53 protein-coding genes, 1 tRNA gene and 1 pseudogene (1 of these 55 cut by a window edge) are annotated in these 55,964 nt (G+C 59.8%); 22 read left to right on the top strand and 33 right to left on the bottom strand.

Features of this window, described 5'->3' with window-relative positions:
* Positions 1-43 precede the first annotated feature (43 nt).
* The 4 genes from GAO09_RS17620 to GAO09_RS17605 all read right to left on the bottom strand — a co-directional run bounded on the left by GAO09_RS17620 (position 44) and on the right by GAO09_RS17605 (position 9,429).
* The gene (locus GAO09_RS17620) at positions 44-6,142 is read right to left on the bottom strand and encodes a translocation/assembly module TamB domain-containing protein (protein WP_153355372.1); all 6,099 of its coding nucleotides are present in this window, start codon (positions 6,140-6,142) and stop codon (positions 44-46) included.
* A gap of 49 nt (positions 6,143-6,191) precedes the next feature.
* Positions 6,192-8,123 carry an autotransporter assembly complex protein TamA gene (locus tag GAO09_RS17615; protein WP_209018756.1) on the bottom strand — a complete coding sequence of 644 codons (1,932 nt, stop codon included), beginning with the start codon at positions 8,121-8,123 and terminating at the stop codon, positions 6,192-6,194.
* 209 nt (positions 8,124-8,332) lie between these two features.
* Positions 8,333-8,947, bottom strand: a complete 615-nt coding sequence (locus tag GAO09_RS17610; RefSeq protein WP_153355368.1) for an acetate uptake transporter — start codon at positions 8,945-8,947, stop codon at positions 8,333-8,335.
* A gap of 215 nt (positions 8,948-9,162) precedes the next feature.
* Positions 9,163-9,429, bottom strand: coding sequence for a YMGG-like glycine zipper-containing protein (locus GAO09_RS17605; RefSeq protein ID WP_153355367.1), 267 nt, complete (start codon positions 9,427-9,429; stop codon positions 9,163-9,165).
* A gap of 323 nt (positions 9,430-9,752) precedes the next feature.
* Here GAO09_RS17605 and hemA point away from each other — a divergent pair, with 323 nt between their 5' ends.
* Positions 9,753-10,967: a 5-aminolevulinate synthase gene (gene hemA / locus GAO09_RS17600; RefSeq protein WP_153355364.1), complete on the top strand. Its 1,215-nt coding sequence runs from the start codon at positions 9,753-9,755 to the stop codon at positions 10,965-10,967.
* An 81-nt stretch (positions 10,968-11,048) separates the two neighbouring features.
* On the opposite strand, the gene dxr is transcribed toward hemA, so the two are convergent.
* Entirely contained in the window at positions 11,049-12,218 is a 1,170-nt protein-coding gene (gene dxr / locus GAO09_RS17595) for a 1-deoxy-D-xylulose-5-phosphate reductoisomerase (RefSeq protein ID WP_153355362.1), read from the bottom strand.
* 138 nt (positions 12,219-12,356) lie between these two features.
* Here dxr and GAO09_RS17590 point away from each other — a divergent pair, with 138 nt between their 5' ends.
* The gene (locus tag GAO09_RS17590) at positions 12,357-13,589 is read left to right on the top strand and encodes an FAD-dependent oxidoreductase (RefSeq protein WP_153355360.1); all 1,233 of its coding nucleotides are present in this window, start codon (positions 12,357-12,359) and stop codon (positions 13,587-13,589) included.
* A gap of 21 nt (positions 13,590-13,610) precedes the next feature.
* Here GAO09_RS17590 and GAO09_RS17585 read toward each other — a convergent pair.
* Both GAO09_RS17585 and GAO09_RS17580 read right to left on the bottom strand, forming a co-directional pair.
* Positions 13,611-13,687: transfer RNA gene (locus GAO09_RS17585), tRNA-Arg, on the bottom strand.
* Positions 13,688-13,760: 73 nt separating this feature from the next.
* On the bottom strand, positions 13,761-14,924 hold the full coding sequence (locus GAO09_RS17580) for a M20 aminoacylase family protein (RefSeq protein WP_153355358.1): 1,164 nt from the start codon (positions 14,922-14,924) through the stop codon (positions 13,761-13,763).
* A 208-nt stretch (positions 14,925-15,132) separates the two neighbouring features.
* On the opposite strand from GAO09_RS17580, the gene GAO09_RS17575 reads away from it, so the two are divergent.
* Together GAO09_RS17575 and GAO09_RS17570 are read left to right on the top strand one after the other, a co-directional pair.
* Positions 15,133-16,185 (top strand): D-alanyl-D-alanine carboxypeptidase family protein, encoded by a 1,053-nt coding sequence (locus GAO09_RS17575; RefSeq protein ID WP_153355356.1) that lies wholly within the window; start codon positions 15,133-15,135, stop codon positions 16,183-16,185.
* A gap of 48 nt (positions 16,186-16,233) precedes the next feature.
* Positions 16,234-17,415 (top strand): CobW family GTP-binding protein, encoded by a 1,182-nt coding sequence (locus tag GAO09_RS17570; protein WP_153355354.1) that lies wholly within the window; start codon positions 16,234-16,236, stop codon positions 17,413-17,415.
* Between the two features lie 3 nt (positions 17,416-17,418).
* Here the strand turns inward: GAO09_RS17570 and GAO09_RS17565 are convergent, their stop codons facing one another.
* The 5 genes from GAO09_RS17565 to GAO09_RS29685 all read right to left on the bottom strand — a co-directional run bounded on the left by GAO09_RS17565 (position 17,419) and on the right by GAO09_RS29685 (position 21,331).
* Positions 17,419-17,658 carry a sulfurtransferase TusA family protein gene (locus tag GAO09_RS17565; protein ID WP_153355352.1) on the bottom strand — a complete coding sequence of 80 codons (240 nt, stop codon included), beginning with the start codon at positions 17,656-17,658 and terminating at the stop codon, positions 17,419-17,421.
* Positions 17,659-17,666: 8 nt separating this feature from the next.
* The gene (locus GAO09_RS17560) at positions 17,667-18,989 is read right to left on the bottom strand and encodes a L,D-transpeptidase family protein (RefSeq protein ID WP_153355350.1); all 1,323 of its coding nucleotides are present in this window, start codon (positions 18,987-18,989) and stop codon (positions 17,667-17,669) included.
* A 194-nt stretch (positions 18,990-19,183) separates the two neighbouring features.
* Positions 19,184-20,137 carry an acetyl-CoA carboxylase carboxyltransferase subunit alpha gene (locus GAO09_RS17555; RefSeq protein ID WP_153355348.1) on the bottom strand — a complete coding sequence of 318 codons (954 nt, stop codon included), beginning with the start codon at positions 20,135-20,137 and terminating at the stop codon, positions 19,184-19,186.
* A 53-nt stretch (positions 20,138-20,190) separates the two neighbouring features.
* Complete coding sequence (gene xerD, locus GAO09_RS17550; RefSeq protein WP_153355346.1) at positions 20,191-21,144, bottom strand: site-specific tyrosine recombinase XerD; 954 nt, start codon at positions 21,142-21,144, stop codon at positions 20,191-20,193.
* 16 nt (positions 21,145-21,160) lie between these two features.
* Positions 21,161-21,331: a hypothetical protein gene (locus tag GAO09_RS29685; protein ID WP_209018751.1), complete on the bottom strand. Its 171-nt coding sequence runs from the start codon at positions 21,329-21,331 to the stop codon at positions 21,161-21,163.
* A 233-nt stretch (positions 21,332-21,564) separates the two neighbouring features.
* On the opposite strand from GAO09_RS29685, the gene GAO09_RS17545 reads away from it, so the two are divergent.
* The 3 genes and pseudogenes from GAO09_RS17545 to GAO09_RS17535 all read left to right on the top strand — a co-directional run.
* Positions 21,565-22,161, top strand: a complete 597-nt coding sequence (locus GAO09_RS17545) for a shikimate kinase (RefSeq protein WP_153355344.1) — start codon at positions 21,565-21,567, stop codon at positions 22,159-22,161.
* Between the two features lie 23 nt (positions 22,162-22,184).
* Positions 22,185-23,318 carry a 3-dehydroquinate synthase gene (gene aroB, locus GAO09_RS17540; protein ID WP_153355342.1) on the top strand — a complete coding sequence of 378 codons (1,134 nt, stop codon included), beginning with the start codon at positions 22,185-22,187 and terminating at the stop codon, positions 23,316-23,318.
* A 20-nt stretch (positions 23,319-23,338) separates the two neighbouring features.
* Positions 23,339-24,193: pseudogene (locus tag GAO09_RS17535) on the top strand (HlyC/CorC family transporter); the annotation flags it as partial.
* Between the two features lie 18 nt (positions 24,194-24,211).
* Here the strand turns inward: GAO09_RS17535 and GAO09_RS17530 are convergent.
* Positions 24,212-24,493 carry a BolA family protein gene (locus tag GAO09_RS17530; protein WP_153355338.1) on the bottom strand — a complete coding sequence of 94 codons (282 nt, stop codon included), beginning with the start codon at positions 24,491-24,493 and terminating at the stop codon, positions 24,212-24,214.
* Positions 24,494-24,596: 103 nt separating this feature from the next.
* Between GAO09_RS17530 and GAO09_RS17525 the strand changes: the two genes are divergently transcribed.
* The 5 genes from GAO09_RS17525 to GAO09_RS17505 all read left to right on the top strand — a co-directional run bounded on the left by GAO09_RS17525 (position 24,597) and on the right by GAO09_RS17505 (position 29,827).
* Positions 24,597-25,223, top strand: a complete 627-nt coding sequence (locus tag GAO09_RS17525) for a J domain-containing protein (RefSeq protein WP_153355336.1) — start codon at positions 24,597-24,599, stop codon at positions 25,221-25,223.
* Positions 25,224-25,289: 66 nt separating this feature from the next.
* Positions 25,290-26,282, top strand: a complete 993-nt coding sequence (cobS, locus tag GAO09_RS17520) for a cobaltochelatase subunit CobS (protein WP_153355334.1) — start codon at positions 25,290-25,292, stop codon at positions 26,280-26,282.
* 18 nt (positions 26,283-26,300) lie between these two features.
* Positions 26,301-28,193, top strand: a complete 1,893-nt coding sequence (gene cobT / locus GAO09_RS17515) for a cobaltochelatase subunit CobT (protein WP_153355332.1) — start codon at positions 26,301-26,303, stop codon at positions 28,191-28,193.
* Between the two features lie 65 nt (positions 28,194-28,258).
* The gene (locus GAO09_RS17510) at positions 28,259-29,215 is read left to right on the top strand and encodes an esterase-like activity of phytase family protein (protein ID WP_209018750.1); all 957 of its coding nucleotides are present in this window, start codon (positions 28,259-28,261) and stop codon (positions 29,213-29,215) included.
* A 45-nt stretch (positions 29,216-29,260) separates the two neighbouring features.
* Positions 29,261-29,827, top strand: coding sequence for an ATP-binding protein (locus tag GAO09_RS17505; RefSeq protein WP_153355323.1), 567 nt, complete (start codon positions 29,261-29,263; stop codon positions 29,825-29,827).
* Here the strand turns inward: GAO09_RS17505 and GAO09_RS17500 are convergent.
* The gene (locus GAO09_RS17500) at positions 29,814-30,449 is read right to left on the bottom strand and encodes a queuosine precursor transporter (protein WP_153355321.1); all 636 of its coding nucleotides are present in this window, start codon (positions 30,447-30,449) and stop codon (positions 29,814-29,816) included. The genes GAO09_RS17505 and GAO09_RS17500 overlap by 14 nt on opposite strands.
* Before the next feature lie 109 nt (positions 30,450-30,558).
* Positions 30,559-30,849, bottom strand: coding sequence for a 50S ribosomal protein L28 (gene rpmB, locus GAO09_RS17495; protein ID WP_112728178.1), 291 nt, complete (start codon positions 30,847-30,849; stop codon positions 30,559-30,561).
* A gap of 233 nt (positions 30,850-31,082) precedes the next feature.
* Here rpmB and GAO09_RS17490 point away from each other — a divergent pair, with 233 nt between their 5' ends.
* Entirely contained in the window at positions 31,083-31,856 is a 774-nt protein-coding gene (locus tag GAO09_RS17490) for a DUF3108 domain-containing protein (RefSeq protein ID WP_153355319.1), read from the top strand.
* A 384-nt stretch (positions 31,857-32,240) separates the two neighbouring features.
* Here GAO09_RS17490 and GAO09_RS17485 read toward each other — a convergent pair whose 3' ends face one another.
* Positions 32,241-32,666: a cupin domain-containing protein gene (locus GAO09_RS17485; protein ID WP_153355317.1), complete on the bottom strand. Its 426-nt coding sequence runs from the start codon at positions 32,664-32,666 to the stop codon at positions 32,241-32,243.
* Positions 32,666-33,436: a hydroxyacylglutathione hydrolase gene (gene gloB, locus GAO09_RS17480; protein WP_153355315.1), complete on the bottom strand. Its 771-nt coding sequence runs from the start codon at positions 33,434-33,436 to the stop codon at positions 32,666-32,668. Before gloB ends, GAO09_RS17485 begins: the two co-directional genes overlap by 1 nt.
* 88 nt (positions 33,437-33,524) lie before the next feature.
* On the opposite strand from gloB, the gene GAO09_RS17475 reads away from it, so the two are divergent.
* From GAO09_RS17475 to GAO09_RS17465, 3 genes are all read left to right on the top strand, one after another.
* Positions 33,525-34,268 carry a class I SAM-dependent methyltransferase gene (locus tag GAO09_RS17475; RefSeq protein ID WP_153355313.1) on the top strand — a complete coding sequence of 248 codons (744 nt, stop codon included), beginning with the start codon at positions 33,525-33,527 and terminating at the stop codon, positions 34,266-34,268.
* A 96-nt stretch (positions 34,269-34,364) separates the two neighbouring features.
* The gene (gene hisC / locus GAO09_RS17470) at positions 34,365-35,474 is read left to right on the top strand and encodes a histidinol-phosphate transaminase (RefSeq protein WP_153355311.1); all 1,110 of its coding nucleotides are present in this window, start codon (positions 34,365-34,367) and stop codon (positions 35,472-35,474) included.
* Positions 35,471-36,400 carry a prephenate/arogenate dehydrogenase family protein gene (locus GAO09_RS17465; protein ID WP_153355309.1) on the top strand — a complete coding sequence of 310 codons (930 nt, stop codon included), beginning with the start codon at positions 35,471-35,473 and terminating at the stop codon, positions 36,398-36,400. The genes hisC and GAO09_RS17465 overlap by 4 nt, the downstream gene beginning before the upstream one ends.
* Here GAO09_RS17465 and GAO09_RS17460 read toward each other — a convergent pair whose 3' ends face one another.
* Positions 36,401-37,402, bottom strand: a complete 1,002-nt coding sequence (locus GAO09_RS17460) for a DUF2125 domain-containing protein (RefSeq protein WP_153355307.1) — start codon at positions 37,400-37,402, stop codon at positions 36,401-36,403. It lies immediately after the preceding gene.
* A 45-nt stretch (positions 37,403-37,447) separates the two neighbouring features.
* Between GAO09_RS17460 and GAO09_RS17455 the strand changes: the two genes are divergently transcribed.
* Positions 37,448-37,999: a gamma-glutamylcyclotransferase gene (locus tag GAO09_RS17455; RefSeq protein ID WP_153355305.1), complete on the top strand. Its 552-nt coding sequence runs from the start codon at positions 37,448-37,450 to the stop codon at positions 37,997-37,999.
* Here GAO09_RS17455 and GAO09_RS17450 read toward each other — a convergent pair whose 3' ends face one another.
* From GAO09_RS17450 to ftsE, 4 genes are all read right to left on the bottom strand, one after another.
* Positions 38,000-38,791 (bottom strand): lysophospholipid acyltransferase family protein, encoded by a 792-nt coding sequence (locus tag GAO09_RS17450; RefSeq protein WP_153355303.1) that lies wholly within the window; start codon positions 38,789-38,791, stop codon positions 38,000-38,002.
* 95 nt (positions 38,792-38,886) lie between these two features.
* A complete protein-coding gene (locus GAO09_RS17445; RefSeq protein WP_235938248.1) occupies positions 38,887-39,603 on the bottom strand; it encodes a YdcF family protein in 717 nt (238 codons plus the stop codon).
* Positions 39,604-39,684: 81 nt separating this feature from the next.
* A complete protein-coding gene (locus tag GAO09_RS17440; RefSeq protein ID WP_235938278.1) occupies positions 39,685-40,635 on the bottom strand; it encodes a cell division protein FtsX in 951 nt (316 codons plus the stop codon).
* 100 nt (positions 40,636-40,735) lie between these two features.
* Complete coding sequence (ftsE, locus tag GAO09_RS17435; RefSeq protein WP_153355299.1) at positions 40,736-41,395, bottom strand: cell division ATP-binding protein FtsE; 660 nt, start codon at positions 41,393-41,395, stop codon at positions 40,736-40,738.
* 217 nt (positions 41,396-41,612) lie between these two features.
* Between ftsE and GAO09_RS17430 the strand changes: the two genes are divergently transcribed.
* From GAO09_RS17430 to GAO09_RS17420, 3 genes are all read left to right on the top strand, one after another.
* Entirely contained in the window at positions 41,613-42,338 is a 726-nt protein-coding gene (locus GAO09_RS17430) for a hypothetical protein (protein WP_153355297.1), read from the top strand.
* Positions 42,339-42,391: 53 nt separating this feature from the next.
* Positions 42,392-42,952: a hypoxanthine phosphoribosyltransferase gene (gene hpt, locus GAO09_RS17425; RefSeq protein ID WP_153355295.1), complete on the top strand. Its 561-nt coding sequence runs from the start codon at positions 42,392-42,394 to the stop codon at positions 42,950-42,952.
* Positions 42,953-43,081: 129 nt separating this feature from the next.
* A complete protein-coding gene (locus GAO09_RS17420; RefSeq protein ID WP_153355293.1) occupies positions 43,082-43,462 on the top strand; it encodes a response regulator in 381 nt (126 codons plus the stop codon).
* An 81-nt stretch (positions 43,463-43,543) separates the two neighbouring features.
* On the opposite strand, the gene GAO09_RS17415 is transcribed toward GAO09_RS17420, so the two are convergent.
* From GAO09_RS17415 to argH, 4 genes are all read right to left on the bottom strand, one after another.
* Positions 43,544-46,342: a TIGR02302 family protein gene (locus GAO09_RS17415; RefSeq protein WP_153355292.1), complete on the bottom strand. Its 2,799-nt coding sequence runs from the start codon at positions 46,340-46,342 to the stop codon at positions 43,544-43,546.
* Positions 46,343-46,546: 204 nt separating this feature from the next.
* The gene (gene lysA / locus GAO09_RS17410; protein WP_112729158.1) at positions 46,547-47,815 is read right to left on the bottom strand and encodes a diaminopimelate decarboxylase; all 1,269 of its coding nucleotides are present in this window, start codon (positions 47,813-47,815) and stop codon (positions 46,547-46,549) included.
* 13 nt (positions 47,816-47,828) lie between these two features.
* Positions 47,829-48,038 carry an LPS translocon maturation chaperone LptM gene (gene lptM / locus GAO09_RS17405; RefSeq protein ID WP_153355291.1) on the bottom strand — a complete coding sequence of 70 codons (210 nt, stop codon included), beginning with the start codon at positions 48,036-48,038 and terminating at the stop codon, positions 47,829-47,831.
* 109 nt (positions 48,039-48,147) lie between these two features.
* Complete coding sequence (argH, locus tag GAO09_RS17400) at positions 48,148-49,551, bottom strand: argininosuccinate lyase (RefSeq protein WP_153355290.1); 1,404 nt, start codon at positions 49,549-49,551, stop codon at positions 48,148-48,150.
* Between the two features lie 21 nt (positions 49,552-49,572).
* Between argH and tlpA the strand changes: the two genes are divergently transcribed.
* Entirely contained in the window at positions 49,573-50,247 is a 675-nt protein-coding gene (tlpA, locus tag GAO09_RS17395) for a thiol:disulfide interchange protein TlpA (RefSeq protein ID WP_153355289.1), read from the top strand.
* Between the two features lie 12 nt (positions 50,248-50,259).
* On the opposite strand, the gene GAO09_RS17390 is transcribed toward tlpA, so the two are convergent.
* From GAO09_RS17390 to GAO09_RS17365, 6 genes are all read right to left on the bottom strand, one after another.
* A complete protein-coding gene (locus GAO09_RS17390) occupies positions 50,260-51,141 on the bottom strand; it encodes a 3-hydroxybutyryl-CoA dehydrogenase (protein WP_153355288.1) in 882 nt (293 codons plus the stop codon).
* A gap of 127 nt (positions 51,142-51,268) precedes the next feature.
* Positions 51,269-52,198, bottom strand: a complete 930-nt coding sequence (locus tag GAO09_RS17385; protein ID WP_153355287.1) for an electron transfer flavoprotein subunit alpha/FixB family protein — start codon at positions 52,196-52,198, stop codon at positions 51,269-51,271.
* Positions 52,199-52,218: 20 nt separating this feature from the next.
* Positions 52,219-52,965 carry an electron transfer flavoprotein subunit beta/FixA family protein gene (locus tag GAO09_RS17380; protein WP_153355286.1) on the bottom strand — a complete coding sequence of 249 codons (747 nt, stop codon included), beginning with the start codon at positions 52,963-52,965 and terminating at the stop codon, positions 52,219-52,221.
* Positions 52,966-53,149: 184 nt separating this feature from the next.
* Positions 53,150-53,728 (bottom strand): cob(I)yrinic acid a,c-diamide adenosyltransferase, encoded by a 579-nt coding sequence (locus GAO09_RS17375; RefSeq protein ID WP_153355285.1) that lies wholly within the window; start codon positions 53,726-53,728, stop codon positions 53,150-53,152.
* Positions 53,728-53,925, bottom strand: a complete 198-nt coding sequence (locus GAO09_RS17370) for a twin transmembrane helix small protein (RefSeq protein ID WP_112729151.1) — start codon at positions 53,923-53,925, stop codon at positions 53,728-53,730. Before GAO09_RS17370 ends, GAO09_RS17375 begins: the two co-directional genes overlap by 1 nt.
* A gap of 31 nt (positions 53,926-53,956) precedes the next feature.
* Positions 53,957-54,790 (bottom strand): SDR family oxidoreductase, encoded by an 834-nt coding sequence (locus tag GAO09_RS17365; protein ID WP_153355284.1) that lies wholly within the window; start codon positions 54,788-54,790, stop codon positions 53,957-53,959.
* 119 nt (positions 54,791-54,909) lie between these two features.
* Here GAO09_RS17365 and GAO09_RS17360 point away from each other — a divergent pair, with 119 nt between their 5' ends.
* On the top strand, positions 54,910-55,887 hold the full coding sequence (locus GAO09_RS17360; RefSeq protein WP_153355283.1) for a YihY/virulence factor BrkB family protein: 978 nt from the start codon (positions 54,910-54,912) through the stop codon (positions 55,885-55,887).
* On the opposite strand, the gene gluQRS is transcribed toward GAO09_RS17360, so the two are convergent.
* Positions 55,852-55,964, bottom strand: partial view of a tRNA glutamyl-Q(34) synthetase GluQRS gene (gene gluQRS / locus GAO09_RS17355; RefSeq protein WP_153355282.1) — the final stretch only. The gene runs 769 nt beyond the window's last position; only the last 113 of its 882 coding nucleotides appear in the window; its start codon lies beyond the right edge, outside the window — the gene reads right to left on this strand; its stop codon occupies positions 55,852-55,854. The genes GAO09_RS17360 and gluQRS overlap by 36 nt on opposite strands.

Below are 55,964 nucleotides of genomic sequence, written 5' to 3'. Positions count from 1 at the left end.
GGAATCAGCCGGTTAGCCGGTACTGATGGATAACCGGACCCGATCAGTATTCCTTTTCGTAAAATACACCGGCCGAACCGCCATCGCCGCCGGCACCGGCCTTAAGCTTTACGCCGCGTCCGACGTCCAGATTGATGGTGGCGCGTGCACCGGCCTTGCCGCCCTGTTCCAACTGCAGATAGGTGCGGTCGTTGATATAGCGGCCGACCGAGACAGTCGTCTGGCCGCTTGAATCCGTGTTGATGTCGAGGTCATCGACGCCGAGATTGGCGCGCAGCGTATCGAGCAGCGAGTTGGAGCCGCCGCCGGCCAGCTGGCTGACGGCATCCGCCAACTGGGCGATCTGCAACGGCGACAGCTTTGACATGGACTGACCGAAGACGAGGCGGGCCAGAACCTCGTCCTGCGGCAGGGCAGGGGAGGAGGAGAAGCTGATATCCGGGTCGTTGGCGACACCCACCACATTGACCGTGATGGTGGTCTGCTGCGAGCTGGTATTGGCTTCCATGTCCAGAACCGGGATCAGGCCGCCGCCGAAGGTGATCTTGCCTTCGGTGAAGTCCAGACGCTTGGTGAGAATGATGATGCGGCCACGGCGCATCTCGAAACCGCCGGATACATTCGGCGCTGCCGAAGTGCCGGTTACCTTTAACTCGCCGCCAAGCTCCGCATCAATGCCGCGACCGCGCACAAAAATGCCGCTGGGCGCACTGATGACGAGATCGAGGCCCAAAGCCGAAGAACTGCCGCTGCCACCCTTGGGCTGGATTTCCGCCATCTGACGGCGGACATCGGCCGGCGCATTCTTCTGCTTGATGTTGAGTTCAGCCAGAGAGGACGGAAGTTTGGCCGGAACGGTGATGGACGTTTTCGACAGGCTCAGGCGGCCGCCGAGGATGGCATTGGTCAGAAGTGGGCCTTTGACCGTCAACTGACCATCTGCGGTCGAAGCGAGAAGCTGGCCGTCGACGTAAGTGGCCTTGGCAAGCGTTACCGTCAGATCGGCCGGCAGGCCGGCTGCCGGATTGATGCCGATCGTGCCCTGTGCGGAAACGGTGCCGCCGGTCGACAGGTTCGCAGTGACCGATGAGAGTGTTGCCTGATCGCGGTTGAAGGCAATGTTTGCGGCAAGGTTTTCAAGAGCAAGGTTGCGGCGTACATCGATCAGCCGCGCGCCGGATGTGCTGGCCGAACCTGTGACCAGCGGTGCCGTCACTGTCCCGCCGACATTCACATCGATATTGCCGTTGCCTTCGAGCACAAAACCCTGACCGGCAAGCTGCGCGCCGAGAAGTGCGAAGGGCACGCCACCATTGATCTTCATGTTGAGCGGGCGGTTGCCGGAAAGACCAACAGAACCGTTTCCGGAAATGGCCAAGCCGGATTGACCGGAAAGGCGAGTATCGACGGTGACGGTGTTGTTTTCGAAACGGCCATTGGCGGCAATGCGGAAGGGGGCAAGGCCGGCGGAGCGGGTCTGGGCGACGGCTGCATCATCCCAGGCGAGATTGAACTGCACGCCTGGGGTGGAGGCGTTATTGAGCGCGGTGATCTTGCCGGTGATCTTGCCGCCGGCATCGAGGCCCGGCACAAAGCCGTTGGCAAGGCTTGCAGGCAGCGCATTGATATCTGCATTGACGTCGAGAACAGGTCCAGCTTTGCCGCCGAGTACGACACGACCACCTGCCGTCAGCGACATGCCTTGCGGGCCGGTGAGACGCGTTTCAGCCAGGTTCAGCGTGTTGTTCTCGAAGTTGCCGGCTGCCTTCAGGTTCATGCCGGAAATGCCGGCCGCGCCCTGACGGCGGATTTCCGCATCATTCCATTGCAAGTCGTAACGGAGGGCTGGTGCCGCCATCGTGCCCTTCGCCGTTGCCGAACCGGTGATGTTGCCACCGGTCTGGATACCCGGGAGAAAGGCGTTTGCAAGGCTTGCCGGCAGTGATGCGACATTGGCGCTTACGTCGAGCGGACGTTCGCCCACTAGGCTGACGGAGCCCTTCGCATCTAGCGCTACGCCTGACGGTCCGGAGAGCTTGACGCTTTCAAGATTGGCTACGCCCTTTTCGAATGTTCCTGCAGCATTCAACTGAAGGGCCTGCAAACCTGCGGCGCGTGTCTGGCGCAGAGCAAGATCGTTCCAGCGCAGGTCATAACGAATGGCCGGTGCTTCTGTCGTGCCGGTGGAGGTAACCTTGCCGGCAATGATACCGCCAGCATCAAGGCCGGGGACGAACCCGTTGGCGAGGCTTGCGGGCAGGGCAGCAATATCGGCATTGACGTCGATAGCAGGAGCGCCTGAGGCTCCGTTCAGGACAACGCGGCCGGTTGCCGAGGCGGACAGGCCACCCGAGCCGGTCAGACTGGTCTCTTCAAGTGTTGCGGTGCCGTTCTCGAAATTGCCCTTGGCCTTCATCTGCAGGGCAGAAACATTGGCTTGTCGTGTCTGGCGTGTCGCGATTTCGGTGGTGCCGAGATCGTAACGGAGGTTTGGCTTGTCGATGGTTCCGGAAGCCGTCACGGAACCGTTGACGGCGCCGCTGGCTTCAAGGTCGGGACGGAACACGTTGGCAAGCGCGACCGGAACGGAAGCGAGGTTGGCGGTCACATCCAGCTTGCGGTCACCGGACAAGGCTGCATTGCCGCGTGCGGTCAATGACAGGCCCTGTGGTCCGGTGAGATCGGCTGTCTCCAGCGTCACTGCCTGATTTTCGAGCCGTCCCTTGAGGCGAGCCTGAAGGCCACTCAACGAGGTTGGACCTGTTCCGATCGCAAGATTGCTGCCGGTGAGATCAACGACAGCACTGGGAGCGGCAAGATTGCCGGTGGCATTGACCGTGCCGGAGATCGAGCCTGCCGCATTGAGGTTCGGACTGAAGGCGTTCGCGAGTTTTGCGGGCAGAGCGGAAATGCTGCCCTCGATTGCCAGCGGTCGGTCGCCGGCAAGGTCGAGCCAGCCTTTGGCCGCGACTCCAAGATCCTGGCCGGAGCCGGAGAGGTCGTCGAGCACGACGCGATTGTTCTCAAACCTTCCCTCGACAGTGACGGCAAGTGGACCGATGGCGGCTTGTCGGGTCTGTTTGACGGCTGCGTCGCGAAGCGAAAGATCGAAAACGGCCACAGGCGCCGAAAGGCTGCCAGTGACCTTCGCCGATCCGGAAATAGTGCCGGCTGCATCCAGGTCGGGCTGAAATCCATTGGCAAGCTTTGCCGGCAGCGCACCGATCTCTGCATTCACATTCAGGCCGGGACCGCCATCCTTCAGGCCTACGGAACCATTTGCGCTGAACGAAAGGCCGTCTGGATTGGTGAGGCGCGTTGTGCCGAGCGTGACGATATTATCCTGAAGCTGGCCATTGGCCTCGATCAGGAAAGGTGCAACGCCTGCGGCCTTTGTCTGGCGAAGTTGCGCATCACTCCATTGCAGGTCGTAGCGCACCACCGGTGCCGCCGCGGTTCCCGTTGCCTCGATCTTGCCGGTAATAGCCCCGGCGGCATCGATATTAGGGACAAAGGCATTTGCAAGCGTTGCCGGAAGCGTGGTCACGGTTGCCGTAAGATTAAGATTGTTGCCCGCCTGACCGTCCAGAACCACGCGACCATTGCCGGCATTGATGGTGAGTGCGGACAGAGCCACAGCGCCGTCTGCAATGGCAATCTGCGAAGGACGAGCCAGCGCCACGTCGATGCCGCGCGGTTTCGCCGTGAAGCGGTCGATGGCGACCGTCATGCCACGTTCGCTCGGCGTCAGCGAGCCGGCGCTCGAAAGCGGTGCATCGTCGAACTGGGCAGATAGATCAAACAGCGTGGCGGCATCGTTGCGGCAAATGCCGAGCGCGACATCTTTCAGCGTCTGCGCGCCGACGCCGATGCTGGCGGCCCGGATGGTGCCCTCGGCGGTCAGTGCCCTGATGTCCGGCAGCGTCATGTCGACCGATGGTGATGCAACGGTAATACCACCGCGGGCGAGCGAATTGCCGGTTGCCTTGATGGCGACTGAAGGCGTTTCTCCCGCATTGACGAAATTGACCGTACCCTTCAAATCGCCCTGTGCCTGCTGGCCTGCAAACGAGGCGAGAAGTGCAAGATCCGGGAAATCGAATTCAAGATTGCCCTGCGGCAGGAACTGCTGCGAAAAATCCAGCGCTCCGGTCAGCTTGTTGGGTCCGACATTGACCTGCATGTTCGATGTCGACAGGCGATTGCTGACATAGGCGACATCCGAACCTGCATCGATCTGCTTGCCATCGATACGAGTGTTCAGGCCGATGCGGCCGCGGGGCGATGCGGGGTCTGCGGTGCCGTCAACATTGACGCTGAAGGCTTCGATCAGGCGGCCGGCGACGCGGGCTTCCGCCGAATTGATCACGCCCTTGACGTTCATGGCGGAAAGCGGACCGGTTGCGGCAATGTCGTAACCGGCGGCGCCCTTGGCATCCGGTCGGAACTTGCCGATATCCGGCATGCGGCCGGCAAGTCGCGCATCGATCTTCTGGTCTTCGATGACGATATTGCCGTGACCATCGATGGTACCGGAGCGGATCGTCAGGTTTTCCAACGCCATCCGTCCGCCGATGACAGCATTGACATAGGCTTCGGCGCCGATCGATTCCGAAAACTTTCCGGAAAGTGCCGGCGGCAATGCGGCCGGGTTTGCTGTCATGCGGATATTGCCGGTGACAGCCTGTTTGGAAAGATCGTAAGCGCCGCTGATCGTGCCGTTGAGATTGGAGCTTTCAAGCGTTGCTGCATCAAGGCCGATCGCCGGAAGTGCAAGGCGAATCGGAGCATCCAGCGTCAACGGTGCGCGAAGGACACGGTCCAAGTCGGAATTGGTGAAGGCTGCACGCGCGATGGTAAGTCGGCTACGGATGCTGCCGGCGCGCTCGACGAGATCGAGATCCTCGCTTTCAGCCTGCAGGCGAACCTGCTCGAACCGGCCCTGCGGCAGGTCGGCGGAGCGAATGGCGGCCGTCGCATTGAAGCGGGCAGAAGTTGCCGCGCCCGTCAGCGTGAAATTGACATTGTCGATCGAAAGGCGAGCCTGCTGGTTCTGCTGCAGCGGCCAGTTGATGGCGATCGGGCCGTTGGCGCCGGCAACGCTGGCAGTCAGGCTGTTGTCCCCCTTCTGATCGAGCGCGCCAGAAGCCGAAACCTTTACGGTGCCGGTGCTGATATTACCCTTGTCGATGTCGATACGATCTCCGCCGCCGAAGCGTGTGGCGACATCAATGGCCGTCAGGCCGCTGAAGAAGGGTCGAACTGCCGGCGGCAGCATTTCCTGCAACTGGCCGCCGCCCGTCAGTTCCAAACGATGGCGTCCGGTGTCGGTGAGCGTGTGTTTGCCGTTGATGCTGATGACGGGGGCACCGTCGACATTGCCATCCAGTTGACCGGTCCAATTGGACAGCGGGCCGCTGCCGTCAAGCGCCATGGCCACTGCGGGATTGCCGGGCAGACGGAGCAGGCGGGCGATCAGGCCACCCTGTGGTTCGGCCACTGACGCCTGAAGTTTCAGTTCGTTCTGTGCAGGAGCGTAGACGATATCGGCCTTTGCCATGGCATCCGGCAGATCCTGGCGATGGGCCGCGAAGTTCAGGCCAACCCGTTCCGATGTCGCATCAATCGCGCCATGGGCGGCAATGGAAAAATCGCGCCCGGCAAGGGCTTCGGCAAGCCGGATGTCGGGAAGCTCAAGCCGGTCGATTTTCAATTCAACCGGGAGCGAAAATCCGCTGCCGCTGTTCGTTGTCGTCTCGACTGGCGTGTCGCTCTCTATCGGCGAACGGGTCAGAGAGATGGACTGGATGGCAATCCGTTCGGCATGGAATTTCGCGGTCAGCAGCGCAAGCGGCGACCAGTCGACGGCGATGTTCCGGATTTCGCCAAAGGTTCCTTCTCGGTCGGCGAGGGTGACACCTTCGATGCGCAGGCGGCCGGACAAAACGCCTTTCAGACGAGAGATCTTAACTGTCTGGTCGGGGGTCGAAACAAGTGACGAAATGGTGTCTGCGGCCATACGTCCGCCGACGGGTACCAACCCGACAAACAGGATAACGGCGATGGCCAGGACGAGCAGAATCGCAACGACACCGGCGACGGCGCGCATGACCCACTTCATCAGGCGAAACAATACTGTCATCGAACGCGATCAGACCTTTCCACTTGCCCTTCGGGCTCGCTGCATTCTCTTAGAACGACTGCCCTATGCCTGCATAGATGCCGTATGAACTGCCACCTTCATATCGATCAAGCGGCAGCGCGAAATCGATACGTAACGGCCCGAAAGGTGTCGCATAACGAAGTCCTATCCCGGCACCCATGCGGATATCCGAGAAATCGGGCACGATTTCGGTCGCTACCGTACCGACATCCAAAAACGGCACAATTCCGATCGAGTCGGTAATTTTTATACGCGCTTCCAAAGACGTTAACATGTATGAGCGCCCGCCAAGCGCTTCGTCATCGCTGTTGTAAGGCGAGATTTCGCGATAGGAATAACCTCGCACCGATCCGCCACCACCTGCATAAAAGCGTCTTGTGGCCGGTATACTTGCCAAACCATCTCCACCGACCAGAGTTCCTGCGCCGAGTTTGGCGGCAAGGACGACGCGATCCTCTTGACCGAGCCCGAGATAGCCTGAGATCGAACCTTCGAATGACGAAAACACGGTCCCGTTCAATGCCTCGTAGCTCGGCTTGGCCGAAAGAGTGCCGTAATAACCTTCGGTCGGGTCGAGCTTGTTGTCGCGCGCGTCGCGTTCATAGGAGACCGGCAGGCTGAAAGTCAGGTAATCGTTGTCGCCGTAGACATCGTGTGTCTGTGTGTAGGCGACTTCGCCGCCGCCGGTGAATTTGTCCTGATCCGTCAGTTCATAGGTGAACTGGCCGAGTGCCGTGACCGATTCGGCGTCGTAGGTGTCGTAGTTTTCCGTCTTTGCTTCCACGCTCGCATCGAACGTGACCTGCGGCAGGAACATGCCCGGCTTCTTGAAATAGACGCCGGCGCGATAGTTGAGATCGCCGACATCGGTGCCCTCAGTCGAGCCGAGACCGGAAACCTCTCCTTCGACACGCAGCGATTCAGCCTGACCGAACAGGTTGCGATGACCCCAGTAACCGGACAGGCCACCGCCATCGAGCGATGAATATTCGGCACCAAAACCGAAATAGCGGAATTTGCCTTCCGACACTTCGATAGAGAGGGGTATGGAACCATCCGGCGCCAGCGCCTTGTCTTCCTGAATGGTCAGGCTGGAGAACACGCTGAGTTCGCGAAGGCGATCGGCTGCCTTCTTCATCTGATCCGGCGAATATTGCTTGCCCTGATCGAGGCGCGAATAACGGCGGATGAAATCCGGATTGACCGCACGCGCCCCTTTCACCGTCACGCTGCCGAATGGCGCGACCGGGCCGCCACGCGCGTCAAGCGTCACGTCCACCTTGTTGGTGGAATGATCCGCCACGACCTCGCGCGTTGTCAGTTCGGCCAGCGGTTTGCCTTGGTTTTTCAGGTCGCGAACGATCGTTTCACCTGCCTTGATGATCAGGCGTGATCCGGCCTTGCCATCGGGAACGAGATCGTATTCTGCCGGATCAAGCCCGGCGGTGTCGCCCAGCATGGTGATCTTGCCGAGCGTGAACGCAGGGCCCGGTTCGACCGAAACCGTAACAGGCACCGGCTTGCTGCGATCGAATGTGGGATTGGGCGGCAACCGGTCGATATCCTGTCCGTCAATGGTGATGTTGACGATACCGCCGTATCGAGCTTCCTCGTAGAGTACCGCCACAAGCCGGTCGCGATCCTCGCGGGCCTTGATGACGATACCGAGATCACCGGAGACCGGATTGTCCTTGTCGGTGACGAGAGATGCGGCATTTTCCAGCCGTTCTTCGAGGTCGCTGTCAGCATTCGCGGCCTGGAAGGTGACATCGTATTTCACAGGGTCGATCACCTCGACCTCGTCCTTGTCGCCCTCGAACAATGTCAGTCCGAAAATCTTGAGGGCATGCGCCTCCGGAACAAGCACAGGCAAGCTTGTCGTCGCCAATGCGAGCGCCAGTACGGTTGCGCCTCGGTAAGCAAAGCGGGTGACCGGTGCCGAATGGAGGCGTTTCTGCAGTGCTTTTATGTTTACGCCCTCACCGGTCTTTGCCGTTTGTCTCAGATGCTAATTTATTCGCAAAAACAGGGGCAACATATGTCTTTTAATGAGCCAGGTCGAATCTTTCCGTAAAAAATTCAGGGGCGTTGGGCGTTAGGTGTTGCTCAATCGCCTCGCATTTTGGGGCAGGTGGACCGCGTCACCCATCGAGGACGCGGTCTGTGTTCTCAGCCGATCATAGGCTTGCCAACGGGCAGGACGTCGCGCCCAAAGGCATCCTTATAGATCGTGTGGGCCATCACATAGAGAGCCAGCACGCCGCAGAGCATCAATTCATATCCGGCGATAACATTGAAGACTGCCGGTCCGAAATGGCCGATGACGAGCAGGATGAAACCGGTCAACAAAGTGATGAAGACGAGGCCCAACCCCGCATTGGCCCGCATTGCTCCAGGTGTCATGACAGCGGTGTAAATCGTCCAGATAACCAGGAACCAGCCGATATCGGCATGGCTGACCGGGAACAGACCGGTCGCATTGCCGATCTGGATCAGGCAAAGCGCGATCCAGAAGCAGCCATAGGAGGTGAATGCCGTATAGCCGAAATTATTGCCGATTTTTCCCTCATGCAGGCCGGCGATGAGTTGGGCGAGGCCACCGAAAATCAGTCCGGTCCAGATGACGGGGCCGAGCGAAGCCCATCCGACGTTGTGAAACTGGAGAAGGATGGTGGTCATGCCGAAGCCTGCGAGGCCGACCACGGCTGGGTTGCCATGTGTTGCGTGGGGGTGGGCGACGGGTTCTGCCGCACTAATCTGCTCGTGTGATGGGCTGGCGTTCATGCGATATCTTTCCTTGGAGTGGCGTTTGTGCTGCCATTCCGGGCGGATATGCGCAGCGCCTGACGGCCACCGCTCGCTAAGCCAGATAGTGTGATTTGAGATTGATTTTCACCAATCTGCGGCGAACAGCCTCAATATCGGGCGGTGGACCGCAGACGAGAAAAAAGCCCGGGGATTGCTCCCCGGGCTCTGATTCTAATGGCTGTCCTATCGGCTCAATAACCGCCGCGCGGGCAACTGTCGATGTAACGGCGGCCGTAGCGGTCTCGGTAATAGCACTGGCCGGGCTGTTCCGAGACATTGCCGATCACGGCACCGGCGACGCCGCCGATCGCGCCGCCGACTGCAGCACCACGAACGTTGCCGGTTGCCAGACCGCCAATCACGGCGCCGGAGGCAGCGCCAATGCCGGCGCCCTTTTCAGTCTGGGTGCAACCTGCCAGCGACAGGCCGGCCAGAGCGAGGACCATCAGTTTTTTCATAACTCTCTCCACTTCATTGAAGACGGCTGCAGGGAGTGATCTCGCCTCTCACCGCATCCCGCGAGCAGCATCGTCGCGAATAAGAATAGGATTCGACGGATATATGTCCAGACCGATGTGGTCGATCCGTTCTGGAAGCCCCTCACGAAATGCAATTCGTCAAAATTTGACATCGATCAATACAGGGGCGTATGGCCTCTCTATCGTTTGACTAGAACAGTTCAAAAAAGTGGGCCATTTGCCGCAGTGTCCTCTATTAGACATTGCTGGGGTTGACGGAAGAAAAGGCAGAACTCACAAAAGTGCAGGTTCTGGAGTTTGACATGGATTTCGAGGCATTTTTCAAGAACGAGCTGGACGGACTTCATCAGGAAGGCCGCTACCGCGTGTTTGCAGACCTTGAGCGCCAGCGCGGAAGTTTTCCTCGCGCGACGCACCACACGCCTGATGGTACGAAGGATGTCACCGTCTGGTGTTCCAACGATTATCTCGGTATGGGCCAACACCCCGCCGTTCTTGCCGCCATGCACGAAGCCATAGATCACTGTGGCGCGGGTGCGGGAGGCACCCGGAATATTTCTGGCACCACCCACTACCACGTTCTTCTGGAGCGCGAGCTCGCAGACCTGCACGGCAAGGAAGCCGGCCTGATCTTCAATTCCGGCTATATGTCGAACTGGGCAGCACTCGGCACGCTCGGCCAGAAGATCCCCGGCATGATCATCTTCTCCGATGCGCTGAACCATGCATCGATGATCGAAGGCATTCGTTACGCCAAGTGCGAGCGGGTGATCTGGAAACACAACGATCTTGCCGATCTGGAAGCCAAGCTCGCTGCTGCCGACCCGAATGCGCCGAAGATGATCGCGTTCGAGAGCGTCTATTCCATGGACGGCGATATCGCGCCGATCAGGGAAATCTGTGATCTCGCCGACAAATACGGCGCGATGACCTATCTCGATGAAGTCCACGCGGTCGGCATGTACGGTCCGCGCGGCGGTGGCATTGCCGAGCGCGAAGGCCTGATGGACCGCGTGACGGTGATCGAAGGCACGCTCGGCAAGGCATTTGGCGTGATGGGTGGTTACATCACCGCATCGACCGCGCTTTGCGATTTTGTCCGATCCTTCGCCTCCGGCTTCATCTTCACGACGGCTTTGCCGCCGGCGCTGGCCGCCGGTGCGATCGCCTCGATCCGTCATCTGAAGAACAGCCAGTTCGAACGCGCCCGCCATCAGGAACGTGTGCGAAAGCTGCGGTCCATGCTGGATGCCAAGGGCATTCCGCATATGCCCAACCCCAGCCATATCGTGCCGGTCATGGTTGGCGATGCCGCCAAGTGCAAGTGGATCTCCGATCTGCTGATGGATAATTGCGGCATCTACGTACAGCCGATCAACTATCCGACCGTGCCGCGCAAGACCGAGCGCCTGCGCATCACGCCGACGCCGTTGCATACCGATGCCGATCTCGAACATCTGGTCGATTCACTGCATCAGCTGTGGTCGCGCTGCGCATTGGCTCGCCACGTCGCATAAGGCCATCAAGGCATCGATAAAAACGAAAGGCCTGGTCATTGCTGATCAGGCCTTTTTGTTGTGTGGATACACGGAGCTTGGTTAGCCGATGTGCTGGGCGGCAAGGCGGCGGGCCTCGGTATCGGCGGCAAAAACGTCGTCCATGCTGGATGCCGCCGGCAATGTCGAAAGCTCGATCATGACCTTTTCTGTGAGGTCGGCCATGGTCAGGAATCCGGCGCGTCCGGCGATAAACGCTTCGAGCGCCACTTCCTTGGCACCGTTCAGCACCGCACCCTGAACACCTCCCCGCGTCATGGCCAGCCGTGCCAGTCGCAAGGCCGGAAAACGGGTCTCGTCCGGAGCCTCGAAATCCAGCCGCGACAGTTTTGCGAAATCCAGCCGTTCGATGGGTAGACTGGCGCGCTGCGGATATTGCAGGGCGTAACCGATGGCGGTGCGCATGTCGGGGCAACCGAGCTGCGCCAGAACCGAGCCGTCGGTGTAGCCCACCATCGAATGGATGATCGATTGCGGATGTACGATCACCTCCACCTGTTCGGGGGCAAGGCCAAACAGGTGTTTTGCCTCGATCATCTCCAGCGCCTTGTTGAACATTGAGGCGCTGTCGATTGAAATTTTTAAACCCATCGACCAGTTCGGGTGGGCGCGCGCGACATCAGCGGTCACGCCGGCCATCTGTTCGAGCGTGTAAGTTCTAAAGGGCCCGCCGGAGGCGGTGATGATCACCCGCTCCAGCGCATGCCGCTGGTTTTCTTCCAGAACCTGAAAGATGGCATTGTGCTCGCTATCCACCGGCAGCAGTTTTCCGCCGCCCTGTTTCACCGCCTCGACAAAAAGATCGCCGGCGGACACCAGGCATTCCTTGTTGGCAAGCGCGATATCGGCGCCTCGTTTCGCCGCCGCCAGCGTCGGGGCAAGGCCCGCCGTACCGACGATTGCCGCCATCACAAGGCCGGCATCCATCTCGGCCGCTTCAATGAGACCGCTGCGGCCTGCCGCAACCTCAATACCGGTTCCGGCAAGTGCGTCCTTGAGGTCATTGTAACGGTTTGCATCGGCCGTCACCGCTAGCTTTGCATTAAAGTTGCGGGCTTGTTCGGCCAGCAGGGCAATGTTGCTGCTACCTGTCAGCGCCGCCACTTCAAACGTCTCGCGACCGAGGTGTTTGACCACATCCAACGTGCTGACGCCAATCGAGCCCGTGGAACCGAGAACGGTGATGGAACGCGAATGCTGCGCCGATGCCATGAATTGTCCGCCTGCTTGTTATGTCGGCCGGTCTATCGCCGAATGGGCGTGGTCACAAGTCCCGTGGTTTTCGGCGCGGCAAGCGGGCGTGACAAAGCAATGGCTTGATCGGATCATGCCGGCGGTAGAAGGTGCGGCATGACCACCATCAATTCCGAATTTTCCGAACAGATAGAAACCACCTGCGCCATTGTCGGCGGCGGCCCGGCCGGGATGATGCTTGGCCTGATGCTGGCGCGATCAGGTGTCGATGTTGTGGTTCTGGAAAAACACGAGGATTTCCTGCGCGATTTTCGTGGCGATACGATCCATCCCTCGACGCTGGAAGTGATGCGCGAACTGGGACTCGATGAGGATTTCCTGCAACTGCCGCATACGAAGGCACCAAAACTGTCGGCTGAGATTGCGGGGAAGCAGATTACCATTGCCGATTTCTCGAAACTTCCGGTGCATCACAAGTTTATCGCCTTCATGCCGCAATGGGAGTTTCTGGACTTTTTGAGCCGCGAGGCAGCGCGTTACCCGAATTTCCGGCTGATCATGCAGGCGCGTGTGGAAGAGATTGTCGAAGAGCAGGGGCGTGTCGCTGGTTTGACCGCAACAGTACCGAACGGATCGCTGTCCATTCGCTCGCTCCTCGTTGTTGGTGCCGATGGCCGCAATTCGGTGGTGCGTGCCAAGGCCGGTCTGGAGGTCGAGAATTTTGGGTCTCCGAGCGAAGTCGTCTGGATGAAACTGTCCAAACAGCCGGGCGATCCGAACGAAACGATGGGCCATGCCGGACCGCGGCAGGGTTTTGTGCTGATCGATCGCGGTGATTACTGGCAATGCGGTTTCGTGATCCGACGCGGCACGTTTGCCGAAATGAAGGTGCGGGGCATCGAGGCGTTTCGCGAGACGGTGATTGCGGCGTCGCCGCTGCCGGCTGAGCGCATGCGGGAGATTATTGACTGGGATGACGTCAGCCTGCTGCAGGTGCGGATCGACCGGCTGAAACGCTGGTGGCGTCCAGGTTTATTGTGCATCGGCGATGCCGCGCATGCGATGTCGCCGATCGGTGGCGTGGGTGTGAACCTCGCCATTCAGGATGCGGTGGCTGCCGGCAATCTCTTGGCCGAACCGCTGAAATCCGGTGGTTTGGCCGACAGTGATCTGGCGGCCGTCGAGGCGCGCCGCAGTTTTCCGACCCGCGCCACGCAAAAATTGCAGCTGATGATGCGAAGTTCACGCCGCACGGATCAGGGAAACGAGAAAAAACGCAAAGGCCCGCCGGCCTTTATTCGCGGCATCGCGCGTTTTCCGCTGCTGTCGCATCTGGCGGGGCGGTTGATCGGCCTTGGTTTCCGCATGGAGCATGTGCGGCGGCGATAAGTTCGCAATTCAAAAGAGGAATGGTGATCCCGACTGGATTCGAACCAGTGGCCTCGAGATTAGGAATCTCGCGCTCTATCCTACTGAGCTACGGGACCACTCAAAGTCATCCATACAAAAGGCCGGGCCGCAAGCCAAGCCCCTTTTATGGCGAAGGCGTCTTGTGTCGCGTCAGTCGGTCAGCCGTTGTTCCGCAAGCTTCGCCCAGAAGGAAACGCCGTGGGCGATCGCTTCGTCGTTGAAGTCGTAAGCCGGGTTGTGCAGGCCGGCGCTGTCGCCATTGCCGATGAAGATGAATGCGCCGGGGCGGGCGTTGAGCATGAAGGAAAAATCCTCGCCGGCCATCATCGGATCTGTGTCGGCATCGACGTTTTTCGGACCGGCAATGGCTGTGGCGGCTTCGGCCGCATAAAGCGTTTCCGTATCGTGGTTGATCGTCACCGGGCAGGCGCGCTCGTATTCGAATGTTGCCGTCGCGCCATGGGCGGATGCGATGGTTTCCACCAGCTGGCGCAGGCGCTCCTCGGTAAAATCGCGCACTGATTCATCGAGCGTGCGCACCGTGCCTTCGAGTTCCGCCGTTTCGGGGATGATGTTGTGGGTCGTGCCCGCCTGAAAACGCGTGACGGAGACGACGACCGAGCGCAGCGGGTTGATGTTTCGTGCTGCAATCAGCTGGATGTTACTGACGATCTGCGCGCCGATGGCGATCGGATCGACCGTGTTGTGCGGTTCGGCGGCGTGGCCGCCACGGCCGGTAATGGTGATGGAAAACTTGTCCGGCGCGCCCATGATGGCGCCCTTGCGGATGGCGAACTGACCAAGCGGAATGCCTGGACGGTTGTGCATGCCATAAACTTCATTGATGGAAAAACGCTCCATCATGCCGTCATTCACCATGGCTTCTGCACCGCGACCGCCTTCTTCGGCCGGCTGAAAGATCACTGCCAGCGTACCGCTGAAATTGCGAGTTTCGGCCAGATATTTCGCAGCGCCCAGCAGCATGGCGGTGTGGCCGTCATGGCCGCAGGCATGCATCTTGCCGGCGGTTTTGGACGCCCATTCGGCACCGGTGATTTCGGTCAGCGGAAGAGCGTCCATGTCTGCGCGAAAACCGATCGTGCGGCTGCCGGGGTTCTTGCCGCGAATGATGCCGACCACGCCGGTGCGGCCGATGCCGGTCACCACTTCGTCGACACCGAATTCCTTCAGCTTTTCGGTGACGAAATTGGCGGTATGCTCGACCTCGTACAGAATTCCCGGATTTTCATGGATATGACGGCGCCAGCCGGTTACTTCATCCTGCATTTCGGCGGCTCTGTTCAAGATCGGCATCCGGTATCCATTTCGCTTGTCTGCACGGTATGTGACTCCCGATACCATATTGCGCTGCGGAATTGACGGAATCAACGATCTTTGCCATTGCTAGGCCATAGTGGTCGAATAACGGCCATGCTCGTCACGCCCAAGATTGTACGAGGACGACCCCTTGCATAAAGCGAAAACTGCTCTGCCGCTCGCATCGAGATCGATCGGAGCCCTGATGGCTTTTTCGGTGTTGTCCGCCGGTTTTGCTTCGGTGGCGATGGCCAATCCGAAAATGGTGGTCGATGTGCGCACCGGTCGGGTGATCAGCCATACCGAAGCGTTCCGCAAATGGTATCCGGCGTCGCTGACCAAGCTGATGACGGCTTATGTCACCTTTCGCGCCATCAAGGGTGGACGGCTGAGCCTCGATAGTGTCGTGACGATGAGCAAGCGGGCGGCCGACCAGCCTGCCAGCAAGATGTATTTCAAGGCGGGCACCCGTCTGACGCTCGACAATGCGCTGAAGATGACGCTGGTAAAGTCCGCCAATGACATGGCGGTTGCCGTGGCCGAGACCGTCGGCGGTTCGCACGAGCAGTTCGTGGCGATGATGAATTCCGAAGCAGCAAGGCTCGGCATGAATTCGACGCGGTTTATCAACCCGCACGGTCTGCCGGGCGAGGGCCAGTATACGACGGCGCGTGACCTTGCGATCCTGACGGTGCAGTTGAAACGGGAGTTTCCGGAATATGCCGGTTATTTCTCGATCGAAGGTATCGATGTCGGCAAGAAACAATACGCCAATTTCAACATGCTGATCGGCCGTTTCGATGGTGCCGACGGCATGAAGACCGGCTTTATCTGCGCTTCGGGTTTCAACCAGATCGGCTCGGCGACCCGCAATGGGCGTTCGGTCGTCACCGTCGTACTCGGTTCCGATAGCCTTGCCGGCCGTGCCGATGATACCGCCAATCTTTTGCAGGCAGGCCTGACGGCCGGGCCCAATCAGGGCACGCCGCTCGGCTCGCTGGCGCCTTATGGCGACACCGCGCAAGTCAACAATATCAGCGCCGAGATTTGTAACCCCAAGGCCGCCAAGATGCGCAGTGAAACGCGCGACGAGGCAGGCCGCATGATCACCCATTCACCCTATATTCGCGAACTGTCGCACCCGATCGTCTATACCCCCGCCGTTCCCATGGCCGGGACGGAAGCGGTTGCATCGACCACCGGCGCAGGACAGTTCGCCAACGTGCCGATCCCGATCCCGCGTCCGAGCACTTTCTGATTGCGGTGATCTGGCCGCGGCCTCACAAGCCAGCCAGAAAGTATGCCCATGTCCATCCTGCGCGACCGTATTCCGGTTTCCATCCTCACCGGTTTTCTCGGTGCCGGCAAATCGACCCTGCTCAACCGTATCCTGAAAGATCCGGCGACCAAGGACACGGCCGTCATCATCAACGAATTCGGCGAGGTGGGGATCGACAATCTGCTCGTTGAATCCTCCAGGGATACACTGCTGCAACTGTCCAATGGTTGCCTGTGCTGCACCATTCGCGGTGAGCTGGTGGACACGCTGGCGACGCTGATCGACCAGGTGCAGACGAAAAAGCTGCAGCCGATCCGACGCGTGGTCATCGAAACGACAGGCCTTGCCGATCCGGCGCCGGTCATGCAATCGGTGATGGGCAATCCGGTCATTGCCCAGAATTTTGAACTCGACGGCGTGATTACCGTGGTCGATGCCGTCAATGGCCTGTCCACGCTCGATCGTCACCCGGAAGCGGTAAAGCAGGCGGCAGTGGCTGACCGGCTGATCATTTCCAAACAGGGCATGGCCGATGCCGATGTGGTGGCAGCGCTGAAGGCGCGGCTTGCGGTGCTCAATCCGCGTGCACCGATGATCGATGGCGATAGTATCGATGCGGGTACGGCGGTGATCCTTGCCAATGGTCTCTATGACCCGGAAACCAAGATTGCCGATGTCGGCCGCTGGCTGCGCGACGAGATGGCGACCGATCACCATGATCATGCCCGTCATGATCATCATCACGGCCACCACCATCATGATCACGAGCACCACGCGCACGATAAGCACGAGCATTCACATCATGACCACCACCATGATGTGAACCGGCATGGTGACGATATCCGATCCTTCTCGATGATCCACGACAAGCCGATCTCGCCGATGGCAATCGAAATGTTCGTCGATTTGCTGCGCTCGGCGCATGGTGAAAAACTGTTGCGCATGAAGGCGGTCGTGGCGCTGTCGGACAATCCGGATCGCCCGCTGGTTCTGCATGGCGTGCAGAGCATCTTTCACAGGCCGGAACGCTTGGCAAAATGGCCGGAGGGCAGCGATCGTCGCACCCGCATGGTGCTGATTACCCAAGGCATGCCGGAAGCCTTCGTGAAGGATCTTTTTGCCGCCTTTACCGGCGAACCGCGGGTGGATCGTCCCGATCGTGTGGCACTGGAGGATAATCCGCTCGCCGTGCCTGGCCTGAAACTCTGAGACTCAGGCCACAGTCCCTTTGCGGATCAGAAAACGGTGACCGTGCTCGGTCTTCTCTGAGGACAGGACGGTATGGCCTTCTTCCCGGCAAAAATGCGGGATGTCGATGCCGGCCAGTGGATCACTGGTTTCGATGAGGAGATCGTCACCGACGCGCATGTCCTTCATGCGCCGGCGCGTTTTCAGCACCGGCAACGGACATTTCAGGCCTCGGAGATCATAGACGGTGCCGGTATCGCCCATGCGGGCGACTACCAGAGCTTCCAGAACGGCTTTTTGGATTCCGGCTCGGGGGCAGGGGCCTGCGCATAAGCCAGTGGGTTCTGTGCCGGAACCGGGATTGCGCCGGTCGTGGTTGTGCCGTCACGGGCGGTCTTGGCCGCAGTGTTGGTCTGCGCGATGGCGGTGTCGGCAACGGCCGGTGCGCCACGGCGCTTCTGCGCTTCGGCTTCCATCACGGCGGCAGCGCTGGTGCGCGGCGTTGCCTGCGCGCCTGCCGAACCATCTGCCGGAGCGGATGCAACGAGCGGGCCGGCCGGCTTGGAGCCACCGCCCATGCGCGACGCCATCATCTTTTCGAACTCGCCCTGCTTCATCAGCTTGCCGGCTTCCAGTGAAGAGCCGGTCGGCGCATAAGCCAGTTCGCGGCCCTTACGCTTGTCGGCAACGACCGCCTTGCGTTCAGCTTCACTCGGCTCGTACCAGACCATGCCGTCAAGCTTGTTGATGGCCTTGGTGTAGGCGAGATCGTAATTCTTCTCGTAGGAAGACAGCGCCACGTTAAGCGCCGGCGGCGTCGACATGGTCGGGCAAGCGCCACCCGGCGTGAAACCGCCGCTGGCCTGCTGGTTGAAGACATATTTCTTCTCGCAGACATTCACTTCCGGCGGACGCTTGGTGACTTCGAAATTGTCGTAGCCGACCTTCAGCATCTTCCAGAATTCGAAATGTTCGCTGCTGCGATGGCGAGCCATGTTTTCCGCTGTCATGCGGAAGGGGAAGGCCTGCATCTGCACGGAAGTCTGGCCGCCCTTGAAGGCGTCGCGGGCAAATCCGTAGATTTCGAGGATCTGCTCGTCGGTCATCGAATAACAGCCGGACGACGAGCAGGCGCCATGGATCATCAGGTTCGAACCACTGCGCGCGTTGGCGGCGTCATAACGGTTCGGGAAGCCGGTGTTGATGGCGAGGTAATATTTGGAATTCGGGTTCAGGTGCGCCGGTGTCAGGCCATAAAAGCCTTCCGGCGCCTGGCGGTCGCCTTCCTTCACCTTGGGGCCGAGTTTGCCGGACCATGCACAGATCTGGTAGCTGGTCAGCTTGTCGAAACGGTTGTCCGCCTTCGCCTTCCAGATCTCGAGCACACCTTCTTCCTTGAAGATGCGGATCATGATCGGCGAGGTGCGCGGCATGTTTTTAGCCTGCATCTCGGCAACGATGCGTGACGACAGGGGCTGTTCGACCTTGTTCTTGACCTTGGATATATCGACGGTCGACGCCGAATCCAGCGTGTCATTGCAACCGGTCAAAACCGTGCCGACGAGAAGGGCGAGGGCGATGTGTTTCAGGCGCATCACGGACAACCACGTATTGCTAACGACACGAACAAAGCAGGCGAAAACCGGCTTCCTTATCCACTCTCAATAGAATGGTAATCTTTACATCTTCTTAACCGCATACGACGATGCCGACCGCAAATCAAGCGACCGGCATGGTCTAGCATAGCAATGTGACTGTCAATGCGGCGGTTTTCCGGTCGCTTCGACGTTTAAAGATTACGTCCGATCGCCAAAAATTTCTGGCGGCGTGCGTTGCGCACTTCCTCGCCGGAAAGCTGACCGAGTTCGGCCAGCGCCTTTTCGATGACATTGCCGGCGGCATTGATGACCGTTTCCGGCTCGCGATGGGCGCCGCCCAGCGGTTCCGCAATGATCTCATCGATGACGCCGAGGCCCTTGAGATCTTCAGCGGTGATCTTCATGTTGGTCGCGGCTTCGCGGGCGCGGGTGCTGTCGCGCCACAGGATAGAGGCCGCACCTTCCGGCGAAATCACCGAATAGATCGAATGTTCGAGCATGTAGACCTTGTTGCCGGTTGCAATCGCGATCGCGCCGCCGGAACCGCCTTCACCGATCACCAACGACACCATCGGCACTTTCAGGCCAAGGCACATTTCCGTCGAACGGGCGATCGCTTCCGCCTGGCCGCGCTCTTCAGCGCCAACGCCCGGATAGGCGCCGGCGGTGTCGATCAGCGAAATCACCGGCAGACCAAAGCGGTCGGCCATTTCCATGACACGCATCGCCTTGCGGTAGCCTTCCGGCCGGGCGCTGCCAAAATTGTGCTTGATGCGAGACTTGGTGTCGTGACCTTTTTCCTGGCCGATCAGCGCAACGGGCTGGCCACGGAAGCGGGCAAGGCCTGCCTGGATGGCGGCGTCTTCGCCAAAGGTGCGGTCGCCGGCGAGCGGCGTGAATTCGGTGAACAGGCCAGCGGCATAATCGACGAAGTGCGGACGCTGCGGATGACGCGCGACCTGTGTCTTCTGCCAGGCGGTGAGCTTGGAATAGATATCCTGGATCGCTTCACGAACGCGAATTTCGAGGCGCCCGATCTCGTCCGAGGTATCGATGCTCTCGTCTTCGGTTGCGAGCTTTTTCAGCTCGTGAATCTTGCCTTCGAGATCCGCGATGGGTTTTTCGAAATCGAGATAAGTCTGCATAAGAACCGTTTTCCGATCTTGCTGGCTGATGGATGGCCGCGCTTTTGACCGCTCTAATCCCGGTTTTTGGCCTGTTTTGCAAGAGGGTGATGCGTTTCCACCAGTTCACGAAGTCTTTCTTCCAGAACATGTGTGTATATCTGAGTGGTGGAAATGTCCGAATGGCCAAGCAGTTCCTGCACGACGCGCAGGTCTGCGCCATTGGCGAGAAGATGGCTGGCAAAGGCATGGCGCAGCACGTGCGGGGAAATTGCCGAGGGAGGCAGGCCTGCCCGGATGGCCAGATCCTTCAGATCGCGGGCAAAAACCTGGCGCGGCAAAAATCCGTCCTTGCCGGAAGAGGGAAAAAGCCAGGGGCTTTCTTCGGTTTTTTCCTTCTGGCGTGCGGCGGCTTCCGTCTTGGCTGCGCCATAAACCCGCATCGCTTCGATTGCGGCACGTGACAGCGGCACCAGTCTTTCCTTGTTGCCCTTGCCCTTGATCATCAGGAAACGGCCCTCCTGATCCAGCACGCGCGCAGGAAGTGAGACAAGCTCGCTGACACGCATGCCCGTCGCATAAAGAAGTTCGAGCAACGCCAGCATGCGCAACCGCGACAGCCGGCCGGGGGAGGGATCTTCCGCCTCGCTTGCTGCCTGGGCCAGAAGCTTGCCGACATGATCTTCGCTGAGTGTTTTCGGCAGCGAGCGGCCTTTCTTCGGGGCATCAAGAATGGCAGTCGGATCGTCGCCGCGTAGACCTTCCGCGTACAGAAATTTGTAGAATTGCCGCATGGCAGACAGTCTTCTTGCCTGCGAGGAGGCGGCAAAACCCTGACGACCAAGATGCGCAAGATAACCGGACAGATCATTGCTCTGAGCAAGCACGAGCGTCTGTTTCTTGCCGAGAAATTCGCGAAGGTCGGTGAGATCGCGCTCATAGGATAAGAGCGTGTTGGCGGCGGCGCCTCGCTCCGCACTCATCATCTCGAGAAAAGCTTCAAGATGTGCGCCAGACAGATCCATCATGCCCGGTCCAGTGTGTTCAAGGTCGTGCCGGAGCTGTCGGCGCCGGCGGGTTCAGGCGTTCGGAGGGTACGCGCACGGTTACGTCGCGCTCCTTTGGTTGCACCAGCAGGACCAGCGCCATCATGCTTCCGTAGATCACCCCCGCGATGACGGCCAGGATGAAGAGAAACCGGAAGAGTGTGGGCATGCGTGGCTCCGTTTGATTGGGCCCTTTATGAGCAAAGCCTTGCAGCAAGGCAAGCCGCGATCGTTTGGCGTTCGGGCGTTCGATATTCGATTTTATCTCCGCGTTGCAGGCTTGCTGCGTCGCGCTGTGCAGTTGCCTCGGTTGCATCTTTCAGGTGACAAGCCTTGACGCTGCCGGTGCATTTGTCGATAGGGTTTTCTATGGAAGACCCCAAGGAACAGGCACACCCGGCAATGACCGATCTTGTTATGCCCGAGGCGCTCACGGTAGCGCCGTCGCTGAGCGACAGGGCGCGCGAAGCACTCGGCGGCCGCAGCCTGATTTTCGTCGGTCTGATGGGGGCCGGCAAGTCGGCGATTGGTCGTTTGGTGGCGCAACAACTTGCCCTGCCTTTTGTGGATACCGATGCCGAAATCGAAAGGGTTTCGCGCATGACGATTTCTGAATTGTTTGCCACCTACGGCGAAACCGAATTCCGTGCGCTGGAAGCGCGCGTGATGGAGCGTCTCCTGCATCAGTCGCAGCGTGTCATTTCGACTGGCGGCGGCGCCTTTATCAATGAGCAGACGCGTGGGCATATCAAGGCGGGTGGCCTGTCGATCTGGCTGCGTGCCGATCTCGATCTTTTGTGGGACCGTGTGCGCAAACGGGATACCCGGCCTCTTCTGAAAACGGAAAATCCCAAACAGACGCTCGAAAACCTGATGAGCCAGCGTTATCCAATCTATGAGGAAGCCGAGTTGACGGTTGAGTCAGCCGACGTGCGCAAGGAAACCATGGCGCATAATGTGCTGGCTGCCATCGCGGGGCTTTCTGCGCGCGGCCGGTAATACAGCATTGGAAAGTGATTGAAATGACGACGTCTTCTTCGCAGGTGGCCGAGAAACTTGTTCATGTACCCCTCGGCGAACGGGCTTACGACATCCTGATCGGTCCCGGTCTGATCGGACGTGCGGGCGGTGAGATCACCAGCCGCATCAAGGGCCGCAAGGCTGCCATCGTCACCGATGAAAATGTTGCTCCGCTTTACCTGGAAGCGTTGACGGATGCGTTGCAGACGGATGGTATCGAGGTCGCTTCCCTTACGCTGCCGGCCGGTGAAAAGACCAAAAGCCTCGATCATCTGGCTGCCGTCTGCGATATGGCGCTGGCGGCCCGTATCGAGCGCAATGATGCGATCATCGCGCTCGGCGGCGGCGTGATCGGCGATCTGGCCGGTTTCGCTGCCGGCATCGTGCGTCGCGGCGTGCGTTTCGTGCAGATCCCGACCTCGCTGCTTTCGCAGGTCGACAGTTCGGTCGGCGGCAAGACGGGCGTCAATTCGCGCCACGGCAAAAACCTGCTTGGCGTCTTCCATCAGCCGGATCTGGTTCTTGCCGATACCGATACGCTCAACACGCTGAGCGAACGCGAATTCCGTGCTGGTTATGCCGAAGTTGCCAAATACGGACTGATCGACAAGCCGGACTTTTTCGAGTGGCTGGAAAAGAACTGGAAGCAAGTCTTTTCCGGTGGCCCTGCTCGCGCCGAGGCGATCGCCATCAGCTGCCAGGCGAAATCAGATGTCGTTGTCGAGGACGAATTTGAAAATGGACGCCGGGCGCTGCTCAATCTCGGCCATACCTTTGGTCACGCGTTAGAAGCGGCGACGCAGTATGACAGCAGCCGTCTCGTGCATGGCGAAGGTGTCGCCATCGGCATGGCGCTGGCCTATCGTTTTTCCGCGCGCCTGAACCTGGCTAGCCCCGATGATGCCGAGCGTGTCGAGGCGCATCTGAAAGCCGTCGGTCTGCCGACGCGTATCAGCGATATTCCGGGCGAGGCGTTGCCGGTCGAACGGTTGATGGAAGCGATTGCACAGGACAAGAAGGTCAAGAGCGGCAAGCTTACCTTCATCCTCACCCGTGGCATTGGCCAGTCCTATGTGGCCGATGACGTGGCGGCGTCGGAAGTCCTCACCTTCCTGGAGTTGCAGAAGGCACGATGACGTCGAACAAAGGGTTCAGGTCACGCTTCGTCAATGCTCTCGTACGCGGCATGCTGCGTGCGACGGGCACGACACTGACCCTTTCGACGCTCAAGCTCGCTTCTCATGACGACCTGCACGAAGCTCTCGACGAAGTGCATCGTGAGGGCAATTTCGATCAGCAGGATCGTGATCGCCTGAGTGGCCTTTTCGGTCTTGAAGAACTCGAAGTGTCCGACGTGATGGTGCATCGCATGGCGATGCGCGCCATCAACGCTGCCGATCCACCGGAGCAGGTGGTTCGGACCGTGCTGGAAAGCCCCTATACGCGCATGCCGGTCTGGCGTGGTTCGACGGAAAACATCGTTGGCGTCATCCACGCTAAGGATCTGTTGCGGGCACTGTCCGAGCCGGATGTGCGACCGGAGACGGTCGATATCGTCAAGGTCGCGCAAAAGCCCTGGTTTGTGCCGGATACGACCAGCCTCAAGGATCAGCTCAACGCCTTTCTGCGCCGCAAGGTGCATATGGCTGTGGTTGTCGACGAATACGGCGAGATGCAGGGCATCGTCACGCTGGAAGATATCATCGAGGAAATTGTCGGCGATATCGCCGATGAACATGATCCTTCGCTGCAGGGCGTGCGACAGGATGCGGATGGTTCGATCATCGTCGATGGCTCGGTGTCGATCCGCGATCTCAACCGTGCGCTTGGCTGGAGCCTGCCCGATACGGAAGCGACAACGATTGCCGGCCTCGTCATCCACGAATCGAAACTGATCCCGGAAGAGCGGCAGGCTTTCACTTTTTATGAGAAGCGTTTCATCGTGCTGAAGCGCGAAAAGAATCGCATCACCCGCCTGCGTATCCGGCCGGCGGTCGCGCCAATCCAGTAAATAGCGCTCGCGCGATTGTTACCAGCGGGTCGGCTCGCCGGGTGCTGATGCTTCGACTGCCAAAGCATGCAGACCGGCTTGAAGTTCGGGCTTAAGAATATCATTTATGATCCGGTGCCGCTCGATGCGGCTCTTTCCCTCGAAGGCTTTCGACACGATGCGCACGCGCATGTGAGTGCCGTCCTGTCCGGCAAACTCCGGCTTGTGGCCGGCGTGCTGACGGCTTTCGTCTATCACGTCCAGCCGCTCCGGTTGCAGGGCATGTGTGAGGCTCGCTTCGATGCGGGCTTTTGCGGTCATGATTTTGCTCCGAAGCAGCTTGAAAGGGCACTCCAGAAACCAGCAGCAAAGGGATTTGTCAATTCTTGTCCTCTTCCTTTGTGCAGACCATAATGTGCGTCTGATGAACCTCGATTCAAAATATTTCGACCGTATCCGGACGCGCCGGAACCGAAAGCAGGAAGCTGCGCCAGAGGCGCCGACCTGCCAGTGGGACGGGTGCGAGAAGCCGGGCGCCCATCGTGCCCCTGTAGGCCGCAATGCCGAGGGCAAGTTCTTCATGTTCTGCTTCGAACATGTGAAGGACTATAACAAGGGCTATAACTATTTCTCCGGCCTGTCGGATAGCGAGATTGCCCGCTACCAGAAGGAGGCGATCACCGGTCATCGCCCGACGTGGTCGGTTGGTGTCAACAAGGACGTGAAGGACGCGCCCTTGCACGCGACCATGCGTTCGGGAAGTGCCGCCAGTCATAACCGCCTGAAAGACCCGTTCGGTTTCGTGCGCGAGGGGCGCGCCAGCGGTGGTCCGCGTTTCCCGCAGGAACGCAAGCTGAAGACCTTGGAACAAAAGGCTTTCGAGACGATGGAGCTGACAGCAGGTGCAACGTCTGCGGAGATCAAGAGCCGCTACAAGGAACTCGTCAAAAAGCATCACCCCGATGCCAATGGCGGCGATCGCGGATCGGAAGAACGTTTTCGCGCGGTAATTCAAGCATATCAGTTGTTGAAACAGTCTGGTTTCTGCTAAGCCGTAACGAACAGGATGCAGCATAGGATTGCTGCCGGGCTACGGACCGTCCGGCATGGAGTGGTGATGAGCAAAATTGATCTTGATATTTCCAATCTTCCCGACACGACCGTTTCGGTCAGAGACGTTTTCGGCATCGATACCGACCTGAAGGTTCCGGCCTACAGCAACAGCGACCCTTACGTTCCGGATCTTGATCCCGACTATCTTTTCGATCGCGACACGACGCTCGCCATCCTCGCCGGTTTTGCACATAACCGCCGCGTCATGGTCTCAGGTTTCCACGGCACGGGTAAATCGACCCATATCGAACAGGTCGCAGCCCGCCTGAACTGGCCTTGCGTGCGCGTCAACCTCGACAGCCATGTCAGCCGTATCGATCTCGTCGGCAAGGACGCCATCGTCCTGAAAGACGGCAAGCAGATCACCGAATTCAAGGACGGCATCCTGCCCTGGGCTTACCAGCACAATGTCGCTCTCGTGTTCGACGAATACGATGCCGGCCGCCCGGACGTGATGTTCGTCATTCAGCGCGTGCTGGAGAGTTCCGGTCGCCTGACCCTGCTCGACCAGAGCCGCGTCATTCGTCCTCACCCCGCTTTCCGCCTGTTCGCGACCGCCAACACCGTTGGTCTGGGCGATACTACCGGCCTCTATCACGGCACGCAGCAGATCAACCAGGCACAGATGGACCGCTGGTCGGTCGTCACCACGTTGAACTACCTGCCGCACCAGCAGGAAGTCGACATCGTCTCTGCGAAGGTCAAATCCTTCGGCAAGACCGCCGAGGGCCGCGAGACGATCTCCAAGATGGTCCGTATTGCCGACATGACCCGTTCGGCCTTCATCAACGGCGATCTGTCGACCGTGATGAGCCCGCGTACGGTCATCACCTGGGCGGAAAATGCGGAAATCTTTGGCGATGTCGCCTTTGCCTTCCGTGTGACCTTCCTCAACAAGTGCGACGAACTCGAGCGTACGCTGGTGGCCGAACAGTACCAGCGCGCCTTCGGTGTCGAGCTGAAGGAAAGCGCCGCCAACATCGTTCTCGGGGCTTAAACGCGCGGGAGCAGCAGCATGGCAGGTCGCGGAGACAATTCGAAGCCCAAGGCAGGCGGTCCGGTTGATACCGAGCCGTTGCGCCGGGCAATCACCGGATGCGTTCGCTCGGTTGCGGGCAGTGGCGAGGTGGAAGTCACCTTTGCCAATGAACGCCCCGGCATGGCTGGCGAGCGTATTCGCCTGCCGGAAATTTCGAAGCGCCCGACCGCGCATGAACTCGCCGTGACCCGTGGTCTCGGCGATTCGATGGCGCTGCGGCTTGCCTGCCACGATACCAGCGTGCACGCCAAGATGGCGCCGCAGGGTTCCGATGCCCGCGCTGTCTTCGATGCCGTTGAACAGGCGCGCGTCGAATCGATCGGTTCTCTGCGCATGGCTGGCATGGCCGGCAATATCGGCAGCATGAATGCCGAAAAATATGCCAAGGCGAATTTCTCCGGAATCGAGCGTCAGGACGACGCGCCGATCGGCGAGGCCATGGCTATGCTGGTTCGCGAAAAGTTGACGGGCCAGAAACCGCCGGAAAGTGCGGGCAAGGTGCTTGATCTCTGGCGTCCGTTCATCGAGGACAAGGCGGCAAGCGATCTCGATGGTCTGCGCACTGCCATGGAAGACCAGCAGGCATTCGCCAAGCTGATCCGCCATATGCTGTCCTCCATGCAGATGGCCGAGGATATCGGCGATGACGATACCGAAGCCGAAGAACTCGACAATCCCAGCGAGGAAGATCAGGCCCGCAGCAACGAGACCGAAAACGAAGAGGTCGAGGAAGAGGCGGGATCGGACGCGGCCCCGGCCGAACAGAGCCAGGCCGCCGAAGACGAGATGGACGACGGCGAGATGGACGGCGCCGAAATCTCCGACGACGACATGTCGGAGGAGAGCGACGAACATTCCGAGACGCCCGGCGAAACCAAGCGTCCCAACAGCCCGTTCGATGATTTCAACGAGAAGGTCGACTACAAGATCTTCACCAAGGAATTCGACGAGGAAATTACCGCCGAGGAGCTTTGCGACGAGGCTGAACTCGACCGCCTGCGCGCCTTCCTCGACAAGCAGCTTGCGCATCTGCAGAGCGCCGTTGGTCGTCTGGCCAACCGTCTGCAGCGTCGCCTGATGGCGCAGCAGAACCGTTCCTGGGACTTTGATCTGGAAGAAGGTTATCTCGATCCGGCTCGTCTCGTACGCCTAGTCATCGACCCGATGCAGCCTTTGTCCTTCAAGAGAGAACGCGACACCAAATTTCGCGATACGGTCGTGTCTCTGGTCATCGACAATTCAGGCTCGATGCGTGGTCGTCCGATCACTGTTGCGGCGAGCTGCGCCGATATTCTGGCGCGCACGCTTGAACGGTCCGGCGTCAAGGTCGAGATTCTCGGTTTCACGACGAAAGCCTGGAAGGGCGGACAGAGCCGTGAGAACTGGTTGGCGAGCGGGAAGCCGGCAACACCCGGTCGCCTCAATGATCTGCGCCATATCATCTACAAGTCTGCCGATGCGCCTTGGCGCCGTTCGCGCCGCAATCTCGGCCTGATGATGCGGGAAGGCCTGCTCAAGGAGAACATCGACGGCGAAGCGCTGATGTGGGCGCATAACCGCCTGATCAATCGCCGTGAGCAGCGCAAGATCCTGATGATGATTTCCGATGGCGCGCCGGTCGACGATTCGACGCTGTCGGTTAATCCGGGCAATTATCTGGAACGGCATCTGCGCGCCGTCATCGAACAGATCGAAACACGTTCGCCCGTCGAACTGCTGGCCATCGGTATCGGTCACGACGTCACACGCTATTACCGCAAGGCTGTCACCATCGTGGATGCGGACGAGCTCGCCGGCGCGATGACCGAACAGCTCGCTTCGCTATTTGAAGAAAACGCGGGTACCGGCCGCGGCCGTCGCGCGGGTTGAGAGCCAACCCGCGTATGCGCCACAGGTTTTTGGGTCTTCGTATTTCAGTCGTCGCAGCCACGCTGATGACGGTTTCTCCGCTGGCGTTGAAGGCGGCGGAGGTCGATGCGCCGATCAAGGCGCGTGCTTTCCATGAGTTCAAGTCCGACAAGCCGGACAATAAATTTGGTGCGCTCGAATTTCTCGGTGGCATCGAATACACCTCTGTCAACGATCTCGTCGGCGCCGTCTCGGGTATCCGTTTCCGGCCGGATGGAAAAAGTTTTGTCGCTGTGCTCGATACCGGTCACTGGATGACCGGCATGATCGAGCGCGACGGGCAGGGGCGTCTCTCGGGGATGCTTGATGTTCGCATCTTGCCCATGGTTGATGCCAGTGGTCGTGAACCACGCTCCAAGGGCGATATCGATGCCGAGGGCGTGACGCTTCGCGATGGCGAGGTTATCGTCAGTTTCGAACGCCGCCATCGTGTGGATGTCTATCCCGATCCCAGTTTTGAAACGTCACGTCCGAAAAAGACGTTGGATTTTCTCATTCCGCGTCGGGAATTGCGTGCCAATGGCGGGCTGGAAACAGTCGTCTCCGCGCCCCAAACCAGTCCGCTTGCCGGTGCCATTGTCGTCGTTGCGGAAAAAAGCGTCGATGACGCTGGCAATTTTTATGCGGCCATTCTGGAAGGGCCGCGTAAGGGGCAGTTCAAGGTAAAGCGTCACCATCCGTTTGATATCACCGATGGCGCGTTTCTACCGAATGGCGATCTGGTCCTGCTAGAGCGTTCCTTCAGCGTGCTTGGCGGCGTCGGCATGCGCATTCGGCGCATGGATGGCGATAGCCTGAAGCCGGGAGCTCTGGTGGATGGCGAGATGTTGATCGAGGCCGATATGGGCCAGCAGATAGACAATATGGAAGGTATCGATGTGGTGGCTGGGCCGGATGGCGTGCCGCATCTGATCGTCGTGTCCGACGACAATCATTCCATTTTTCAGCGCAACCTGATGCTGGAGTTCCGGTTGAACCCTTGAGGCGGCTTCTCTATCCTTCGCTTCCAGCGGTTTTGGAGGAGAAAGATGGTTCGAATTCATGTCATGGGCGCATCTGGCTCCGGCACGACCTCGCTCGGTATGGTGCTGGCGGAAAAGCTCGGCATTCCGCATCTCGATTCCGATGATTTTTACTGGATGCCGACCAACCCGCCTTATACGACGCCGCGCGAGGTCGGTGCGCGTGTTGCCATGCTGGAAGAGCGGGCTTTGCCGGATGATGGATGGGTGCTGACCGGCTCGGCCCTCAAATGGGGCATGTCGATAGAGCCGTTTTATCAGTTGATCGTCTTCCTGAGGCTGGATCCGGCTGTGCGCATGGAGCGCATTCGCAAGCGGGAAGCAGCGCGTTATGGCGCAAGGATCGCTGCCAGTGGCGACATGGCGCATAAGAGCCAGGCATTTCTGGAATGGGCGGAAAGTTACGATACGGCCGGGCCGCAGCAGCGCAGCCTTGCCGCGCATGAGGCGTGGCTAGAGACGCAGACAGCCCCCGTTTTGCGGCTCGATTCGATCAATGCGGTGACGGAATTGGCCGAAGCCGTTCTCCGCCACCCGATTGTTCAGGCAAAGGCTAATCTTAGCGGGCTGTAACCTGCTGCATCGGCTTCAGCACGTTCATCAGCGCGCCATAGGGCAGCAGCAGAACGACACCGACCACGATCTTGACCACGAGGTCACCCAGTGCCCAGGAGATCCAGCGTGGCGCTTCCGTTGCCATGACGCCAAGGATCGGAGCCGGTGCCACGGCAAAATCGAGGTTGGGGCCGATGAAGGCAAAGAAGGGTGCAAAGGCGAGCGAGAAGAACAGGGCGGTGTCGATGATCGTACCGATCATCGAGGCGGCCAAAGGGGCCTTCCACCACGACTTGCGGCGCAGTTCGTTGAAGACGGAAATGTCGAGCAGCTGACCGATCAGGAATGCTGTGCCGGAGGCGATCGCGATGCGCGGTTCCGACAGCCAGAACGACAGCGCAACGCCGACGACGAACCCGACGAGCACGATGCGGCGGGCAATGGCCGGGCCGAACTGGCGGTTGGCAAGGTCGGTGACGAGAAAGGCGACCGGATAGGTGAAGGCGCCCCAGGTCAGAAGATCGCCAAGGGCTATGCCCCATAGCGTTCCCGTCAGATGAAACTGGACGAGAATATTGGACGCGACCACGATGGCGGCCATGACGAGGGCATAGATGAGGGTATGACGTTGCGTCAGCATTTTTTTTATCCTGGGAGATGCCACCAGTTGGAATAAAGCAAAGGAAAAGGCCTGTGCGAGAAACGCCCAAGCCTTCACCAGAACCGATGATGTATAATACTGAAGCTTATTAAGCTGCTTCAGCAGTCTTCTTGACGATCTGGCGGCGCAGCAGACGGGCGCGCATCGACAGTTCGGTTTCGTCAGCCTTGACGAGGAATGCGTCGAGGCCACCACGATGCTCGACCGAGCGCAGGGCGTGAGCCGAAACGCGCAGACGGAAACGCTGGCCGAGAGCGTCGGAGATCAGCGTAACCTGGCACAGGTTCGGCAGAAAGCGACGACGGGTACGGTTGTTGGCGTGGCTGACGTTATTGCCGGTCATTACGCCCTTGCCGGTCAGTTCACACACACGGGACATGAGTACACCTTTGTTCTTCTGCAATTAGAGGCTACTTTCAGGCAATGCCTGATAAGCCGATCCAACTGGTCCTGATTGGAAAGTTGCGGTTCTATAGTCAGTGGGGCCGCGCGCGTCAAGCCAAACCTTCAACCGAATCGGGATAATCCCGGTTCAGGCACCGCAAGCCGCTATTTTCTTGCCATAGTGGCACGTCTATATGACATCAACTTTTCTCGTTCCAGGATTGTTTCATGGTCGCCAAGACTTCCGTCGCATTCGCCGCCGTCGTCATCGCTGTCGCTGCGGCCTCGTCCGGCAGTGCTGCCGAAATCCGCCATACGAGTGAATACAGCGTCTCGCTCGGTATCCTGCCGGTGGCTCGCATGTCCTTCGCCAGTTCGTTCGACGACAAGTCCTATACGATCAATGGCCGTTTCAGTTCCGCAGGCATTGTCGACGTGATTGCGAAAACCTCTGCGGAAACAACCGTCAAGGGATCAATGCGCAGCGACCGGCTACAGGCCAACTCCTATTCGCTGGTCTATACGACGAAAAAGAAAACTCAGACTTATGATGTTCAATATCGCAACGGCAATGTCGTCTCGACATCAGTGAAGCCGGAGCCGAAGGCACGCCCGTCCACGTGGATCCCGGTGAGTGACCGCGATCTGCGCGCGGTGCTCGATCCGTTGTCCGGCATGATCTTCCCCGCCGATGCAAAAATATGCCCGAACAAGCTGCCGATCTATGACGGCGAGTCCCGGCTCGATCTGGTGCTGACGGCAAAGGGCACAGAAAAATTTTCCACGAACGGCTTCAAGGGCGAAGCCATCGTCTGCTCGATCCGCTATGTGCCGAAGTCCGGTTATCGAAAAGGTCGTTCGGATATCGAATATCTGAAGACTGTGTCGATGGAAGTCTGGTTCGCCAAGGCGGATGGTGCGAATGTCTATGCGCCGGTCTATGCCTATATTCCGACGCGGATGGGCCCGCTTTACGTGAAGGCGACGAAATACGGCGGGTAGGATTGATTGATGTCCGGCTTGGGGGAGTTCGGGAATGTCGGTCGTTCATAGCGAACAGACGAAATATATCTCCAACGCGTGTGATCGGGCATCGACATAGTGCCTGACTGTCGGTGTGTTGGCGCCGATCGCGGCTGCGATCTATGCGCCGACGGGTTCGATCGGAAATGCATTCCCGCTGGTCTTTGTAGGTGTCTGTCGGCTTTTCGCCGCAGCCATATTACATTTGTCGGGTACGACAATTCTGAGGCTGCGATGAACGGTTTGCAGATTTATGCATTTATCGTGCTGCCGCTCTCCATAGCGGCAGCCGGTTGGGCCTATGCCTGTTTCGGGTGCGCAACCACAAGCGTAAACACGGCGAGTAAGTCCAGCCCTTTGTGATCAACGCGGCTGCCAATCCGGCGGTGCCATCTCGAAACTTGCGAAATCAAAACCCGGCGCCACGGTGCAGCCGACAAGCGTGAATGCGCCGAGTGGTTCGGCCGCTTGCCAGGCATCAGCGGGCACCACGGCCTGCGGTCTTTGACCTGCCGAAAGATCGGTGCCGAGTGTTACGGTTTCCGTTTCATGCCCATCAGCGGAGATTTTCAGCAGCAACGGGTCGCCTGCATAAAAATGCCAGACCTCGGCGGCGTCACGCACCCTGTGCCAATGCGAACGCTCTCCGGCCTGCAACAAATAATAGATCGCGGTCGAGTGCCCGCGCGGCGCGCCATGGTCATCGCGAAACGTTTCGACATACCAGCCGCCTTCGGGATGTTTCTGCATGCCAAGCGTAGTGATGATCTCTTCTGCGTTGCCGCTCATCAGAAATTATCCTTGCGCTTGCGGATTTCGGCAAACACTTCCTCGTTGGTCTTGCCTTCCATGATCAGGTTGCGGCGGATCAATGGGTCCTTGGCGCGCAGGAAGGGATTGGTTTCCTTTTCCAGTCCCATCATGGTCGGGATCGTAAACCGGCCTTCGGCTCGCATCTCTTCGATCTGTGCTGCGCGGCGCTGCAGGACCTCGTTGTCCGGGTCGATGGTCAGCGCAAAACGAACATTGGACAGGGTGTATTCGTGACCGAAATAGATGGCGGTCTCGTCAGGCAGCACAGCCAGTTTCTGCAACGAATGCCACATGTCAGCGGCGGGGCGCTCAAACAGGCGGCCGCAGCCAAGGGCAAACAACGTGTCCGCAGCAAACAGCAGCTTGTCCTCGGAAAAATGGAAGCAGATATGACCAGCCGTGTGTCCGGGTGTCTCGATGACCCGCACCGGATGCTCGCCGAACATGAGTTCATCGCCATCTTCGACGCTGCGATCAAGACCCGGAATGGCGACGGCCTCGTTGATCGGGCCGATGATTTCCAGACCGAAGCGCGCCTTTAGCGCCAGATTGGCTTCTACATGGTCGGTGTGGTGATGGGTCGTGAAGATATGGCTGATGCTCCAGCCGCGCCGTTCGGCGGCGTCCACGATCGGCTTTTCTTCCGGCGCATCAATAGAGACGGTCAGCCCCGTCTCAGGGTCGTGCACGAGCACGCCATAATTATCGCTGCGGCATGAAAAGACTTCGATCTCCAGAGATTTCATCAGCCTGCCTCTCTTGTTTGAATGGCTTTTCGAACAATGTAGAGATTGGGGGCTTGAAGTCCAACAGCCGTTTGATAGCAAAATTGCCATGCACGCCGATATCGTAGACCTCCGTGAATTTTATCAGACCCCGCTTGGCCGCGTCGCCGAACAGTCGATCGCCATGGCTCTTTCGTCTCTCTGGGCACGATTGCCGGAGGAGCGGCTGGTGGGGCTGGGATACGTGGTTCCTTATCTTGATCGTTTCCGCAAGGATACCGAACGGACTTTTGCCTTCATGCCGGCAGGGCAGGGGGCGGTGAATTGGCCGCCGGGCGAACTGTCTTCCACGGCGCTTGTGTTCGACGAGGAACTGCCGTTGCCCGATTCCTCCATCGACCGCTTCCTGATGGTGCACTCGCTCGAATTTGCTGAAAATCCGCGTGAGACGCTAAAGGAAATCTGGCGTGTATTGGCGCCCGGCGGGCGTCTGGTCATCGTCGTGCCCAACCGTCGTGGTGTATGGGCGCGCATGGAGCACACGCCTTTTGGTTCCGGTCGGCCCTATTCGCGCGGCCAGTTGACCTCGCTTCTGCGCGAAAGCAATTTTACGCCGTCGGCGAGCGAAGAGGCTCTGTTCTTTCCGCCGTCGAAATTGCGGTTCCTGTTGAAGCTGCGGCATCTGTTCGAGCAGGGTGGGCGGCGCTTCTGGCCGGTGTTTTCGGGTGTCATCGTGGTGGAGGCGCAGAAGCGGCTCTATCAGGGACTTCCGGTGGCGGCGCGCGCATCGCGACGTGTCTTCGTGCCGGTTCTGGCGCCGCAAGGTGTGCCGAGCACACGCAACCGCGACTAACGACCTTCGCCACTCGACAAAAAGGCGCTTCCGTTTTATTGCCTCAGGGCAATCTTTCGCCGGCTTTTCCGGCGTATTCCCTGGAAGGTCTTTCCGATGAGCACCGAGATGATGAAGCCTGTTCCGCGCGCTGGTATCCTGGATATTGCCGCTTATGTGCCCGGCAAGGATCATGCGGACGGTGTGGCTCGCGTCTACAAGCTCTCGTCCAACGAAACGCCGCTCGGTGCCAGCCCCAAGGCGATCGAGGCATTTCGCGAGGCAGCCGGCAATCTCGAACTCTATCCTGATGGTCAGGCGCATGCCCTGCGCGAGGCGATCGCCTCGATCAATGGCCTGAACGCCGCCAACATTCTTTGCGGCAACGGTTCCGACGAACTGCTCGGCCTGCTCTGCCACGTCTATCTCGGCGCCGGCGATGAAGCCATTATCACCGAGCATGGTTTTCTCGTCTACAAGATCCAGATCATGGGCGCGGGCGCCACGCCGGTGACCGTTCCTGAAAAGGATTATACGGTTGACGTCGATGCGATCCTTGCGGCTGTCACGCCGAAGACAAAGCTCGTCTTCATCGCCAATCCGGGCAACCCGACGGGCACCTATGTGCCGGTTGCCGATATTCGTCGCCTGCAGGCCGGCCTGCCGAAGAATGTCATTCTCGTCCTTGATGCGGCTTATGCGGAATATGTCCGCCGCAATGATTACGAGGCCGGTATCGAGCTTGTCTCGTCCAACAGCAATGTCGTGATGTGCCGCACCTTCTCCAAGGTTTATGGTCTGGCGGCGCTGCGTATCGGCTGGATGTATGGCCCGCTCGAGGTTGTCGATGCGATGAACCGTGTGCGCGGTCCGTTCAACCTCAATGCGCCGGCGATCGCTGCCGGTGCCGCCGCCATGCGCGATCAGGCGTTTATCGGCACTGCCGTCGAATACAACAAGCTCTGGCTGGACAAGCTGACGCATGCCTTCGAGACGATCGGTCTCAAGGTGACGCCGTCCGTCACCAACTTCATCCTCATCCATTTCCCGGATGTCGATGGCAAGCGCGCACCGGATGCCGACGCATTCCTCACCAGCCGCGGTTACATCCTGCGCATGGTCAAAGGCTACGGTCTTCCAAACGCGCTGCGTATGACGGTCGGCCCTGAAGAAGCAAACCGCGGCGTTATCGAAACGCTCGGCGAGTTCATGGCGAAAACGGCATGACCGATCCGCAGTTCAATCGTATCGCCCTGATCGGTATCGGCTTGATCGGCTCTTCTATCGCTCGTGATGTGAAAGAGCTTGGCCTCGCTAATGACGTGGTGATTTCTTCCCGCAGCGCCGAGACGCTGAAGCGGGCCGAAGGACTTCAGCTTGGCACGCATTACGTTTCTTCCGCCGCCGAGGCGGTGAAGGATGCCGATCTGGTCATCGTGTCGGTACCCGTCGGTTCTTCCGGTGCTGTCGCTGAGCAGATCGCGCCGAACCTCAAGCCGGGCGCTATCCTCACCGATGTCGGCTCGACCAAGGCCTCGGTCATCGCCCAGATGGCGCCGTTTGTACCGGATGGCGTGCATTTCATTCCCGGCCACCCATTGGCGGGTACCGAAAAATCCGGCCCTGATGCCGGTTTTGCAGGCCTGTTCCGAGATCGCTGGTGCATCTTCACGCCATTGCCGGATACGGATGCTGAGGCGCTGGAGAAGCTCAAGGCGTTCTGGATTGCGCTCGGTTCTCGCGTCGATGACATGGACCCGCAGCACCATGACAAGGTGCTCGCCATCGTGTCGCACCTGCCGCATATCATTGCCTACAACATCGTCGGCACGGCCGATGATCTGGAGACGGTGACGGAATCGGAAGTCATCAAATATTCGGCCTCCGGTTTTCGCGACTTTACGCGTCTGGCCGCTTCCGATCCGACCATGTGGCGCGACATCTGCCTGCACAATAAGGATGCGATCCTTGAAATGCTGGCGCGGTTTTCGGAAGATCTCGCCTATCTGCAGCGGGCGATCCGCTGGGGTGAGGGTGACAAGCTTTTTGAGCTGTTCACCCGCACCCGCGATGTGCGCCGCTCCATCATCCAGGCCGGCCAGGATGTGGACGCGCCCGACTTCGGACGCCACGCGCTCGACCCGAAAAAATAATCAGATCGGCGGTATTTCACCGATTGCGATGAAGCCGCCGACCAGAACCTTGCCGTTCTTGATCGTGAAATCGATTGAGGCGCGGTCACCGCCGCCAAGGGCGGATAGCATGTTGGTGGCATTGTTCAGCATCGGGCCGATGCCGGGCACGACCGTCTCCAGACTTTGCTTCCACGCTTCCAGCTTTTCCACCCGCAGCTTCATCTTGCCGTTGATGCGGCCATCTGCGGTGACGCTGAACGGGCCTGACAGGCTGATGAGCCGGCCTTCGCCGAGATCGGCGGACAGGTTGCGGATCTCGCCTTCGGCGCCGTAAAGCGAGACATTGCGGTCGCTGCCATCGATCAGTCCCGCCTTGCCAGTCAGCGTCACATCGGCGCTGGTTGTCAGCGCCGGCAGGCCCTGGGGAAGGTTGGCACCCGTCAGGCTGGCATTGGTCACCGTCATCGCCGCATCGAGATCGGCGCCGTTCTGGCGAAGATGCATTTCCGTATTGGCCGCTGCAAAGTTGAATGTCTGGCCGGTCGCCGATGAGACGATGGCCGCTTGCAGCGCGTTGATGATCGTCGAAGAACGTTCGACGCCGCGGCCCTTGGCGGTCAGGCTCGATTGCAGGCTTTCCCATTGCGATGAAATGCTCAGGCCATGGCTGGTGCGGATTTCCGACGGCCCGTCCAGTTCCCATACCACGTGTTTGGGATCGTAGACCTGGGCTGCCGAACGCAGGCCTCCGAAGACGGCCGAGACGCCGTTGTTGCGGTCATCGACCGACACCTTTGAGCAGAACAGGCCGATACGGAACGGATAACCGCGATATTCGGCATCGCTGCATTCGGCGATGACGCCCGCCTTTTCCTGACTGCCGAGCAGGGTGAGGGTGCGTTCCTTCAGAAGCGATGCGGCATAAAACCAGCCACCCGTATAGACGCCGATCACCAGTACGATGATGGTTGCAAGGGTCCAAATTTTGCCGCTGACGCTCCGCCGGCTTGACGCTGCCATGATGTTCTCCAATGGTGCTTCGATTGCAGAGGTGTGGCGTCGGATATGGACGAATTTTGGGTGTTTGGCTACGGCTCGTTGATGTGGAATCCGGGCTTTGAATATGAAGAACGGATTGCCGCACGTGCATTCGGATACCGCAGGTCACTGTGTATCCGTTCCTTTGTCCATCGCGGAACGCCGGAAAATCCGGGTCTTGTCCTCGGTCTTGATCGCGGTGGTTCGTGCCGAGGCGTGGCTTTCAAGGTGCGGGAAGAGCTCCGTGATCCGGTCATGGCGTATTTGCGTGAACGCGAACTTGTGACGAATGTTTATCTGGAACGCATGTTGCCGTTGATGCTTGCAGACGGACGCCAGACGAAAGCCGTCGGCTATGTGGTTGACCGTGATCACAAGCAATATGCCGGTTCGCTGGGTGTCGAAGAGGCATCGCGTGTCGTGCACGCGTCCATCGGCCAGTCAGGCCCGAACGACGCATATGTGCTCAGCACACTTACTCACCTGCGTGAGATGGGCATCCGTGATCTGTGGCTTGAAGGGGTGGGCAGCCGGGTGGAAGCGCTGCAGCGGCAGGGCACCGCCGCGATTGATCCGTAATCAGGAAACAGTCTGCGCTTGCAGTTCCGCCAGACGTTTTACGGCAGACGGCGGCAGCGGCAGGTTCGGGTTGTCTATTGCGGTCTGCAGAAGCAGTTCGTCGCTTGCCTGTTCCAGTGTGGCGATCAGGTGGGTGAAGAACGCGTCCGGCTCCATGCCCGGCTGGATCGGCGGCAAGATCTTCACCTTGAAGCGGCCGGGATATTTGACCAGCTTGCGGCGGCCCCAGAACAGGCCCCAATGGGCGACGATCGGCACGACCGGAACCTGCATGTCGCGGTAGATGCGGGCGATGCCGTACCTATAGTCTGGCGTGTCTCCCGGCGCGCGGCGGGTGCCTTCGGGATAGATGATCAGCTGGCGTCCGGCATCCATTTCCTGTTTGGCACGCTTCATGACCTCGACCATGACCTTGCCGCGAGCACCGCGATTGACCGGAATCATTCGCTGCTTGGCGACATACCAGCCGAACAGCGGAATCCACATCAGTTCGCGCTTGAGGATATAAACCGGGTCGCGCTGGTAGGGCAGGAGCGCGAACGTATCCCAGGCCGACTGATGCTTCGGTGCGAAGATGCAGCCGGTTTCGGGAATGTTCTCCAGTCCCTCGATCTCGAATGTGGCGCCGACGATCTTTTCCATCAGCCAGTTCGAGGACGACGCCCATCCCCTTGGCACGAAAAAGGCCGGCTTGCGGGGCATCAGAAAATAGACGGGCGCGAAGATGATCATCCGCGTGATCATGTTGACGTAAAACGCGGTGTTGAACAGGATCGAACGCAAGAGCAGCATGAATGCATATCCGGATGGAGAGACATGCGGTGCCTACACGATATCCGTGGGTGAGGAAAGCTCGTGTATTGTTGTGGTGCCGATGAAAATCGAGCTCAATTGTCTTTCGGCGTCGTGTCGTCCTCGTCGGTTCGCAACCCGCTGCCCTGCGTCATGCCTGCCCAATCACGAACCATTGCTGCGGCCATCTTGCCGTATTCGGCAAGCATGATGCGCATCGCATCGGGATCGGTGAACCAGGCTTTTCGCGCAAGGTCGGAGTTGATGACCGGGTAGGGGATGAACTTCGTTTCGGCATCGCGGCGGCGCAGTTCATGCAGGCTGCGCAGCATGTGGTAATTGCTGGTCACCACCAGTACCGAGCGATAGTCGTGGTCATGAATCCAGCGAATGATCTCGTTGGCATTGCCGATCGTGTCGATCGCGTCGTAACCGATATCGACACAGCAGGAGAACAGGTTGGCGGAAACCTGCGTGGTCTTGCGGATCTGGCTCGGTGTGGCGGAGGGGTGCGCGCCGGAAATCAGCAGTCGTTTTCCCGCGCCATCACGCAACAGGCCGGCCGCCTGATCGATACGCTGGTAACCGCCGGTCAGCACCACGATGGCATCGGCTTTCACCCCGTCGGGTGCCTTGAGCGAGGTCACCTCGTTGGCAAACCACAAAAAACCACCGCAAAAAATGGCAATCAACACCAGACAGCAGAAGATCACCCAGCGCCCGAACCGGCGCAACGGACTGCTGCGTGACAGCCAGCCGCTGCGTTTCCGGCGTTCCGGCTTCCGCTGCGGTTCCTGCTCGTTGCTGGTCATCCCGGGTCTCATGCTCTGTCCTTAGCCCGAGATTCGCGGCAAGAACAGGGCCATATTTCAGAGCAGATCAACGCTGATCTGTCACGACGAGGGAAGGCCGTCCGAACGGGCCGGATCGGAGCGGACGAGGTCTATCTCGTCAATCGTGCGCATGACGGTGAAACGGGCCGTCAGCGTCGTCAGAAGCGCGATGATCACGATCGTGGCGATGATGCCGAGATACCCGCCCATGCCGATGGTGAAGCTGCCAAACAGTGCTGTCGCCTGATCGCTTTCCGGCGTTGCCAGAGAACGGCTCTGCCAGAAGCTGGCAATGGCGAACAGCAAAGCCGCAAGCACTCCGCCGGCGGCAGAACCTTTCAGGCTGATCATCAGAAAATGTTTTTGGAATTCGCGCGCCACGAAACCGCTTTCGGCGCCAACGAAATGCAACACCTCGACGATATGGCGGTTGCTGGACAAGGCGCCGCGCGTGGCGAACACAACAGTCAGGATCATCGCGGTGAAGACGAGGATCAGGATGCCGCCGCCGATCATCACGGTGGTTTTTGCCATCGACACCAGTCGGTCGACCCAGGTGCGGTGGTCATCCAGAAAAGCCTGCGGGATTTCCGCATGCAGACGGTCGCGCATTGCCTGGAAATCAGGCGGGTTGCTTTCATCGATGGTGATGATGACGAGGCGCGGAACCGGCAGTTCCTTGAGGTCAAGGCCGCTGCCGAGCCACGGTTCGAGCAGGCGCGCGGTGGCGCTGTCGTCCATGATCGTGCCGTCCTTGGTGCCGACGAAACTGAGCGCGAGATCGCGCGCCTTGGCAAGTGTGGCATTCATGTCCAACCCGTCATCCGGCTTGATCTGGATGGTGATTTCGCGGGAAATCTGGCTTTCCCAGCTGGAGGCGGTGGCGCGCACCATGCTGACGCCGCCGAGCGTCAAACACGCGAGGAAGGACATGATGGCGATCACCACCATCAGCGCATTGCCCTGAATGTTCGATGGCGGCAGGATGGGGGCGGTCGGGCGGACCTGCATTTCGGCGCGACGCGACGGCTGTTCCGGCAGATCGTCGGTGGCGGGGATGGACCGCTTGCTCTCTGTTTTCGGCAGGCGTGACCGCCTGATGCGCTCGAACTCATTCATAGATATCGAGCCGCCCTTCGGTGAGGATCATCCGGCGCGCATCCACCTGGTCCATCAGCGCCAGATCGTGGGTGGCGATGACCACGGCGGTGCCGAGCCGGTTGAGTTCCAGAAACAGATTGAGCAAGCGGCGTGCCATCGGCGGATCGACGTTACCGGTCGGCTCGTCGGCGAGCAGGATTTCCGGCTGGTCCATCAGGGCGCGGGCAATTGCGGCACGCTGTTTTTCACCGCCGGACAGAACGGCGGGCAGAACATTGATGCGCTCGCCGAGTCCGACCCATTTCAGCAGTTCGATCACGTCGTTGCGATAGGACGACTCATCCTTGCCGCGTACGCGCAAGGGGAGGGCGACGTTCTCGTAGGTGGTCAGGTGATCGAGAAGGCGAAAATCCTGATAGACGATGCCGACACGCCGGCGCAGCATCGGCATTTCGCTGCGCGGGATCTGCGTCAGGTCACGGTCGAACATGCGGATCAGGCCACGGGTGGGCTGCAGCGATAGAAAAAGCAGGCGCAGGAGCGTGGTCTTGCCGGCACCGGAAGGGCCGGTGAGGAATTGGAAAGAGCCGCTCGGGATGTCGAACGTCATGTCCCGGAGAATTTCCGGACCCATTCCATACCGCAAACCGACATTTTCGAAATGGATCAACCGATCGTCCAGTCCATCAGGTTTTGGTTCTCCGCGTGCGTAAACGTTGAAGGTTTACGGAGCATGAATCATCTGCGGAAAGAGGCGGTTCACCGGCCGTCTTTGCGAAGCATTAACCATTTAAATTTACTTCTGGGCGGGATTCGTTTCAATGCCCCCGCTTCTTGGTGCTTTTCAACTCTCGGGGATAAAGGGGCTGGAGGAGGCCGGAGAAGCCATGAGCGCATTCCGTTCACACCAAGAGGGCCGTTCACGCCAAGAGAGCACGACCGCTGCCTACGACATCCTGCCGCCCGCGCCAAGCCGTCGTCCGCAGGCGCAAAGCCGAAATGCGCAAAATGAGGTTGTTGATGCCCAATTCGTGACCGTGGGCGATACCACTCAGCGCCGCAGTTTCGAAGCCGCCCCCCGCAATTACAATCGCCGCACCGATAATCGCAGTCCTGGGCGCCGCCCGGTTCAGCCCGCAGTGGCACCCACGCCGCAAACCGGTTTTGCCGCACGTCTGGTGGAACGCGCCGAACAGGCGCTGCTGCGCATGTCGGCGGATTTCTTCTCCGCCATCGTCGCGCTCGTCTTCGTGCTGGTCTTTGGTCTGTCCGGTGGTTTTTCCCTGATCGGCGGCGGGCAGGCGGATGCCGCACCCGTCCGCGACCTCGGTATTACCCATGTCAACCTGACGCCACAGGATGCCAATGGCATGCAGGCGATGCTGGTGACGGGCATTATCGAGAACGGTGATGCCATCGGTCGGCCGCTTTCACCGATCCGCGCCGAACTCGTGTCCGGCGGCAGGGTTGTCGCCCAGACGCTGATCACCCCGCCGACGGTGACGATCGGGCCCAAGGAAAGCCGTGGATTTTCCGCGCGCATGGCCTATGCCGGTGGAAAAAAGCCTGAAGTCCGCCTTTCCTTTGTCGACAAGGGTGCCTCGCGCCCCTGATTGTGCTATCGGCCCCGCTTTAAACCAGAGCCATCAGGCCCAAGGAGAAGCATATGCCCGTGGTCCGCGGAAAGAATATCGAGCCGCTCTACACTGCCGAGCAGATTGCCGAGCGCAACCATGCGATCGCCGCCCAGATCGCAACCGGTCCGACCAAGGACCTTCTGGTTATCGCCATCCTCAAGGGTTCGTTCATCTTTGCGGCCGACCTTCTGCGCGCCATGCATGATGTGGATCTCGCCCCGGAAGTCGAATTCATCACGCTTTCCAGCTATGGCACCGGCACGGTCTCGCAGGGTGTTCGCATCGTCAAGGATATCGATAGCGACGTGCATGGCCGCGATGTGCTGCTGATCGACGACATTCTCGAATCCGGCCGTACGCTGAAATTCGCCAAGGAACTGCTTTACGAACGTGGTGCACGCAACGTTACGATTGCCGTGCTGCTCGACAAGCGCGTCAAGCGCAAGGAAGACCTTGAGGCCGATTACGTCGGCTTCGAGTGCCCGGACTATTTCGTCGTCGGTTACGGCATGGACGTGGCCTATGCTTTTCGCGAGCTGCCTTTCGTTGGTGTTGTCACCGGCGACGCAGAGGCTGCATCGGAAGGCTAACAAGTGTCATAACCTGACACAATGACACGGCCCGTTAACCACGTTGCTTGACCCTGTGACCGGCGTTTACTCCTTGAAAAGGAAAGACTGGTCATTTGGGTGCCAAATTGAAGCACGGAGAAAACAGCCATGGCAAAGATCCTGATCACCGAAGATGAGGATTCCCTGCGCCGGTTCGTGGCTCGCGCATTGCGTCTCGACGGTCATGAAACTTGCGAGGCAGCCGATGGCGCCGAGGGTCTGGCGCTTCTGGATGAAGGTCCGTTCGACCTTCTCCTCTCCGATATCCGCATGCCTGTGATGGATGGTATCGAACTTGCCCATCAGGCTGCGGCAAAATTTCCCGACCTGCGTATCCTGCTGATGACCGGCTATGCCGAGCAGCGCGAACGCGCCGACGACCTGATGACCAAGGTCATCGATGTGGTCGACAAGCCGTTTGCCCTGCCGGATATCCGCAAGGCTGTGGCGCAGGCGCTGGCGGTGCAGCGCGAGACGCGGGCGGCCTGATATTTTCAAGATTGTTGAATGACAAAAGGCCCTGAAGCGATGAGCTTCCGGGCCTTTCTCATTCGATATCCAACCGCCGGATCAGCGCATTTCCAGCAGGCGTTCGAGATAGCGTCGCTCGGCCTCGCCCGACAGCGCACCGCCCAGCTTTTCGCGGATAGCATCGAGGATCTCGCGGGCGCGTTGCACGTCGATTTCGTCCGGCACCTTCACCTGATCGCCGAATTCCGGGCCTGAGCTGGAGCGCAGGCGGCCGAGCGGGTCGCGGCCGTTCTGGCCACCCTGATTGGCCATGCCTTCCCCTTCGCCCTGACCCTGGCCGGGCTGCTGGCCCTGCATGGCCTGCATCATCTGCTGCATCATGCTCTGGGCGCCCTGACGCAGCGCATTGAGCGCATTGCCCTGGCCTTCGACGGCCTGTTCACCCTGGCCCTGTCCAAGTGCCTGACCGGCATTGCCCATTTCGCGTTCCGCCTGCCCGAAGCCGGGGCCGGGATCCATGCCGAGTTCCTTCAGGCCCTTCTGCAATTCACCCAGCTGCTTGCCAAGACCTTCCTGCTGGGCGCGCAGGTTCTTCAGCGCCTCACGCAACTGTTCGGCGGTCATCTGGTCCGTCGATTGCTGGCCCTGTCCTTGCTGACCCTGCTGCCCTTGGCCCTGTTGACCTTGCTGGCCCTGTTGTCCGGGCTGCTGGCCACCCTGCTGGTTCTGGCCTTGCTGACCTTGTTGGTTTTGGCCCTGCTGGTTTTGACCCTGTTCATAAGGGCTTTCACCCTGTTCCGGGTCACCGCGCTGCAGGCGGTCGCGCAAGGCTTGGTCGAGTTTGAAAGTCTCGTCCATCAGCCGCTGCTGCTGCTGCATGATCTCGCCGAGTTTGTCGATCTGCTGGCGCATCTGGCTGTTCTGCTGCTGGCCCTGTTGACCCTGCTGGCCACGCTGCGGACGTCCGGCCTGCAGGTTGTTCATCATCCGCTGCAATTGCTGCAGCATCTGCTGGGCGGCATCGCGATTGCCGGAACGGGCCAGGTTTTCGATCTGGTCCATCATGTTCTGCAGGTCGCGCTGGCGGATCATGTTTTGCGCCTGCATGTTCTGCTGGCCCTGCGGCGCATTCTGCATGCGCTTGGCGACCTCGTTCATGAACTCCTGCATGGCTTCGCGCAGTTCCTGCGTCAGCTTGGCGATCTCTTCGTCGCTCGCACCTTTTTCGATGGCGTCGGACAGGTTCTGCTGGGCATCGCGCAGGCGTTTTTCTGCGGCGGACAAATCGCCGTCCTCGATGCCGAGGGCGATCTCCCAGAGATATTCGGCGGTCTGTTTCAGCTGTTCCTCGCCGCGCGCGAGTTCCATTCGGCCCTTGGCGGACTGGATCAGCAGAAAGTGGCTGAGATTGGGAATGGTCTCGTCGGGGCGGATGGTGAGCGCCTCGTTGAGCGCGATGGCCTTGGGCATCTGGCGGGTGTCGAGCGCAAATACCTGGCGTTCTTCGGCGACGGCTGCGGCCAGCGGTTCGGTGAAATTGCGTGAGGGCAGCACCATTTCCAAAGGCGGGCTGCGGCCTTCCTGACCGGCGCCGTCAGTGGCGACAAGCGTGATGCGAACCCGCTTGCCGGCCAGCGGATGTTCGGTGAGGTTGCGGCTGGACAGCCCCTTGGCCTCGCGATTGTTTTGGCGCGGGATGTCGAGTTTGTAGTCAGGCAGCGGATAGAGCGGTTTTGCCTTGTCGTCGGCCTTGTCCACCGGCTCGATCAGGGCGAAAGCCTTGGTGATCCCGTAATCGTCCTTGGCGCGAAAACCGATTTCCAGCGCGCCGTTGACGGCACGTCGCGGCTGGTTTTCGAAGGCGATTTCCGGCGCCTTGTCGGGGATGACGTCGAACATCCATTGCTGGCCGTTGACGCTGAGATCGCCGCTTTCGGCGACCTTCATCGCATAGGTGCGCGGGGCTAACGGCTTGTCGCCGTCATCGGCGGCGGCCGTAGGCGCCGGTGCTGCGGGCGGCTGTGTGCCCGTTGCGGCTGGATCCTGCGGTTTTGGTTCGTTTGCCGCCAGAATGCGTGCTTCGCCGCCTTCGAGCGGTGAAAAAAGCACGGTTTCTTCGCCTTCGCCACCGGTGACACGAACGGTGAGTTCCGAATTTTCCGGAATTTCTACGGCCTGTGCGCCGGTTGCCTGCCGGCCCGTCAGAAAGACCGGGGCCTTGCCGGTGTAGCCGGGTGGCGTCAGCCAGGCGTCGATGCGCAGATCGGGATTGATGCGGGCGGCCGGTGCGGAGGGCATCAGCGCGTCTGCCGGCGAGCCGCCGCCGTTGGAGAAGGAATATCCGAAGGCGGCGACAAGAAGGAGGGCCGGAAATGCGCGTAGGCCAAAACGGTCGTAATTGGCGATGCCGGGGCGGGGTAGGCCGGCGTCGAGGGCAGCGATACGCTCGGCCATGCGCGTCTGGTGTTCGCGCCAGAGGGCGCGGGAGAACGGGGTCTCGAATGCGGGTTCGTCATCCTGCACGCCGACCGGCTGGTGGGGCAGATTGTTGCGATCTTCCAGCAGGCGGTCGGCATCTGCCGAACTCGGCAGGCGCAAGCGCGCCAGGGGCAGAAGCGAGGAGAGGAGAGCGAAGGTGAAAACGAAATTGAGCGCCCAGCGCAACCAGTCCGGCGAGATGCGCAGGAGGCCGAACCACGAGACGGACAGGAAGAGCGCAACAACGCAAAGCGGCGCGATGGCCAGCGGCAGCAGGCGCTCGAGGAAGAGCACCAGACGGGCGACACCGCGTTTGAGGGAAACACGGCGGGCCAGTTCCGGCCTCAGCGCGAAGGCACCTTTGGCGGTGCCGGGGCTGGTGTTTTTGCCGGTGGTGTCGCCGGTCGTGTCGACTGTCATGCGGTCCGTCTCCGTCGTCGTGGCGGCGCAAATCGGCGGCGCGGTGCGCTATCAACGCTATCCTTCAAACAGCAAGGATAGCAATCTTTGTGGCGAAGACGAGGGGGCAGGGGCCGAAGCCCCCGCATTTTGCCGGATATCGCTCAATCGTGAACAGGTTATGCGCCGATATCCGCGTGATATCTGGTCGATATCAGATCGGTGTCAGGCAAGCCAGTCGGGGATTGAATCGAGCGCGATCAGCTCCTCATAGGTGCCGCGCGGGCGGATGACGTGGAACGTATCGCCCTTGACCAGCACTTCGGGAACGAGAAGGCGGGTGTTATAGGTACCGGCCTGCACGGCACCGTAAGCACCGGCGGAGGCGATGGCGAACAGGTCGCCGGGTTTTGGCACTGCCATGTCGCGGTCAAGCGCCAGATAGTCGCCGGTTTCGCAGACCGGGCCAACCACGTCGGCTTTGATATGGGCCGCATCCTTTTCCGGCAGAACGACCGGGCGAAGGCCGTGATGGGCTTCGTAGAGCGTCGGGCGGATAAGGTCGTTCATGGCGCCATCGACGATGACAAAAGTCTTTTCGCCGGCATCCTTCACGTAAAGCACTTCGGTCACCAGAATGCCGGCATTGCCGACGATCAGGCGGCCGGGTTCGGTGACGATGCGGCAGTTGAGGCTTTTCAGCCCTTCGGTGACGATTTCGGCATAGGCCGTCGGTTCCGGCGGTGGGTTGTTGTCGTCGTGATAGGGAATCCCGAGACCACCGCCGACGTCCACGTGGGTGATGGTGTGACCATCGCCTCGCAGCGTTTCCACCAGTTCGCGCATCAGCTTGAAGGCATCGGCGAACGGCTGCAGTTCGGTGATCTGGCTGCCGATATGCATGTCGATGCCGGCGACTTCGATGCCGGGAAGGGTGGCGGCATGCGCGTAAACCTCACGGGCGCGCTTGTAGGAAATGCCGAACTTGTTTTCCTTCTTGCCCGTCGAAATCTTGGCATGGGTGCGGGCGTCGACATCCGGGTTGATGCGGAAGGAGACGTGTGCCTTTTTGCCGGCCTTGACGGCGCGCAGATTCAGCACTTCCAGTTCCGGCTCGGACTCGACGTTAAAACAGTAGATGCCGGCTTCGAGCGCGAAATCCATTTCGGCAACCGTTTTGCCGACGCCGGAAAACACGATGCGCTCAGGCGGAATGCCGGCGGCCAGCGCGCGGCGCAGTTCGCCGCCCGAGACCACGTCGGCGCCAGCGCCGAGGCGTGCCAGAGTTTTGAGCACTGCCTGGTTGGAGTTCGCCTTCATGGCGTAACACACCATAGCGTCGAGGCCGTCAAAAGCCTTCGAAAACACCTTGTAGTGCCGCTCCAGCGTTGCCGTCGAATAAATGTAGAACGGCGTGCCGACCGCCTTGGCGATCTCGGGAACGGGCACGTTTTCGGCGTGCAGCACGCCGTCGATATATTGAAAATGGTTCACGGATCAGCCCGGATTAGAGCAGCTTGTCGAGAATGAACGGCTTTTCAGGAGCCTGTTCCTTCGGCGCATTGGTATCCTTGCGCTTGTTCTGCATTTCGATCGGCGTGCTCGGACGGTCGAGATCGCCCTTGCGGCCACAGCCGGCAAGAACAAGGCCGGCAACGGCAGCGATGACCGTGATACGGCCTGCATGGCGCCCCAAATTCAGCAGCGATTTCGACATTCCGGTTCCCTTAAAACAGCTTGGCGGACGACGATGTCATAGAGGGTTTCGTCGTCCTTGTGCAGTCACATTCTGGAAGTCGGGCAGCATGCCCGGCTGTTGTTTGCAATCAGTTGCGCGCGCGCCACCAGGCGATCTGTTTGCGCACTTCTGCAGGCGCCGTGCCGCCAAAACTGGTGCGGCTGGCAACCGAGGCATCGACGGACAGAACGTTGAAGACGCTGTCCGTGATCGCTGGGTTGATCTCCTGCAATTCAGCCAGCGACAGTTCCGAGAGATCGCAGCTCTTGCTTTCAGCCAGCGCCACGGCGCGACCGGTGACGTGATGGGCTTCGCGGAAGGGCAGGTTGACTTCGCGCACCAGCCAGTCGGCGAGATCGGTCGCGGTCGAATAACCGGCACCGGCGGCCTGGCGCATGCGGTCGGTGCGGATGGTCATGTCGCGCATCATGCCGGTCATGGCGGCAATCGCCAGTTCCAGGTTCTCGGCGGCGTCAAACACCTGTTCCTTGTCTTCCTGCATGTCCTTGGAATAGGCGAGTGGCAGGCCCTTCATGATGGTCAGCAGTGCCACCAGCGAACCGTTGATGCGGCCGGTCTTGGCGCGCACCAGTTCGGCGGCATCGGGGTTCTTTTTCTGCGGCATGATCGACGAGCCCGTGGAAAAGGCATCCGACAGGCGCACGAAACCGAATTGCGGCGTCGACCAGATGACGATTTCTTCGGCAAGGCGCGACAGGTGCATGGCGCAGATGGCTGCGACCGACAGGAATTCCAGCGCGAAATCGCGGTCGGAAACGGTGTCGATCGAGTTGCGGGTCGGTTCGCGGAAGCCGAGCGCTTTTGCGGTCATGTGGCGGTCGATCGGGTAAGGCGTGCCGGCCAGCGCCGCGGCACCGATCGGGCTTTCGTCGAGGTGATCGATGGCGTGGCGCACGCGGGCGCGGTCACGGCCGAACATTTCGACATAGGCCATGCAGTGGTGGCCAAAGGTCACCGGCTGGGCGGTCTGCAGATGCGTAAAGCCGGGCATGACAGTGTCGGCGTGTTCTTCGGCGCGATCGAGGAAGGCGGCGATCAGGTCGCTCAGCATCTTTTCCGTCTTGGCGAGCTCTTCCTTCACCCAGAGGCGGAAATCGAGAGCCACCTGGTCATTGCGCGAGCGGGCGGTGTGCAGGCGGCCGGCAGCGGGACCGATGAGGTCGGCCAGTTTTGCCTCGATATTCATGTGAATGTCCTCGAGCTTGCGCGAGAACTGGAAGGTGCCTTGCTCGATCTCTGACATGATCGTGTTCAGGCCAGCGATGATCTTGTCTTTATCTTCACTCGAAATGATGCCTTTTTCGGCGAGCATGGTCGCATGCGCGATCGAGCCGCGAATATCCTGGGCATAGAGCTTCTTGTCGAAACCGATGGAGGCATTTATCTCCTCCATGATGGCATCCGGCCCGGAAGCAAAACGACCGCCCCACATCTGGTTGGAGGAGAGTGCGTCCTTCGTGCCGTCAGCCATGATGCCCGTCCTGGAGTAGTTATGACAGAGAAACGACCTTTCGGCCTACCGTCTGCCAGATTGATTGCCATTGCTGCCACCGCGGGGATCCTGGCGGGAGCCGTGGCGGTATACGTGACGAACATGGGGTCTGGCAATGCCGGGGAGGTTGCCGGTGGCGCCTGCGAGGGCGCGGTCAAACGCGCAGCCACGGTCAACGAGCTGTCGAAGGGCGAAGTGGCGGCGATGAGCGGCGTCGACCGCCCGCGCCCGATCAGCAATCTCGTCTTCAAGGATGCCGCGAAAGGCGAGGGCGCGCCGGATCTCACCATGGCCGATTTTGCCGGCAAGACGGTGCTGCTCAATCTGTGGGCCACGTGGTGCGTGCCGTGCCGCGAGGAAATGCCGGCGCTGAACACGCTTCAGCACGAAATGGGCGGTAAGGATTTTGAGGTCGTTGCCATCAATATCGATACCGGCGGCGACCAGAAGCCGAAGAATTTTCTGGCAGACAACGGCGTCGATGCGCTTGGCTTTTATCGCGACAGTTCGATGGGCGTGTTCAATGCGCTGAAGAAGGAAGGCCTGGCGTTTGGCCTGCCTGTGTCGCTGCTGTTCGACGACAAGGGTTGCCTGATCGGCTCGATGAACGGTCCGGCCGAATGGGCGAGTGAGGATGCCAAGAAGCTGGTGAACGGCGTCAAGGCGCCGATCTGACCACGCCTTTTATCAGCGCGTCGGGACCGGCACTTCGCCGCGATAGTCGTAGAAACCGCGGCCGGATTTGCGGCCGAGCCAGCCGGCCTCGACATATTTCACCAGAAGCGGGCAGGGGCGGTATTTGCTGTCGGCCAAGCCATCGTGCAGGACCTGCATGATCGACAGGCAGGTGTCGAGGCCGATGAAATCGGCAAGCTGCAGCGGCCCCATCGGATGGTTTGCGCCAAGCTTCATGGCGGTGTCGATTGCTTCGACCGAACCGACGCCTTCATACAGCGTATAGATCGCCTCGTTGATCATCGGCAGCAGGATGCGGTTGACGATGAAAGCCGGAAAATCCTCGGCGACGGTAAAGGTCTTTTCGAGGGTGGTGACATATTCCTTGGCGGCGTTGAACGTCTTTTCTTCCGTCGCGATGCCGCGCACCAGTTCCACCAGCTTCATCACCGGCACCGGGTTCATGAAGTGGATCCCCATGAAGCGTTCCGGGCGGTCGGTGGCGGAGGCGAGACGGGTAATCGACAGCGACGAGGTGTTGGTGGCGAGGATCGCTTCAGGCCGCAGGACGGGACAAACGGTCGCAAAAATCTTGCGCTTGATGGCTTCGTCTTCGGTCGCGGCCTCGACGACGAGGTCCATGGAGGCAAGGTCGTTGACGTCAGTGGAGCCGCTGATGCGGGAGAGGGCTGCCTTGCGCTCTTCCTCGGTCAACTTGCCGGCGCCGACCTGACGGGCGAGCGTGCCGTTGATGGTGGCAAGGGCCGCTTCGATACGGTCCTGTGCCAGATCGTAGATCTGGATCTTGTAGCCGGCGATGGAGGAAACATGTGCGATGCCGCAGCCCATCTGGCCTGCGCCGATGATGCCGATGTTCTTGATGGCCGTGGACATGTCTGCTCCTACGTCTTTGCCGGTGATGAATAATACCAGCTGAATTGAAAATGCCGAACCCTTGTCGGGTCCGGCAGATTGTTATTCATGCGGACGGTAATTAGCCAGCCCCTTTTGATGCACTCGGTTAAAGCGCCTTTTCCAGCTGCGGCAGGATTTCGAAAAGATCACCGACGAGGCCGTAATCGGCGACCTGGAAGATCGGCGCTTCCTCGTCCTTGTTGATGGCGACGATGACCTTGGAATCCTTCATGCCGGCAAGGTGCTGGATCGCACCGGAAATGCCGACCGCGATGTAAAGCTGCGGCGCGACGACCTTGCCGGTCTGACCGACCTGCCAGTCGTTGGGGGCATAACCGGCATCGACGGCGGCGCGGGACGCACCGACGGCGGCACCGAGCTTGTCGGCCAGCGGCAGGATGACTTCCTGGAATTTTTCCGAGGAGCCGAGAGCACGGCCACCGGAGATGATCACCTTGGCCGAAGTCAGTTCCGGACGCTCGGATTCTGCCAGTGCATCCGAGACGAAACTCGACAGGCCGGAATTGCCGGCGGCTGCGGCGTTTTCGACCGAGGCCGAGCCGCCTTCAGCGGTTGCCGCGAACGAGGCGGTGCGCACGGTGATGACCTTCTTGGCATCGCCCGACTGAACCGTCTGGATGGCGTTGCCGGCATAGATCGGGCGCCGATAAGTATCGGCCGAGACGACTTCGATGATTTCCGAGATCTGGGCGACATCGAGCAATGCTGCGACGCGCGGCAGGACGTTTTTCACCGAAACCGAAGCCGGTCCGAGGATGAAGTCATAGGCGGGAGCCAGCGAGACGATCAGATCGGCCAGCGGTTCCGCCAGATTGTTGGCGTAAGCTGCATCGTCAGCGAGCAGGACTTTGGCAACGCCCGAAAGTTTTGCGGCGGCATCGGCAGCAGCCTTGGCGCCCGAGCCGGCGACGAGGATATGCACGTCGCCACCGATCTGGCTGGCGGCAGTCAGTGCCTTGGAGGTCTGGTCGTTGAGGCTGGCATTGTCGTGTTCGGCGAGAAGAAGAATGGTCATGTGTTGTTCCTTCCTGTCCGTTAGATCACGCCAGCGGTCTTGAGGCTGGACACCAGCTCTTCAACCGACTTGACCTTGATGCCAGCTTTGCGGCCACCCGGCTCTTCCGTCTTCAAGACCTTGAGGCGCGGCGAGACGTCGACGCCGAAATCGGCCGGAGCCTTCTTGTCGAGCGGCTTTTTCTTCGCCTTCATGATGTTCGGCAGAGATGCGTAACGCGGCTCGTTCAGGCGCAAGTCGGAGGTGACGATGGCCGGAAGTTTGACGTCGATCGTCTGAAGACCGCCATCGACTTCGCGGGTCACGGTCGCCTTGTCGGCACCGAGGTCGATCTTGGATGCAAACGTCGCCTGACCCCAGTTGAGGAGGGCTGCCAGCATCTGGCCGGTCTGGTTCGAATCGTCGTCGATCGCCTGTTTGCCGACAATGACGAGACCCGGCTGCTCAGCCTCGACCACGCCCTTCAGCAGTTTTGCGACGGCGAGCGGCTCGACGGCTTCGTCGGTCTCGATCAGGATGCCGCGATCGGCGCCCATGGCGAGTGCGGTGCGGATTGTTTCTTCCGCCTTGGCCGGACCGATCGAAACGATGACGATCTCTTCCGCCTTGCCGGCTTCCTTCAGACGCAGCGCTTCCTCGACGGAGATTTCGTCGAACGGGTTCATCGACATCTTGACGTTGGTCAGTTCGACGCCCGTATTGTCCGGTTTCACCCGGATTTTCACGTTGTAATCGACCACACGTTTTACCGGCACAAGGATCTTCATGGCTTCCTTCCTTTGGACATCACGCCGCCGCAAGATGCGACGTCTCCCACGCGTTCAGTTGTCAATTGACGACATGGGTAAGCATTTTTTTGAGCGAACACAATGTGGTTGCCCGACATCGGGCGTGTCGATTTGTCATAGCGCCATTCCTCACCGTCGGCTTCCCGCGAGAACACAACCGCATTCAGCGGTTTTGCCCCGGCACCCATAAAATATCGGCCTTGCCGTTGCCATTGGCATAACGGGCGGCGACAAACAGAAAGTCGGACAGGCGGTTGATGTATTTGAGCGCTGGTTCGCTGACAACCTCATCGGTCTGCTGCGACAACGCTACCATGATGCGTTCCGCCCGCCTTGATGTCGCACGCGCGACATGCAGGTTTGCCGCTGCCGGGCTGCCGCCGGGCAGAACAAAGGAGGTGAGCGGGGCGAGGCTTTCGTTGAGCCGGTCGATTTCGGCCTCCAGCCGGTCCACCTGCGACTGGACGATGCGCAGCGGCTCGTATTTCGGGGCTTCGCCGGTATCCGGCGTGGCAAGGTCTGCACCGAGATCGAAAAGGTCGTTCTGGATGCGAAAGAGCATCGGGTCGAGAGTGGACATCGCGCCGGTATGCAGCCGGGCTATACCGAGCAGGGAATTGGTCTCGTCCACCGTACCATAGGCCTCGACGCGCAGGTCGTGCTTGAAACGGCGCGGGCCATCCACGAGGCCGGTCGTGCCGTTATCGCCGGTGCGGGTATAGATCTTGTTGAGCTTGACCATCAGCGTCCACCGCCGGAAAGCCAGAGAGTGAGCATGATCAGGCCGATGGCGACGGCCTGCAGCAGCACGCGCAGCTGCATCAGCTTGTTGGAGCGGTTGGCATCCTGCCCCTTGACCATGTTGAACAGGCCACGGATCAGCACGAGCGCCACGAGGCCCATGACGATCACCGTCAATACGGTGGTAAAACTGGACACTTTTCCCCTCCCGGATTTTTATCGTTTTTGTTCAGTCAAAACGGCGCATCAGCCGGTAGAAAAGATCCGCGGGCAAAAACCATTTCAGGAACATGCCCTGCTTTGCCGGTTTGGTGACGAGATAATGGGGTTTTGGACGCGGCGCGGTCAAGGCGTGTATCAGCACCTTGTGGACTGCTTCCGGGCCAAGCTTGTGGCGGTTGACCGGGCCGGAACCATCAAGCCGCGCCAGCTGGCGTTTGTATTCCTGCGCATGGGCAGAGTTTTCGAGATCGATATGGTCATGCACGGCCGCCAAAGCATTGGCGGTAAAGCGCGAGGCGATTGGTCCCGGCTCGATCAGGCTCACATGAATGCCGGAGCCGTCGAGTTCCATGCGCATTGTTACCGTCAGGCCTTCCAACGCAAATTTCGAGGCATTGTAGGCGCCGCGATAACGGTAAGGGATGAGGCCGAGGATCGACGAGCAGTTGACGATGCGGCCGTGGCCTTGTGCCCGCATGAACGGGATCACCCGCCGTGTCAGCTCGTGCCAGCCGAACACGTTGGTTTCGAACTGCAGGCGCAGCACATCGGTCGTTAAATCCTCGACCGCGCCGGGCTGGCCGTAGGCACCATTGTTGAACAGCGCGTCAATGCGGCCACCGGTGCGGGCCGTGACCGTTTCCACAAGTGCCGCAATCGTGTCGGTCTGCGTGTAGTCCATCAGCAGGGCTTCGATGCCGTCGGCTTCGAGTGCTGCGAGGTCCTGTTCCTTGCGCACCGTCGCAAAAACCCGCCAGCCTTCGGCTTTCAATGCTCGTGCGCAAAAAACGCCGATGCCCGACGAACAGCCGGTGACGATGATTGAGCGTCGCTCGGCCATGTTCTTCAAACCTTCTTGGCTATGATGGACGATGTGTCCTGTACAACGCCTTGGGATTTCCCATATTTCAGGGGCGAAAACAACGGAGCGATCGCGGCAGAAAAGTCCGGTCGAAGAGAATGCGCAAAACCGCCTGGTACAGCCTTGCCTATACCGTCCTGTCGGATGCCTATAATCATTTCCACGAGGACGATGGTTGGGCGATGGCGAGCCATGTGGCGCTGTCCGGTCTGCTGGCGTTGTTTCCCTTCCTGATCTTTGGAACGGCGCTTGCCGGTTTTCTCGGCGCCAGCACGTTTTCATCCACCTCCATTCATCTGTTGTTCGACGCCTGGCCGGCGGATATCGCCGATCCACTGCAGGCGGAAATCCAGCGCGTGCTGGAAATTCCGCGTGGTGGCCTGCTGACGGTTTCGGTGCTGGCAGCGGCTTATTTTGCCTCCAATGGTGTCGAGGCGCTGCGCATCTCGCTCAACCGTGCCTACCGGGTCAGCGAAACCCGAGCCTGGTATGTGACGCGTCTGGCCAGCCTCGGTTATATCGTAGTGGTCGTCGTGGTGTTTGCGGCGATCAGCATTCTTCTCGTCGCCATCCCGATTGCACTGCGGTTTGCCGGCACGCGATTTCCGCAATTGCAGGAATGGCTCGGTGGGCTGATCAATTACAGCACCTACGGGATTTATGGCACGGTGGCGATCGTGGTGATCGGCTTGATCGCGTCGCATAAATGGTTGCCGGCAGGGAGTCGGAGGCTAGTCGATATCTTGCCGGGTGCGCTGCTTACCATTGTGTTCTGGGCCGGCGGCGCGTTTGCCTTTGCCTCCTACCTTTCGACTTTTGCGACCTATGCCGCCACCTATGCCGGTCTGGCCTCGGTGATGATCGTACTGGTGTTTCTCTATATGGTCGGCGTGATTTTCATGCTGGGGGCGGAAGTGAACGCAGCGCTGATGAAATACCGCGTCTATTCGGTGGTCACCCATCGTTTGCGCACTGGAGAAATGCCGGGCGATGAAAAGGCGGGCGCAGGCGGCGACGATCCGATTGACTCAGTGCCGTCGTTACAGGCCAACAAGACGGCGGATATCGGCCGCTGACAGCCCCTGTTCGCGCAGATGCGCAAGGCCGGTGGAGCCGCTGCTTTTCGAGAGCTTTTTGCCGTCTTCATCCGGCA

This window comes from Endobacterium cereale (genome assembly GCF_009617585.1).
Lineage (GTDB): Bacteria > Pseudomonadota > Alphaproteobacteria > Rhizobiales > Rhizobiaceae > Neorhizobium > Neorhizobium cereale.
The sequence above is the reverse complement of the archived record's forward strand: the minus strand, read 5'-3'. Positions and strand labels throughout refer to the sequence as shown.

What these genes read in the sequence shown, in the direction of transcription:
- rpmB (WP_112728178.1), bottom strand. Translation starts at nt 30,849, where the DNA reads ATGTCCCGTGTGTGTGAACTGACCGGCAAGGGCGTAATGACCGGCAAT.
- GAO09_RS17545 (WP_153355344.1), top strand. Translation starts at nt 21,565, where the DNA reads ATGACCGATCTTGTTATGCCCGAGGCGCTCACGGTAGCGCCGTCGCTG.
- argH (WP_153355290.1), bottom strand. Translation starts at nt 49,551, where the DNA reads ATGGCTGACGGCACGAAGGACGCACTCTCCTCCAACCAGATGTGGGGC.
- GAO09_RS17465 (WP_153355309.1), top strand. Translation starts at nt 35,471, where the DNA reads ATGACCGATCCGCAGTTCAATCGTATCGCCCTGATCGGTATCGGCTTG.
- GAO09_RS17445 (WP_235938248.1), bottom strand. Translation starts at nt 39,603, where the DNA reads ATGACCAGCAACGAGCAGGAACCGCAGCGGAAGCCGGAACGCCGGAAA.
- GAO09_RS17610 (WP_153355368.1), bottom strand. Translation starts at nt 8,947, where the DNA reads ATGAACGCCAGCCCATCACACGAGCAGATTAGTGCGGCAGAACCCGTC.
- aroB (WP_153355342.1), top strand. Translation starts at nt 22,185, where the DNA reads ATGACGACGTCTTCTTCGCAGGTGGCCGAGAAACTTGTTCATGTACCC.
- GAO09_RS17490 (WP_153355319.1), top strand. Translation starts at nt 31,083, where the DNA reads ATGGTCGCCAAGACTTCCGTCGCATTCGCCGCCGTCGTCATCGCTGTC.
- GAO09_RS17430 (WP_153355297.1), top strand. Translation starts at nt 41,613, where the DNA reads ATGAGCGCATTCCGTTCACACCAAGAGGGCCGTTCACGCCAAGAGAGC.
- GAO09_RS17525 (WP_153355336.1), top strand. Translation starts at nt 24,597, where the DNA reads ATGAACCTCGATTCAAAATATTTCGACCGTATCCGGACGCGCCGGAAC.
- GAO09_RS17565 (WP_153355352.1), bottom strand. Translation starts at nt 17,658, where the DNA reads ATGGGCGATACCGGCACCGTCTATGATCTCCGAGGCCTGAAATGTCCG.
- GAO09_RS17560 (WP_153355350.1), bottom strand. Translation starts at nt 18,989, where the DNA reads ATGCGCCTGAAACACATCGCCCTCGCCCTTCTCGTCGGCACGGTTTTG.
- GAO09_RS17380 (WP_153355286.1), bottom strand. Translation starts at nt 52,965, where the DNA reads ATGAAGATCCTTGTGCCGGTAAAACGTGTGGTCGATTACAACGTGAAA.
- GAO09_RS17590 (WP_153355360.1), top strand. Translation starts at nt 12,357, where the DNA reads ATGACCACCATCAATTCCGAATTTTCCGAACAGATAGAAACCACCTGC.
- GAO09_RS17580 (WP_153355358.1), bottom strand. Translation starts at nt 14,924, where the DNA reads ATGCCGATCTTGAACAGAGCCGCCGAAATGCAGGATGAAGTAACCGGC.
- GAO09_RS17415 (WP_153355292.1), bottom strand. Translation starts at nt 46,342, where the DNA reads ATGACAGTCGACACGACCGGCGACACCACCGGCAAAAACACCAGCCCC.
- GAO09_RS17505 (WP_153355323.1), top strand. Translation starts at nt 29,261, where the DNA reads ATGGTTCGAATTCATGTCATGGGCGCATCTGGCTCCGGCACGACCTCG.
- xerD (WP_153355346.1), bottom strand. Translation starts at nt 21,144, where the DNA reads ATGATGGATCTGTCTGGCGCACATCTTGAAGCTTTTCTCGAGATGATG.
- GAO09_RS29685 (WP_209018751.1), bottom strand. Translation starts at nt 21,331, where the DNA reads ATGCCCACACTCTTCCGGTTTCTCTTCATCCTGGCCGTCATCGCGGGG.
- cobT (WP_153355332.1), top strand. Translation starts at nt 26,301, where the DNA reads ATGGCAGGTCGCGGAGACAATTCGAAGCCCAAGGCAGGCGGTCCGGTT.
- tlpA (WP_153355289.1), top strand. Translation starts at nt 49,573, where the DNA reads ATGACAGAGAAACGACCTTTCGGCCTACCGTCTGCCAGATTGATTGCC.
- GAO09_RS17475 (WP_153355313.1), top strand. Translation starts at nt 33,525, where the DNA reads ATGCACGCCGATATCGTAGACCTCCGTGAATTTTATCAGACCCCGCTT.
- GAO09_RS17365 (WP_153355284.1), bottom strand. Translation starts at nt 54,790, where the DNA reads ATGGCCGAGCGACGCTCAATCATCGTCACCGGCTGTTCGTCGGGCATC.
- GAO09_RS17440 (WP_235938278.1), bottom strand. Translation starts at nt 40,635, where the DNA reads ATGCAGGTCCGCCCGACCGCCCCCATCCTGCCGCCATCGAACATTCAG.
- GAO09_RS17620 (WP_153355372.1), bottom strand. Translation starts at nt 6,142, where the DNA reads ATGACAGTATTGTTTCGCCTGATGAAGTGGGTCATGCGCGCCGTCGCC.
- GAO09_RS17375 (WP_153355285.1), bottom strand. Translation starts at nt 53,728, where the DNA reads ATGGTCAAGCTCAACAAGATCTATACCCGCACCGGCGATAACGGCACG.
- lptM (WP_153355291.1), bottom strand. Translation starts at nt 48,038, where the DNA reads ATGTCGAAATCGCTGCTGAATTTGGGGCGCCATGCAGGCCGTATCACG.
- cobS (WP_153355334.1), top strand. Translation starts at nt 25,290, where the DNA reads ATGAGCAAAATTGATCTTGATATTTCCAATCTTCCCGACACGACCGTT.
- GAO09_RS17385 (WP_153355287.1), bottom strand. Translation starts at nt 52,198, where the DNA reads ATGACCATTCTTCTTCTCGCCGAACACGACAATGCCAGCCTCAACGAC.
- GAO09_RS17360 (WP_153355283.1), top strand. Translation starts at nt 54,910, where the DNA reads ATGCGCAAAACCGCCTGGTACAGCCTTGCCTATACCGTCCTGTCGGAT.
- GAO09_RS17485 (WP_153355317.1), bottom strand. Translation starts at nt 32,666, where the DNA reads ATGAGCGGCAACGCAGAAGAGATCATCACTACGCTTGGCATGCAGAAA.
- GAO09_RS17575 (WP_153355356.1), top strand. Translation starts at nt 15,133, where the DNA reads ATGGCTTTTTCGGTGTTGTCCGCCGGTTTTGCTTCGGTGGCGATGGCC.
- dxr (WP_153355362.1), bottom strand. Translation starts at nt 12,218, where the DNA reads ATGGCATCGGCGCAGCATTCGCGTTCCATCACCGTTCTCGGTTCCACG.
- GAO09_RS17570 (WP_153355354.1), top strand. Translation starts at nt 16,234, where the DNA reads ATGTCCATCCTGCGCGACCGTATTCCGGTTTCCATCCTCACCGGTTTT.
- GAO09_RS17510 (WP_209018750.1), top strand. Translation starts at nt 28,259, where the DNA reads ATGACGGTTTCTCCGCTGGCGTTGAAGGCGGCGGAGGTCGATGCGCCG.
- GAO09_RS17450 (WP_153355303.1), bottom strand. Translation starts at nt 38,791, where the DNA reads ATGCTGCTCTTGCGTTCGATCCTGTTCAACACCGCGTTTTACGTCAAC.
- hpt (WP_153355295.1), top strand. Translation starts at nt 42,392, where the DNA reads ATGCCCGTGGTCCGCGGAAAGAATATCGAGCCGCTCTACACTGCCGAG.
- GAO09_RS17500 (WP_153355321.1), bottom strand. Translation starts at nt 30,449, where the DNA reads ATGCTGACGCAACGTCATACCCTCATCTATGCCCTCGTCATGGCCGCC.
- hisC (WP_153355311.1), top strand. Translation starts at nt 34,365, where the DNA reads ATGAGCACCGAGATGATGAAGCCTGTTCCGCGCGCTGGTATCCTGGAT.
- GAO09_RS17390 (WP_153355288.1), bottom strand. Translation starts at nt 51,141, where the DNA reads ATGTCCACGGCCATCAAGAACATCGGCATCATCGGCGCAGGCCAGATG.
- GAO09_RS17455 (WP_153355305.1), top strand. Translation starts at nt 37,448, where the DNA reads ATGGACGAATTTTGGGTGTTTGGCTACGGCTCGTTGATGTGGAATCCG.
- GAO09_RS17460 (WP_153355307.1), bottom strand. Translation starts at nt 37,402, where the DNA reads ATGGCAGCGTCAAGCCGGCGGAGCGTCAGCGGCAAAATTTGGACCCTT.
- GAO09_RS17605 (WP_153355367.1), bottom strand. Translation starts at nt 9,429, where the DNA reads ATGAAAAAACTGATGGTCCTCGCTCTGGCCGGCCTGTCGCTGGCAGGT.
- GAO09_RS17420 (WP_153355293.1), top strand. Translation starts at nt 43,082, where the DNA reads ATGGCAAAGATCCTGATCACCGAAGATGAGGATTCCCTGCGCCGGTTC.
- gloB (WP_153355315.1), bottom strand. Translation starts at nt 33,436, where the DNA reads ATGAAATCTCTGGAGATCGAAGTCTTTTCATGCCGCAGCGATAATTAT.
- hemA (WP_153355364.1), top strand. Translation starts at nt 9,753, where the DNA reads ATGGATTTCGAGGCATTTTTCAAGAACGAGCTGGACGGACTTCATCAG.
- GAO09_RS17555 (WP_153355348.1), bottom strand. Translation starts at nt 20,137, where the DNA reads ATGCAGACTTATCTCGATTTCGAAAAACCCATCGCGGATCTCGAAGGC.
- GAO09_RS17530 (WP_153355338.1), bottom strand. Translation starts at nt 24,493, where the DNA reads ATGACCGCAAAAGCCCGCATCGAAGCGAGCCTCACACATGCCCTGCAA.